Annotated in this window: 55 protein-coding genes (2 of these 55 running past the window's edge); 36 read left to right on the top strand and 19 right to left on the bottom strand. The window is 55.7% G+C overall.

Annotation, left to right across the window (positions count from 1 at the left end):
- The 4 genes from osmX to clcB all read left to right on the top strand — a co-directional run.
- Window positions 1–483 carry the 3' portion of an osmoprotectant ABC transporter substrate-binding protein OsmX gene (gene osmX, locus RHN82_RS22235; RefSeq protein ID WP_017694085.1) on the top strand. The gene continues 417 nt to the left of window position 1, outside the view, so only the last 483 of its 900 coding nucleotides appear in the window; its start codon lies beyond the left edge, outside the window; it ends in the stop codon at window positions 481–483.
- A gap of 8 nt (window positions 484–491) precedes the next feature.
- Entirely contained in the window at window positions 492–1,139 is a 648-nt protein-coding gene (gene osmW, locus RHN82_RS22240; protein ID WP_006808875.1) for an osmoprotectant ABC transporter permease OsmW, read from the top strand.
- On the top strand, window positions 1,139–2,287 hold the full coding sequence (osmV, locus tag RHN82_RS22245; RefSeq protein WP_003857446.1) for an osmoprotectant ABC transporter ATP-binding protein OsmV: 1,149 nt from the start codon (window positions 1,139–1,141) through the stop codon (window positions 2,285–2,287). Before osmW ends, osmV begins: the two co-directional genes overlap by 1 nt.
- A gap of 104 nt (window positions 2,288–2,391) precedes the next feature.
- Entirely contained in the window at window positions 2,392–3,702 is a 1,311-nt protein-coding gene (gene clcB / locus RHN82_RS22250; RefSeq protein ID WP_047051848.1) for a voltage-gated ClC-type chloride channel ClcB, read from the top strand.
- Here the strand turns inward: clcB and bioD are convergent.
- The 3 genes from bioD to RHN82_RS22265 form a co-directional block, all read right to left on the bottom strand.
- Complete coding sequence (gene bioD, locus RHN82_RS22255; protein ID WP_015570628.1) at window positions 3,637–4,332, bottom strand: dethiobiotin synthase; 696 nt, start codon at window positions 4,330–4,332, stop codon at window positions 3,637–3,639. The two genes, clcB and bioD, sit on opposite strands and share 66 nt — an antisense overlap.
- A 131-nt stretch (window positions 4,333–4,463) precedes the next feature.
- Window positions 4,464–5,684, bottom strand: coding sequence for a sugar metabolism global transcriptional regulator Mlc (mlc, locus tag RHN82_RS22260; protein ID WP_047051849.1), 1,221 nt, complete (start codon window positions 5,682–5,684; stop codon window positions 4,464–4,466).
- Window positions 5,685–5,805: 121 nt separating this feature from the next.
- Window positions 5,806–6,711, bottom strand: a complete 906-nt coding sequence (locus tag RHN82_RS22265; protein WP_047051850.1) for a LysR family transcriptional regulator — start codon at window positions 6,709–6,711, stop codon at window positions 5,806–5,808.
- A 121-nt stretch (window positions 6,712–6,832) separates the two neighbouring features.
- Between RHN82_RS22265 and RHN82_RS22270 the strand changes: the two genes are divergently transcribed.
- The 5 genes from RHN82_RS22270 to RHN82_RS22285 all read left to right on the top strand — a co-directional run bounded on the left by RHN82_RS22270 (window position 6,833) and on the right by RHN82_RS22285 (window position 11,200).
- Window positions 6,833–8,086 carry an MFS transporter gene (locus RHN82_RS22270; RefSeq protein WP_047051851.1) on the top strand — a complete coding sequence of 418 codons (1,254 nt, stop codon included), beginning with the start codon at window positions 6,833–6,835 and terminating at the stop codon, window positions 8,084–8,086.
- 74 nt (window positions 8,087–8,160) lie between these two features.
- Window positions 8,161–9,645: a carboxypeptidase M32 gene (locus RHN82_RS22275; protein WP_047051852.1), complete on the top strand. Its 1,485-nt coding sequence runs from the start codon at window positions 8,161–8,163 to the stop codon at window positions 9,643–9,645.
- 149 nt (window positions 9,646–9,794) lie between these two features.
- Window positions 9,795–10,100, top strand: a complete 306-nt coding sequence (gene asr, locus RHN82_RS22280) for an acid resistance repetitive basic protein Asr (RefSeq protein ID WP_047051876.1) — start codon at window positions 9,795–9,797, stop codon at window positions 10,098–10,100.
- A gap of 92 nt (window positions 10,101–10,192) precedes the next feature.
- On the top strand, window positions 10,193–10,276 hold the full coding sequence (locus tag RHN82_RS24600; protein ID WP_057979992.1) for a hypothetical protein: 84 nt from the start codon (window positions 10,193–10,195) through the stop codon (window positions 10,274–10,276).
- A 102-nt stretch (window positions 10,277–10,378) separates the two neighbouring features.
- Window positions 10,379–11,200: a serine protease gene (locus RHN82_RS22285; protein ID WP_003857461.1), complete on the top strand. Its 822-nt coding sequence runs from the start codon at window positions 10,379–10,381 to the stop codon at window positions 11,198–11,200.
- 5 nt (window positions 11,201–11,205) lie between these two features.
- Here the strand turns inward: RHN82_RS22285 and mdtI are convergent, their stop codons facing one another.
- Both mdtI and mdtJ read right to left on the bottom strand, forming a co-directional pair.
- On the bottom strand, window positions 11,206–11,535 hold the full coding sequence (gene mdtI, locus RHN82_RS22290; protein ID WP_003857463.1) for a multidrug/spermidine efflux SMR transporter subunit MdtI: 330 nt from the start codon (window positions 11,533–11,535) through the stop codon (window positions 11,206–11,208).
- Complete coding sequence (gene mdtJ, locus RHN82_RS22295; RefSeq protein ID WP_015570633.1) at window positions 11,522–11,884, bottom strand: multidrug/spermidine efflux SMR transporter subunit MdtJ; 363 nt, start codon at window positions 11,882–11,884, stop codon at window positions 11,522–11,524. The genes mdtI and mdtJ overlap by 14 nt, the downstream gene beginning before the upstream one ends.
- Before the next feature lie 420 nt (window positions 11,885–12,304).
- Between mdtJ and RHN82_RS22300 the strand changes: the two genes are divergently transcribed.
- A complete protein-coding gene (locus RHN82_RS22300; RefSeq protein WP_003857467.1) occupies window positions 12,305–13,345 on the top strand; it encodes an AI-2E family transporter in 1,041 nt (346 codons plus the stop codon).
- Here RHN82_RS22300 and RHN82_RS22305 read toward each other — a convergent pair.
- Together RHN82_RS22305 and RHN82_RS22310 are read right to left on the bottom strand one after the other, a co-directional pair.
- On the bottom strand, window positions 13,342–14,289 hold the full coding sequence (locus tag RHN82_RS22305) for a zinc-dependent alcohol dehydrogenase family protein (RefSeq protein ID WP_047051853.1): 948 nt from the start codon (window positions 14,287–14,289) through the stop codon (window positions 13,342–13,344). The two genes, RHN82_RS22300 and RHN82_RS22305, sit on opposite strands and share 4 nt — an antisense overlap.
- Entirely contained in the window at window positions 14,282–15,316 is a 1,035-nt protein-coding gene (locus tag RHN82_RS22310; RefSeq protein WP_017384559.1) for an LLM class flavin-dependent oxidoreductase, read from the bottom strand. The genes RHN82_RS22305 and RHN82_RS22310 overlap by 8 nt, the downstream gene beginning before the upstream one ends.
- A gap of 207 nt (window positions 15,317–15,523) precedes the next feature.
- Between RHN82_RS22310 and yajD the strand changes: the two genes are divergently transcribed.
- The 9 genes from yajD to pqqF all read left to right on the top strand — a co-directional run bounded on the left by yajD (window position 15,524) and on the right by pqqF (window position 24,153).
- Window positions 15,524–15,871: an HNH nuclease YajD gene (gene yajD / locus RHN82_RS22315; protein WP_006808895.1), complete on the top strand. Its 348-nt coding sequence runs from the start codon at window positions 15,524–15,526 to the stop codon at window positions 15,869–15,871.
- 259 nt (window positions 15,872–16,130) lie between these two features.
- Entirely contained in the window at window positions 16,131–17,396 is a 1,266-nt protein-coding gene (locus RHN82_RS22320) for a Y-family DNA polymerase (RefSeq protein WP_047051854.1), read from the top strand.
- A gap of 104 nt (window positions 17,397–17,500) precedes the next feature.
- Window positions 17,501–18,520, top strand: a complete 1,020-nt coding sequence (locus RHN82_RS22325; RefSeq protein WP_047051855.1) for a dipeptidase — start codon at window positions 17,501–17,503, stop codon at window positions 18,518–18,520.
- 138 nt (window positions 18,521–18,658) lie between these two features.
- Window positions 18,659–18,730 (top strand): pyrroloquinoline quinone precursor peptide PqqA, encoded by a 72-nt coding sequence (pqqA, locus tag RHN82_RS22330; protein WP_002905689.1) that lies wholly within the window; start codon window positions 18,659–18,661, stop codon window positions 18,728–18,730.
- 55 nt (window positions 18,731–18,785) lie between these two features.
- Window positions 18,786–19,703 (top strand): pyrroloquinoline quinone biosynthesis protein PqqB, encoded by a 918-nt coding sequence (gene pqqB, locus RHN82_RS22335; RefSeq protein WP_003857504.1) that lies wholly within the window; start codon window positions 18,786–18,788, stop codon window positions 19,701–19,703.
- A 2-nt stretch (window positions 19,704–19,705) separates the two neighbouring features.
- A complete protein-coding gene (gene pqqC, locus RHN82_RS22340; protein WP_047051856.1) occupies window positions 19,706–20,461 on the top strand; it encodes a pyrroloquinoline-quinone synthase PqqC in 756 nt (251 codons plus the stop codon).
- A gap of 2 nt (window positions 20,462–20,463) precedes the next feature.
- The gene (pqqD, locus tag RHN82_RS22345) at window positions 20,464–20,742 is read left to right on the top strand and encodes a pyrroloquinoline quinone biosynthesis peptide chaperone PqqD (RefSeq protein ID WP_003857508.1); all 279 of its coding nucleotides are present in this window, start codon (window positions 20,464–20,466) and stop codon (window positions 20,740–20,742) included.
- Window positions 20,729–21,871 carry a pyrroloquinoline quinone biosynthesis protein PqqE gene (gene pqqE, locus RHN82_RS22350; protein ID WP_023296519.1) on the top strand — a complete coding sequence of 381 codons (1,143 nt, stop codon included), beginning with the start codon at window positions 20,729–20,731 and terminating at the stop codon, window positions 21,869–21,871. Before pqqD ends, pqqE begins: the two co-directional genes overlap by 14 nt.
- A 5-nt stretch (window positions 21,872–21,876) precedes the next feature.
- The gene (gene pqqF / locus RHN82_RS22355; protein ID WP_047051857.1) at window positions 21,877–24,153 is read left to right on the top strand and encodes a pyrroloquinoline quinone biosynthesis protein PqqF; all 2,277 of its coding nucleotides are present in this window, start codon (window positions 21,877–21,879) and stop codon (window positions 24,151–24,153) included.
- Between the two features lie 86 nt (window positions 24,154–24,239).
- Here the strand turns inward: pqqF and RHN82_RS22360 are convergent, their stop codons facing one another.
- Both RHN82_RS22360 and RHN82_RS22365 read right to left on the bottom strand, forming a co-directional pair.
- Window positions 24,240–26,669 carry a glucose/quinate/shikimate family membrane-bound PQQ-dependent dehydrogenase gene (locus RHN82_RS22360; protein WP_047051858.1) on the bottom strand — a complete coding sequence of 810 codons (2,430 nt, stop codon included), beginning with the start codon at window positions 26,667–26,669 and terminating at the stop codon, window positions 24,240–24,242.
- Between the two features lie 346 nt (window positions 26,670–27,015).
- Window positions 27,016–27,435: a translesion error-prone DNA polymerase V autoproteolytic subunit gene (locus RHN82_RS22365; protein WP_003857514.1), complete on the bottom strand. Its 420-nt coding sequence runs from the start codon at window positions 27,433–27,435 to the stop codon at window positions 27,016–27,018.
- A 325-nt stretch (window positions 27,436–27,760) separates the two neighbouring features.
- On the opposite strand from RHN82_RS22365, the gene RHN82_RS22370 reads away from it, so the two are divergent.
- The gene (locus RHN82_RS22370) at window positions 27,761–27,961 is read left to right on the top strand and encodes a hypothetical protein (protein WP_003857516.1); all 201 of its coding nucleotides are present in this window, start codon (window positions 27,761–27,763) and stop codon (window positions 27,959–27,961) included.
- Window positions 27,962–28,007: 46 nt separating this feature from the next.
- On the opposite strand, the gene RHN82_RS22375 is transcribed toward RHN82_RS22370, so the two are convergent.
- Window positions 28,008–28,874, bottom strand: coding sequence for an aldo/keto reductase family oxidoreductase (locus RHN82_RS22375; RefSeq protein WP_047051859.1), 867 nt, complete (start codon window positions 28,872–28,874; stop codon window positions 28,008–28,010).
- 145 nt (window positions 28,875–29,019) lie between these two features.
- Here RHN82_RS22375 and tcp point away from each other — a divergent pair, with 145 nt between their 5' ends.
- Window positions 29,020–30,681 (top strand): methyl-accepting chemotaxis citrate transducer, encoded by a 1,662-nt coding sequence (tcp, locus tag RHN82_RS22380; protein WP_047051860.1) that lies wholly within the window; start codon window positions 29,020–29,022, stop codon window positions 30,679–30,681.
- 32 nt (window positions 30,682–30,713) lie between these two features.
- Here tcp and smrA read toward each other — a convergent pair whose 3' ends face one another.
- Both smrA and RHN82_RS22390 read right to left on the bottom strand, forming a co-directional pair.
- On the bottom strand, window positions 30,714–31,277 hold the full coding sequence (smrA, locus tag RHN82_RS22385; RefSeq protein WP_047051861.1) for a DNA endonuclease SmrA: 564 nt from the start codon (window positions 31,275–31,277) through the stop codon (window positions 30,714–30,716).
- A gap of 350 nt (window positions 31,278–31,627) precedes the next feature.
- Window positions 31,628–32,533, bottom strand: a complete 906-nt coding sequence (locus RHN82_RS22390) for a LysR family transcriptional regulator (protein WP_003857524.1) — start codon at window positions 32,531–32,533, stop codon at window positions 31,628–31,630.
- 175 nt (window positions 32,534–32,708) lie between these two features.
- Here RHN82_RS22390 and RHN82_RS22395 point away from each other — a divergent pair, with 175 nt between their 5' ends.
- The 6 genes from RHN82_RS22395 (at window position 32,709) to uspE (ending at window position 39,584) form a co-directional block, all read left to right on the top strand.
- Window positions 32,709–34,019 (top strand): M20 family metallo-hydrolase, encoded by a 1,311-nt coding sequence (locus tag RHN82_RS22395; RefSeq protein WP_047051862.1) that lies wholly within the window; start codon window positions 32,709–32,711, stop codon window positions 34,017–34,019.
- On the top strand, window positions 34,019–35,464 hold the full coding sequence (locus RHN82_RS22400; RefSeq protein WP_047051863.1) for a M20 family metallopeptidase: 1,446 nt from the start codon (window positions 34,019–34,021) through the stop codon (window positions 35,462–35,464). The genes RHN82_RS22395 and RHN82_RS22400 overlap by 1 nt, the downstream gene beginning before the upstream one ends.
- A gap of 44 nt (window positions 35,465–35,508) precedes the next feature.
- A complete protein-coding gene (gene abgT, locus RHN82_RS22405) occupies window positions 35,509–37,035 on the top strand; it encodes a p-aminobenzoyl-glutamate transporter (RefSeq protein WP_032104209.1) in 1,527 nt (508 codons plus the stop codon).
- Between the two features lie 9 nt (window positions 37,036–37,044).
- Window positions 37,045–37,560, top strand: a complete 516-nt coding sequence (gene ogt, locus RHN82_RS22410) for a methylated-DNA--[protein]-cysteine S-methyltransferase (RefSeq protein ID WP_015570643.1) — start codon at window positions 37,045–37,047, stop codon at window positions 37,558–37,560.
- 183 nt (window positions 37,561–37,743) lie between these two features.
- Complete coding sequence (gene fnr / locus RHN82_RS22415) at window positions 37,744–38,496, top strand: fumarate/nitrate reduction transcriptional regulator Fnr (protein WP_000611906.1); 753 nt, start codon at window positions 37,744–37,746, stop codon at window positions 38,494–38,496.
- A gap of 137 nt (window positions 38,497–38,633) precedes the next feature.
- Window positions 38,634–39,584, top strand: a complete 951-nt coding sequence (gene uspE / locus RHN82_RS22420; RefSeq protein WP_003857535.1) for a universal stress protein UspE — start codon at window positions 38,634–38,636, stop codon at window positions 39,582–39,584.
- A gap of 38 nt (window positions 39,585–39,622) precedes the next feature.
- Here the strand turns inward: uspE and RHN82_RS22425 are convergent, their stop codons facing one another.
- The 3 genes from RHN82_RS22425 to pntA all read right to left on the bottom strand — a co-directional run bounded on the left by RHN82_RS22425 (window position 39,623) and on the right by pntA (window position 43,771).
- On the bottom strand, window positions 39,623–40,735 hold the full coding sequence (locus RHN82_RS22425) for a mechanosensitive ion channel family protein (RefSeq protein ID WP_047051864.1): 1,113 nt from the start codon (window positions 40,733–40,735) through the stop codon (window positions 39,623–39,625).
- A 107-nt stretch (window positions 40,736–40,842) separates the two neighbouring features.
- Window positions 40,843–42,231 (bottom strand): Re/Si-specific NAD(P)(+) transhydrogenase subunit beta, encoded by a 1,389-nt coding sequence (pntB, locus tag RHN82_RS22430; RefSeq protein ID WP_003857541.1) that lies wholly within the window; start codon window positions 42,229–42,231, stop codon window positions 40,843–40,845.
- A gap of 10 nt (window positions 42,232–42,241) precedes the next feature.
- A complete protein-coding gene (gene pntA / locus RHN82_RS22435; RefSeq protein WP_017384575.1) occupies window positions 42,242–43,771 on the bottom strand; it encodes a Re/Si-specific NAD(P)(+) transhydrogenase subunit alpha in 1,530 nt (509 codons plus the stop codon).
- A gap of 535 nt (window positions 43,772–44,306) precedes the next feature.
- Here pntA and ydgH point away from each other — a divergent pair.
- From ydgH to folM, 3 genes are all read left to right on the top strand, one after another.
- Window positions 44,307–45,251, top strand: coding sequence for a DUF1471 family protein YdgH (gene ydgH / locus RHN82_RS22440; protein WP_000769339.1), 945 nt, complete (start codon window positions 44,307–44,309; stop codon window positions 45,249–45,251).
- A 185-nt stretch (window positions 45,252–45,436) separates the two neighbouring features.
- Window positions 45,437–46,819, top strand: coding sequence for an amino acid permease (locus RHN82_RS22445; RefSeq protein WP_003857548.1), 1,383 nt, complete (start codon window positions 45,437–45,439; stop codon window positions 46,817–46,819).
- Window positions 46,820–46,858: 39 nt separating this feature from the next.
- Window positions 46,859–47,581: a dihydromonapterin reductase gene (gene folM / locus RHN82_RS22450; protein WP_047051865.1), complete on the top strand. Its 723-nt coding sequence runs from the start codon at window positions 46,859–46,861 to the stop codon at window positions 47,579–47,581.
- Here folM and RHN82_RS22455 read toward each other — a convergent pair.
- A complete protein-coding gene (locus RHN82_RS22455) occupies window positions 47,578–47,913 on the bottom strand; it encodes a GlpM family protein (protein WP_047051866.1) in 336 nt (111 codons plus the stop codon). The genes folM and RHN82_RS22455 overlap by 4 nt on opposite strands.
- Before the next feature lie 127 nt (window positions 47,914–48,040).
- On the opposite strand from RHN82_RS22455, the gene rstA reads away from it, so the two are divergent.
- The 3 genes from rstA (at window position 48,041) to RHN82_RS22470 (ending at window position 50,179) form a co-directional block, all read left to right on the top strand.
- A complete protein-coding gene (gene rstA, locus RHN82_RS22460; RefSeq protein ID WP_047051867.1) occupies window positions 48,041–48,757 on the top strand; it encodes a two-component system response regulator RstA in 717 nt (238 codons plus the stop codon).
- Window positions 48,758–49,195: 438 nt separating this feature from the next.
- Complete coding sequence (gene iraM / locus RHN82_RS22465) at window positions 49,196–49,567, top strand: anti-adapter protein IraM (RefSeq protein WP_047051878.1); 372 nt, start codon at window positions 49,196–49,198, stop codon at window positions 49,565–49,567.
- A 387-nt stretch (window positions 49,568–49,954) separates the two neighbouring features.
- Entirely contained in the window at window positions 49,955–50,179 is a 225-nt protein-coding gene (locus RHN82_RS22470) for a cold shock domain-containing protein (RefSeq protein WP_047051868.1), read from the top strand.
- Between the two features lie 110 nt (window positions 50,180–50,289).
- Here the strand turns inward: RHN82_RS22470 and RHN82_RS22475 are convergent, their stop codons facing one another.
- Window positions 50,290–50,670, bottom strand: a complete 381-nt coding sequence (locus RHN82_RS22475; protein ID WP_310398596.1) for a YnfU family zinc-binding protein — start codon at window positions 50,668–50,670, stop codon at window positions 50,290–50,292.
- Here RHN82_RS22475 and RHN82_RS22480 point away from each other — a divergent pair.
- The 3 genes from RHN82_RS22480 to tus all read left to right on the top strand — a co-directional run bounded on the left by RHN82_RS22480 (window position 50,606) and on the right by tus (window position 53,417).
- On the top strand, window positions 50,606–50,833 hold the full coding sequence (locus RHN82_RS22480; protein ID WP_006808923.1) for a hypothetical protein: 228 nt from the start codon (window positions 50,606–50,608) through the stop codon (window positions 50,831–50,833). The genes RHN82_RS22475 and RHN82_RS22480 overlap by 65 nt on opposite strands.
- Before the next feature lie 281 nt (window positions 50,834–51,114).
- Window positions 51,115–52,413 (top strand): two-component system sensor histidine kinase RstB, encoded by a 1,299-nt coding sequence (gene rstB / locus RHN82_RS22485; RefSeq protein ID WP_047051869.1) that lies wholly within the window; start codon window positions 51,115–51,117, stop codon window positions 52,411–52,413.
- A 74-nt stretch (window positions 52,414–52,487) separates the two neighbouring features.
- Window positions 52,488–53,417 carry a DNA replication terminus site-binding protein gene (gene tus, locus RHN82_RS22490; protein ID WP_047051870.1) on the top strand — a complete coding sequence of 310 codons (930 nt, stop codon included), beginning with the start codon at window positions 52,488–52,490 and terminating at the stop codon, window positions 53,415–53,417.
- Here tus and fumC read toward each other — a convergent pair whose 3' ends face one another.
- Together fumC and fumA are read right to left on the bottom strand one after the other, a co-directional pair.
- Entirely contained in the window at window positions 53,418–54,812 is a 1,395-nt protein-coding gene (fumC, locus tag RHN82_RS22495; protein WP_017693543.1) for a class II fumarate hydratase, read from the bottom strand.
- A gap of 182 nt (window positions 54,813–54,994) precedes the next feature.
- Window positions 54,995–56,395, bottom strand: the 3' portion of a protein-coding gene (fumA, locus tag RHN82_RS22500; RefSeq protein ID WP_047051871.1) for a class I fumarate hydratase FumA. It continues 246 nt past the right edge of the window; the window shows 1,401 of its 1,647 coding nt (coding positions 247–1,647); the start codon falls outside the window, past its right edge; the stop codon is at window positions 54,995–54,997.

The following is a 56,395-nucleotide window of genomic DNA, read 5'->3' on the forward strand; positions in this document are numbered from 1 at the left end:
ACCATGTCTGAGATGGTGGCAAAGATTGAGCAGATCCGTAAAACCGATCCGGATAACAACTGGCTGCTGGGCCTTGACCTGGAATTTGCCGGGCGCAGCGACGGGATGAAGCCGTTGCAGGCGGCCTACAACATGGAGCTGGACCGCCCGCAGATCCGCCAGATGGATCCGGGCCTGGTCTATAACGCGGTGCGCGACGGGTTTGTCGATGCGGGGCTGATCTACACCACCGACGGGCGCGTAAAGGGCTTCGATCTTAAAGTGCTGGAAGACGATAAAGGCTTCTTCCCGAGTTACGCCGTGACGCCAGTTGTTCGAAAAGACACGCTGGAGGCTAACCCGGGACTGGAGGAGGCGCTGAACACCCTCTCAGCCCAGCTCAATAACGACGTTATCACCGAACTGAATAAGAAGGTGGATATCGACCATCAGTCACCGCAGCAGGTCGCCCGTGATTTCCTGCGTAGCAAACAGTTGCTGTAGGAGGCGCTATGGAGACGATTCACTATATTCTCGACAACTGGGACTATCTCTTAACCCTGACGCTGCAACACCTGTGGCTGGTGGCGCTCGCCGTGGGCCTGGCGATTATTATTGGCGTGCCGCTGGGCATTTTAATTGTCCGCCATAAATGGCTGGCAACGCCGGTGCTGGGGATTGCCACCATTGTGCTCACCATCCCGTCAATTGCGCTTTTCGGCCTGATGATCCCGCTCTTTTCGCTGATCGGTCAGGGCATTGGCGCCCTGCCCGCGATTACGGCGGTGTTCCTCTATTCGCTGCTGCCGATTGTGCGTAACACCCACACGGCGCTCGACAGCCTGCCGCCGGGCCTGCGTGAAGCGGGACGCGGCATCGGCATGACCTTCTGGCAGCGTCTGCGCTGGGTGGAAATCCCGATGGCGTTGCCGGTGATTTTTGGCGGCATCCGCACCGCCGTGGTGATGAACATCGGCGTTATGGCGATTGCCGCCGTGATCGGTGCGGGCGGGCTGGGCCTGCTGCTGCTTAACGGTATTGGCGGGAGTGACATTCGTATGTTGATTGCGGGCGCGCTGATGATTTGTCTTTTAGCGATTGTGCTCGACTGGTTGCTGCACCGTTTGCAGGTGGTACTGACTCCGAAGGGGATTCGATAATGATAAAACTGGAAAACCTCACCAAACAATTTTCACAGAAACACGGCCAGACGTTTAAGGCCGTCGACAACGTTAACCTGAACGTACCTGAAGGGGAAATGTGCGTGCTGCTCGGCCCGTCCGGCTGCGGGAAAACCACTACCCTGAAGATGATCAACCGTCTTATTACGCCAAGCAGCGGGACAATCCTGATTAACGGCGAAGACACCAGCGGAATGGACACCGTGACCCTGCGCCGCAACATTGGCTACGTGATCCAGCAGATTGGCCTGTTCCCCAACATGACCATCGAAGAGAATATTACCGTCGTGCCGCGCATGCTGGGCTGGGATAAAGCGCGCTGTAAATCCCGTGCCGAGGAGCTGATGGATATGGTGGCAATGGATCCGCATAAATTCCTTCACCGCTATCCGCGCGAAATGTCTGGCGGTCAGCAGCAGCGTATCGGCGTCATCCGCGCGCTGGCAGCGGATCCTCCGGTCCTGCTGATGGATGAACCGTTCGGCGCGGTAGACCCGATTAACCGTGAGGTGATCCAGAACCAGTTCCTGGAGATGCAGCGCAAGCTGAAAAAGACCGTGATGCTGGTGAGCCACGATATTGACGAAGCGCTAAAGCTGGGCGACCGTATTGCAGTCTTCCGTCAGGGTCGTATCGTGCAGTGCGCCAGCCCGGACGAGCTGTTGGCGAAACCCGCGAATGAGTTTGTCGGCTCGTTTGTTGGTCAGGACCGGACGTTGAAACGCCTGCTGCTGGTCTCGGCGGGCGACGTCACCGACCAGCAGCCGACCATTACGGTACGCGAATCGACGCCGCTGCCGGAGGCCTTCGCCACCATGGATGACAACGATATTCGCGCCATTACCGTGGTTGATGAGCACGGCAAACCGCTCGGCTTTGTGAAGCGCCGCGAAGCGCGTAACGCCAGCGGCAGCTGCGGGGATATTCTGCATCCGTTCCGCATGACCGGTAAGGCCGAGGATAACCTGCGCGTGGTGCTTTCTCGCCTGTATGAGAGCAACACCAGCTGGATGCCGATTGTGGACGAGGACGGACGCTATAACGGCGAGATATCCCAGGATTATATTGCGGAGTATTTGAGTTCAGGGCGTACGCGCCGGGCATTAAATATTCATAGCGAGAGTTAAGCATTCAGGCCGGGTACTGCCCGGCCTTTTCCGCACGCATACCTTTTGCTAACCTCCCGATTTCCCGCCACAATATTGTATCGTCCCCGTTAAATCACGACTCCATGCAACGTCTTCACGCTTACCCCGACATCCGCGCGATGTTTCGCCGTCTCCTGATTGCTACCGTCACCGGCGTGCTGGCGGCGCTGGCCGTTGCGGTGTTCCGCCACAGCATGTATCTGCTGGAGTGGCTATTTCTCAGCAACGAAAGCGGAAGTCTGGTGAACGCCGCGGCCGCGTTATCGCCCTGGCGGCGGGCGCTGACGCCTGCGCTGGGTGGTCTGGCCGCGGGAGTGCTACTGTGGGGATGGCAGCGCATGACGGCACAACGTCCCCACGCCCCCACCGATTATATGGAAGCGCTTGAGACCGGTGACGGCCAGTTTGATTATGGCGCCAGCCTGGTGAAATCCCTCGCGTCGTTGCTGGTGGTCGCCAGCGGCAGCGCCATCGGCCGTGAAGGCGCCATGATCCTGCTCGCCGCCCTCGCCGCCTCCTTTTTTGCACAACGTTGTACGCCGAAATCCGAATGGAAACTGTGGATCGCCTGCGGTGCCGCCGCCGGGATGGCCAGCGCCTATCATGCGCCGCTGGCGGGCAGCCTGTTTATCGCAGAGATCCTGTTTGGCACGCTGATGCTGGCCTCCCTCGGCCCGGTGGTGATTGCCGCTGTGGTGGCCCTGCTGACCACGCGCCTGTTAAGTCCCGGCGCGAATACGCTATATGATGTCCATCTCAGCGAGATGCTTACGGCGGTGGATTATTTCCTGATCGTTGGCGTGGGTTTGCTGGCTGGCGTTTGCGGCCCGCTGCTGATGTGGCTGATGGCGGCCAGCCACAGGCTGTTTCTGCGTCTCAAACTCTCACCGCCGTGGCAGCTGGCGCTGGGTGGCCTGATCGTCGGGCTGCTGTCGCTGCTGACGCCGAAGGTATGGGGGAATGGCTACAGCGTGGTTCAGGCGTTTTTGCATTCGCCGCCGCTGCTGTCGGTGATTGCCGGCGTCTTTATTTGCAAGCTGCTGGCGGTGCTGGCAAGCAGCGGGTCCGGCGCGCCGGGAGGCGTGTTCACGCCAACCTTGTTCGTCGGTATGGCAACGGGAATGCTGTTTGCGCAGATCTTTGCGCTGTGGTTTCCTGGCTCTGAGACGGCGATCCTGCTTGGGCTGGCGGGTATGGCGACGCTGCTCGCCGCCACAACGCATGCGCCAATCATGTCGGCCTTGATGGTCTGTGAGATGACCGGGCAGTATTTTTTACTACCCGGTTTGCTGGTTGCCTGTGTTGTGGCGTCGGTATTATCGAGAACGCTACGCCACGACTCGATCTACGGCCAGCATACCGCCGAAAGCCGAGAGATCGATATAGTGCGCTAATTCGCGCTGCTCGGCGCGGGGCAGATAAGGCAGTTCGCCTACCAGCGGGCCAGGCAGCTTTTTGCTCAGCACGTCGATGATTTCAGCGTAGTGCGCAAGGCCCGGGTTAATACGGTTCGCCACCCAACCAATCAGCGGCAGGCCGTCATTAGCGATAGCCTGCGCCGTCAGCAAGGCATGGTTGATGCACCCTTCCTGAATGCCCACGACCATAATCACCGGCAACTGCTCCTGCACCACCCATTCGGAAAGGGGACGTAAATCGTTCATCAGGCTGCGCCAGCCGCCGGTCCCTTCAACGACAACGTGGTCAACCTTTTCACTCAGATTTGCCAGGCCATCAGAAAGCAGGCTGTAGTTGATCAGCCCACTGTGAGCGACGCTGCTTTCCTCTTCGCTTAAGGCGATAGGATTAACGGCATCATAAGGCAGTTCCAGAGACGAGACGCTTTGCAGAACCAGGGCATCCTTATTGCGCAGCCCTTCTGGCGTCTCTTTACTGCCTTTTGCAACCGGCTTGTATCCTGCAACGCGTTTACCGCTTGCCGCCAGGGCCTGGAGTAACGCGCGGGATACGACTGTCTTCCCGACAGACGTATCCGTACCAGTAATAAAGAAACGCTTAAGCATGACTCATTCCACCTCTTGGGTATGCTTCAAAAAATATAAACCAGGTAAATAATTCAGTGGGGAAAGTCTACGGGAAGCGTGCGCTACCCGGCTTGAGATAGCGCAATTTTTCGTACATCTCTGGAAAAGAGTTAGCCCTGAAGCAAACGAATCAGTAACGAGCCGTTGTACATCGCATCTTTTACCAGCGCGGCGCCAGCCATCGTGCCCTGGTTGGAAAATTGCGTACTTTCGACCACGATGTTTTTACTGTACGCGGGAAGCGCCTGCTGATTAATGCAGGCGGAAATCGCCGGAAAGAGGATATCCGCCGCCTGGCTGAGCGGGGAGCCGATCAGTATTTTTTGCGGGTTAAACAGGTTCACCATAATGGCCAGAATGCGCCCGACATTATTGCCCACGCCGGTAATGATATCCTTCGCCAGCAGATCGCCCTGCCTTGCCGCAGCGCACAGTGCCTCAACGCTCAACGGGTGACCGTGCAGCGTGGAGCTCATCGACTGGCTGAGCCGCACCTGCGCCAGCTCCAGCACGCTTTCGACGCTGGCAATCGTCTCCAGACAACCATGGTTACCGCAGTAGCAGCGTTTCCCATACGGATCGACCTGCGTATGGCCGATCTCCACCAGGCTACTGCTGCCAGCATGCAACAGACGCCCGTCGGTGATCACACCTGCGCCAACGTTATGATCAATCACCACCTGAATCACGTCGCGCGCGCCCCGGGAAGCGCCAAATAACGCCTCCGCCATCGTCCAGGCGCTGATATCATGCTGAATGTAGACCGGCACACCGGTGTGGTTTTCCAGCACGTCGCCCAGCGGCATCTCTTTGACGTTTTCATAAAACGGCATGCGGTGCACAATGCCATTTTCGGTATCAATAATTCCCGGCAGGGTGATCGCAATCGCCGTTAAACGTTCAAGACGCTGCTGGTGACGAATAAAGAACTGGTCGATGTGGGTCAGAATGGCTTCGAGAAGTGGTTGCTCTGCATCCAGCGGGAGTTCCAGCCGGTCTTCCACCACCAGCTTGCTGCTGAGGTCGCGCAGCGCGAGGAAGATTTCCCCGCGGCTAATCCGCAGCGACAGGTAGTGCCAGGCTTCCGTTTCCACTACCAGCCCTACCGCCGGACGACCACGGCTGCCCGGCTCCTGAATTTCTGTCTCCTGAACCAGATGGGCTTCCAGCATTTCGCGGACAATCTTGGTAATACTGGCGGGTGCCAGTTGTGCCAGGCGCGAAAGATCGATACGCGAAACCGGACCAAGCTGATCAATCAGGCGATAAACGGCGCCCGCGTTGGTCTGCTTGATCTGATCGATATGCCCTGGCTGACTATCAGCAACCACCTCGTACTCCCTTATTTTCGAGCTTCGAAATAAACTGAGGGCTATGGTGAAGCACTTCAATGGCTGACGTCAAATTTTTACTTAGCCATGTGATTTACTGCACATTTTCGCCCACTTTTCCCTATAAATAACGCCCGTGAGAAGCGGAAATTAATTGTTCTTTGAAACGCTGTGCCGCATGGCTCTGTTCATGATGTTTAGACCATACCAGCCACATCTCTGAGACTGCATCCTGCTCGGCTATCTTCACCCAGCGCATTTCCGCCAGTTGTACCCGTTTAAATGAGGCCGGGAGAATCGACACGCCAAGCCCTGCGGCAACGAGACCAATGATCGTCATGGCTTCCCCCACCTCCTGCGCGATAGTCGGGACAAGGCCATATCGCCGCATCAGACCAAGAATATCGTCATACAACCCGGTACCCACCTGTGGGTCAAAAAAGACAAACGGCTCTTTCGCCAGTTCAGCCAGCGAGACGCTGTGCTGCGCGGCGAGCGGATGATCCCGGGGGATCATCGCCATCAGCGGTTCGCGGAGGATCACCTGCCACGCCAGGGTATCAGGCAACTGCGTGTTACGCATCAGCCCCAGGTCGAGCGATCCTTCGTTAAGCGGCGATATCTGCTCCCGGGTATTTATTTCGCGCGTCTGAATATGCACATCCGGAAAGTTACGGCGAAACGAGGATAAAGTTTCCGAAACAGCGCTGATAAAGGGGGCCGATGAGGTAAACCCGATGCGCAGCTCCCCCGTCTCCCCGAGATAAAGCCGTTCCGCCCTGGCGGCGGCGTCCTCCACCATGCTCAGGATCTGTCGGCTATCGGTAAGAAACTGTTTTCCCGCCGCCGTCAGGCTCACGCTGCGGTTGGTTCGCGCCAGCAGACGCGCCCCGACCTGCTGCTCCAGGATCTGGATCTGCTGGCTTAGCGGTGGCTGAGAGATATTCAGCCTTGCCGCCGCACGACCAAAATGCAGCTCTTCGGCGACGGCGATAAAATAGCGCAGATGGCGCAGCTCGATATTCATATTTATAAAGTATCATTTGAGATTATTAATATATTAGACAGAATATTTACATTTTCCTACCCTGATCTTGTGGTCATACCCGTCACCAGAAACCACGGGGATGTTTAAGCAAGGAATATGTGTGAGCCGTACAACGACCGTTGATATCGCGCCGGCCAGCGACATTGATGATTTACCCGTAGCACCGCAGCCGGTTCAGTTTATTAAACGTGGTACCCCCCAGTTTATGCGCGTCACGCTGGCGCTCTTCTCAGCGGGTCTCGCCACTTTCGCCCTGCTCTACTGCGTTCAGCCGATCCTGCCGGTCCTGTCGCATGAATTTGGCGTGTCGCCAGCCAGCAGCAGTATTTCGCTCTCCATTTCAACCGGGATGCTGGCGATCGGTCTGCTGTTCACCGGACCACTTTCGGATGCCATCGGACGTAAGCAGGTCATGGTAACGGCGTTAATGCTGGCCTCCGTGTGTACCTTGCTGTCCACCATGATGACCAGCTGGCACGGCATTCTGGTCATGCGCGCGCTAATTGGGTTATCCCTGAGCGGCGTTGCGGCGGTCGGGATGACCTATCTCAGCGAGGAGATCCACCCGAGCTTCGTGGCCTTCTCCATGGGGCTGTACATTAGCGGGAACTCTATCGGCGGGATGAGCGGACGGCTGCTCAGCGGTGTGTTTACCGATTTCTTTAACTGGCGCATTGCGCTGGCCGTTATCGGCTGCTTCGCCCTCGCTTCGGCGCTGATGTTCTGGAAAATCCTGCCGGAATCGCGCCATTTCCGCCCGACCTCCCTGCGTCCGAAAACGTTATTTATCAACTTTCGTCTGCACTGGCGCGATCAAGGGCTGCCCCGTTTGTTCCTGACCGGTTTCCTGCTGATGGGCTCGTTCGTGACGCTGTTCAACTACATTGGCTATCGTCTGATGCTTTCACCGTGGCATCTTAGCCAGGCATTGGTGGGTTTGCTCTCGGTGGCGTATCTCACCGGGACATGGAGTTCGCCAAAAGCGGGCGCCATGACCGCGCGCTTCGGCCGTGGTCCGGTGATGCTGGTATCCACCGCCGTGATGCTGTTCGGACTGCTGATGACGCTTTTCTCTTCCCTGTGGCTGATTTTTGCCGGAATGTTGCTCTTCTCTGCGGGGTTCTTTGCCGCGCATTCCGTTGCCAGCAGCTGGATTGGCCCGCGCGCGCGCCGCGCTAAAGGTCAGGCTTCCTCACTGTATCTGTTCAGTTACTATCTTGGCTCCAGCATAGCCGGTACGCTCGGCGGGGTGTTCTGGCATAACTACGGCTGGAACGGCGTGGGCGGATTTATCGCGCTGATGTTGTGCGCGGCACTGCTGGTGGGCGCGAGCCTGCATAAACGACTGCATTAACATTCAGCCCTCTTCGTGTTTAAATCGAGCCGATGCTAATTTTTGTCATCGGCTGATTCAGACACGAGGACTTCATGAAAAACAATAACTATCAACAACTCACCCGTACCTTCCAGCGCCTCTCCCGCTTCTCCCACCTCTCCGCCATCGCCAGCTGGGATATGTTCACCATGATGCCGCCAGGCGGCAGCGCCGCGCGCGGTGAAGCGCTGGCGGAGATGAGCGTCCTGCAACATCAGATCCTGACCGATAAAAAAGTGGGTGAATGGCTGGCGGCGGCGGCAGACGAAGATCTGAACGACGTTGAGCAGGCCAACCTGCGTGAAATGACGCGCCACTACCAGCAGGCCACTTTACTGCCGGAATCGCTGGTGGAGGCCAAATCGCTGGCGGGCAACAGGTGTGAACACGCGTGGCGCACTCAGCGTCCGGCCAACGACTGGCAGGGCTTTTCAGCCAACCTGAAAGAGGTGGTGAAACTCAGTCGTGAAGAAGCCCGCCTGCGCGCTGAGGCTAAAGGCTGCACGCCTTACGACGCGCTGCTGGATATCTTTGAACCCGACATGACCAGCGCTCGCCTGGATGTGCTGTTCGGCGATCTGAAGTCCTGGCTGCCGGAGCTGCTGGCAAAGGTTGTGGAAAAACAGGCTCAACGATCGTTCGTTCCGCCACAGGGTCCCTTCCCGACCGCCACGCAGCGCGAGCTGGGCCTGGAAGCGATGAAAATGCTTGGCTTCGATTTTAACGGCGGTCGTCTGGACGTTAGCGCCCACCCGTTCTGCGGCGGCGTGCCGGAAGATGTGCGTATCACCACGCGTTATGATGAAGATGAACTGCTCAGCGCGCTTTTCGGCGTGATCCACGAAACCGGACATGCCCGCTACGAGCAAAACCTTCCGCGAGCGTGGGCCGGTCAGCCCGTTGCGCTGGCGCGCTCTACGGCGATCCATGAATCCCAGAGCTTGTTCTTTGAAATGCAGCTGGGCCGCAGCGACGCTTTCCTGAAGCATCTGCTTCCGGCGGTCCATGCCCGTTTCGGCAGCCAGGCGGCATTCAGTGAAGAGAATTTTATTGCCTGGAACCAGCGCGTGAAGCCGGGCTACATCCGCGTTGACGCGGATGAAGTGAGCTACCCGGCGCATGTGGTGCTGCGCTATGAGATCGAGCGCGCGCTGATCAATGGCGAAATTGAAGTCGATGATATTCCCGCGTTATGGGATGAGAAAATGCAGGCGTGGCTTGGGTTATCCACCAAAGATAACTACCGCAACGGCTGTATGCAGGATATCCACTGGACCGACGGCGGTTTTGGCTACTTCCCGTCTTACACGCTGGGGGCAATGTATGCGGCACAGCTGTTCCATGCCGCCAAAACTGCGCTGCCCGGGTTGCAGGCATCCATTGCCGGGGGCGATTTCTCGGCGCTGTTTGACTGGCTGCGTCAGAATATCTGGCAGCACGGCAGCCGTTTCAGCACGTCGCAGCTCATCACCCAGGCCACAGGCGAAGATCTGAATATCCGCTACTTCCGCGAACACCTGACGTCCCGCTACCTGTAACCGGACGCGCCGGGGGTCCACCCCGGCGTTGTACATACGGTTACACGCCGATACCAATCACTCACGGAAACCCCGAATTTACAGGGATATAGTTATTTCAACGGCCCCGCAGTGGGGTTAAATGAGAAACCAAATTCGAGGGTATGAAAATGAAAAAAGTATTAGCTCTGGTTGTTGCCGCTGCTATGGGTCTGTCTTCCGCTGCATTCGCGGCTGAAACTACCGCCACCGCAGCGCCTGCGGCATCCACCACTGCTCCGGCCAAAACGGTTCACCATAAAAAACATCACAAAGCGGCTAAACCAGCGGCAGAACAGAAAGCGCAGGCCGCGAAAAAGCACCACAAAAAAGCGGCAAAACCTGCGGTAGAGCAGAAAGCCCAGGCGGCTAAAAAGCATCACAAAAAAGCGGCAAAACACGAAGCGGCTAAACCTGCTGCACAGCCAGCAGCGTAAGAGTACAAGCTTAACCGTGCCCTTCGGGGCACGTTGGTAAACCGGCGCTGAACGGGTTTGCGGTCAGCGCCGTTTTTTTATCCGGAGGGCGTATGCTGCGGCGCTATCGGTTTGAGTTCATTCTTATCCTGCTAATTTTATGCGCGCTCATCGCCAGCCACTTTTATCTTTCCTGAATGTAGCACGCTGATTTTACTCCCACTTTCTCGCCGTCGCGTCTATAGTATTTTCATAGGGTTCACTTTTAATAATCATAATTACCCCCACCAGAGTGTGATATGCGTAAATCTGTTGTGTTGTTACTGGGAACGTTTAGCCTTTTTGCTGGCTTTTCACATGCGGATGATGGCGACGATGACGCCATTAGCGCCAAAGAGGTAAAGACGCTGTTTTTTGGTCATGACGATCGTACGCGTGTCACCGATCCTACCGAATCGCCCTGGGATGCCATCGGGCAACTGGAAACCGCCAGCGGCAATTTATGTACCGCGACCCTCATTACGCCACGCCTTGCGCTGACGGCGGGTCATTGCCTGTTAATGCCGCCTGAAGGCAAACCGGATAAAGCAATCGCCCTGCGCTTTGTGTCGCAAAAAGGGATATGGCGCTACGAAATTCACGGTATTGAGGGGCGGGTGGATCCGTCGCTTGGCAAACGCCTGAAACCGGATGGCGATGGCTGGATTGTGCCGCCCGGGGCGGCCTCCTGGGATTTCGGGCTGATCGTTTTACGTTATCCGCCGTCCGGGATCACCCCGCTGCCGCTCTTTGATGGCGATAAAGCCGCGCTCACCGCCGCCCTCAAAGCTGCCGATCGAAAAGTGACGCAGTCAGGCTACCCTGTTGATCACCTCGATTCGCTCTACACCCATACGGACTGCGTGGTGACGGGCTGGGCGCAAAACAGCGTGCTGTCGCATCAGTGCGATACGCTACCGGGTGATAGCGGATCGCCCCTGATGTTAAAAACCGATAACGGCTGGCAGCTGATTGGCGTTCAGAGTTCTGCGCCAGCGGCGAAAGACCGCTGGCGCGCCGATAACCGGGCGTTGTCGGTGACCGGTTTTCGCGACCGGCTGGAAGCCCTGGCGCAGCAGTAGGTCACTCAGGCCAGTTTAATCATGATCATACCGGCGAGCAGTAATACCAGCCCTATCCAGCCTTTATTGTTTAAACGCTGCCCGAACATAATCCAGCCTGCCGCCAGGGTGGCGGCAATACCGAAGCCACCCCACAGCGCATAGGCTACGGACAGATCGATGCCTTTCACCGCCTGCGACAGGGCGCTAAACGCCCCCAGAACCGCGGCAATCGATAACAGGCCGTAGGCTTTGCGACGAAAACCGTCGGAGAACTTCAGAAAGACGTTGGCAATAATTTCCAGAACGATGGCGAAAGCCAGCCAGGCCGCGTGGATCCATTCAAACTGCTGCATGGGTCTGCTCCTTCTGCTGTTTTGCCGGTTTGCGTGTACCCGATTTAATCAGCACGATACCTGCGACCAGGGTCGTCAGCCCGGCAATTTTCATTGTCGTCAGGGTTTCATCAAATAACATGACGCTAAACAGCGTAATCAATAAAATACCAATACCTTCCCACAATGCGTATGCCACGCCCAGCGCGATTTTTTTAACCGCGAAAGAGAGGAAAATATAGGAAAGCGTAATCATGACCAGCATCAAAATAAAACCGGTGCTGCCATCACTCACGCTCGCCCATTTCATCGACAAGGTGCCGGTAATTTCAGCGACGATCGCCAGAGCTAATAAAATCCAGTAAAACATGTTTTTCTCCTGCTTGAGAATATAATCCATCGAGGCTCGCTGCGGACAGCAAACCAAAAAATTGGGAATTAAATCAGTTAGCTAAGCGCATAGCGCCAGCTCAGGCAGAAGACGTGACTATAGCGCGGAACGCCAGTGTTGCTCACCAGAAAGCAGGCAGAGGGAGGTTGAAAACAGAGCAGAGTTGTTTGAAAAATACGTCCTGAACAAATTGTCCATAAAATTACAATTATCCGCGGTGTTGCTTCTCGTCTTTGCGGATGAAAATTGTCCTCGGTAGTTGAACACGCCTGATTTGTATCATAAGCCAGGAATTTACTCAAAGCCTTTTCATTTCTTTACCCAGTCTGTTTGATTTTGGTTAGTTTTTTTAATCCGCTTTCCCCTCTATTATAAATAAAAAACTGTTCAGGAACGTCCATGGCCAAACCTATTATCACCCTCAACGGGCTTAAGATCGTCATCATGCTAGGCATGCTGGTGATCATTCTGACCGGCGTTCGTTTTGCGGCCGATATCATCGTGCCTTTTATCCTGGCGCTTTTTATCGCGGTGATCCTCAATCCGCTGGTGCAGCGAATGGTGCGGCTGCGCATCCCGCGTGTGCTGGCGATAAGCCTGCTTATCAGTATTATTATCGTTGCGATGGTGCTGTTAGTCGCCTATCTGGGAACCTCCCTGAACGAGCTGGCGCGGACGCTACCGACATACCGCTCTTCCCTGGCGACCCCGCTGCTGCAAATTGAACCCTGGCTGCAACGCGCGGGTATCGAAGTCTCGGTTGAGGAACTGCTTAAATACATCGATCCGAATGCCGCCATGACGATTGTCACCAGCCTGCTGGCACAACTCTCCAACGCCATGACCTCCATTTTCCTGCTGTTCCTGACGGTTGTGTTTATGCTGCTGGAAGTTCCACAGCTGCCTGCAAAACTCCAGCACATCATGGTGCGTCCGGTAGAGGGAATGGGCGCCATTCAGCGCGCGCTCGACAGCGTTTCACGCTATCTGGTGCTGAAAACGGCCATCAGCCTGGTGACGGGATTAGTGGTCTGGGGGATGCTCGCCGCGCTGGATGTGCGTTTTGCCTTCGTCTGGGGGCTGCTGGCCTTTGCGCTCAACTATATTCCTAACATCGGCTCCGTGCTGGCGGCGATCCCCCCTATCCTTCAGGTGCTGGTTTTCAGCGGTTTGTATGATGCCCTGATCCTGCTGGCAGGCTATCTGGTGATTAACCTTGTCTTCGGGAACATTCTCGAACCACGGATCATGGGACGCGGGCTGGGGCTTTCAACCCTTGTTGTGTTCCTGTCCCTGATTTTCTGGGGCTGGCTGCTCGGGCCTGTCGGCATGCTGCTCTCCGTTCCACTGACAATTATTGTCAAAATTGGCCTGGAGCAGACCGCCGGTGGACAAAGTATCGCTGTACTGCTGAGCGACATGAGCCATAAGGCCGACTAATTGTCCATCGACAGCATGGGCTTGCCCGTTCTTCCCGCTTCGCGATAGTTGCCTACTGCCCGCTGCCATTCCGACAGCGGGTAGAGGGTGACATCGCTGCACTGGCTGGCGCGCAGTTTAGGCCAGATGCGCCGAAACTCCGCCTGCCACGCCTCAGCGCTCAGCGCGTCCAGATAGTTACGAATGTGAAACCACGCCACGCGCGGCAACGGCCGCTGCTGCCGGAAGGTCTGCCCGGAGAGTAGCCCGTAGCAGACAAAGGTGCCGGTTTCGGGCATCACGCTCAGGATCGTCTCCGCCAGGCTGCCGCCCGTGGCGTCGTACACCACCTCCGCTTGCGCGGCGGCAGCGTTGACGGCGGTCGTATCATGTTGCGCAATCGGGACGATCCCCATTTCAGCCAGACGTTGAGCGTGCACGGGCGAGCGATGGATCCCGTAAACCGCCTCTGCACCCGCCTGGCGTGCCCATTGCCCGAGCAGAACGGCGCAGTCAGAACCGGCAGCGGTGAGCAGCACCGTTTTCCCGACCGGAGGATAGCGGTCCAGCATCATCTGTGCGGCAAGCGGGTTGATATACGCCCGCGCGGCAAGAAGCGAGTCGACGTCCTCCGGGACGGGAACCGCATACGCCGCCGGGCAGTCGACATAGCGCTGCCAGGTACCCTTCCCCCGTAACGGCAGGACCCGCTTGCCCAGCAGCGCCGGATAAGCGGCGGGCGTTTCGGTCACTATTCCGACCCCTTCATAACCGGCTATCGCAGGCAGCGGCGTGCGATGGCGATATGCCCCGGTGATGGGAATGAGATCGGAGGCGTTCACCGGAGAAAAAAGCATGCGCACACGTATCTCTCCCGGCTGTCGCGGCGTCAATGGCGTGGTTTCCGCTTGCAGTACCGATTCAGGCTCACCAAACCGGCGATACCAGAGGGCCAGATTACGCATTACGATCGCGCCATCCCATTTCCGGTGCGACATGTTTCAGGATGGACTCGATCACATGTGCGTTGTATTCCACGCCCAGCTGATTCGGCACGGTAAGCAACAGCGTATCCGCTTCCGCGATCGCTTCATCCTTTTTCAACTGTTCAATCAGTTTGTCTGGCTCTGCGGCATAACTGCGCCCGAAAATGGCCCGCGTTTTCTCATCCAGATAGCCCACGCTGTCGCTCTCATTGCGGCTTGAGCCGAAATACATCCGGTCGCGATCGTCCATCAGGGCAAAAATACTGCGGCTGACCGAAACGCGTGGCTGACGGGTGTGCCCTGCCTCAGCCCAGGCCTGTCTGTAGGCACGGATCTGTTTTGCCTGCTGAATATGGAACGGCTCGCCGGTTTCATCATCTTTCAGCGTTGAGCTTTGCAGGTTCATCCCCAGTGTTGCCGCCCATACTGCCGTTGCATTAGAGCCAGCCCCCCACCAGATACGATCGCGTAAGCCTTCTGAATGCGGCTCCAGACGCAACAATCCCGGCGGGTTTGGGAACATCGGCTGTGGGTTAGGCTTCGCAAACCCTTCACCGCGTAATACATCAAGCAGTACCTCTGTGTGGCGGCGCGCCATATCAGATTCGTTTTCCCCTTCCTGCGGCACGTAACCAAAATAACGCCAGCCATCAATCACCTGCTCCGGGGAACCCCGGCTGATACCGAGCTGTAATCGCCCGCCGGAGATGAGATCTGCCGCGCCAGCATCTTCCGCCATATACAGCGGATTTTCATACCGCATGTCGATCACGCCCGTCCCGATTTCGATGCGTTTGGTTTTCGCGCCTATTGCAGCCAGCAAGGGGAATGGCGAACTGAGCTGGCGGGCAAAGTGATGCACACGGAAATAAGCCCCGTCCGCGCCCAGCTCTTCGGCGGCGACCGCCAGATCGATGGACTGTAACAGCGTGTCAGCCGCGGTTCGCGTGCCGGACTGGGGTGACGGCGTCCAGTGACCAAACGACAAAAATCCGATCTTTTTCATAGTGGAGTATCCTGATAAAGCATTGCGTTATCCCTACTCTACGCATTAACGAATGAGAATAAATGGTGATTATTTAACGGAATGCTTCAAATAAACTGACAGAAACACGCAAATCGCACGCTGCCTTCCCGCAGAGGAGGCATTCTCCTGACATCTCATAATGGGATATAGTGTGAACTATTCTCTTTTTAACAGGTAACATCAGCAATGGCTCTGATCCCCAAAAACTACGCACGGCTGGAAAGCGGCTACCGTGAAAAAGCGCTAAAAATCTACCCCTGGGTTTGTGGACGCTGCTCGCGTGAGTTTGTTTATTCAAATCTTCGTGAACTCACGGTTCACCATATCGACCACGATCACACCAATAACCCGGAAGATGGCAGTAACTGGGAGCTGTTGTGCCTGTTTTGTCACGATCACGAACACTCAAAGTACACCGAAGCGGATCAGTACGGCACCACCGTTGTCGCGGGTGAGGATGCGCAAAAAGACGTGGGTGTCGCCACGTTTAACCCCTTTGCCGATCTCAAGGCGATGATGAACAAGAAGAAGTAATATCGACGGCATCACTGCCCATACCTGCCGTATGGGCACTTATATTTCTTAAACATTTCTTTAAATACCCTTTCCGCCAGATTTGCCTCGCCGCCATTCTGAACATAACCCTCTCCCTCCTGCACCCGTACGACGTCACTCCTCGTTCCCCCTTGATCTTTGCTATCAACATACAATACTGTATATAAATACAGTCTTAATTAACGGTGATCATAATGCAGTTTTTCACCCCTCCTGGCGATACCAGAGCGAGCTGACCATGTTTGCACTGTGTGATGTGAACGCTTTCTATGCTTCCTGTGAAACGGTTTTTCGCCCGGTCCTGAAGGGACGACCGGTGGTCGTATTGTCCAATAACGATGGGTGCGTCATCTCTCGCTCCGCTGAAGCCAAACCCTTTGTGAAAATGGGTGAACCGTACTTCAAACAGAAAGATCGCTTCAGGCATCATGGCGTGGTTTGTTTCAGCAGTAATTATGAACTTTACGCGGATATGTCCAACCGGGTAATGAACACGCTTGAAGCGATGTCGCCTCGTAGCGAAATATACTCAATTGATGAGATCTTTTGCGATCTTACCGGGGTGCGTAATTGTCGCGATCTTTCCGATTTTGGGCATGAAATGAGAGCGACCGTACTGCAACACACTCATCTGACCGTCGGGGTGGGCATCGCACCCACAAAGACGCTGGCGAAACTGGCAAATCACGCGGCGAAACGCTGGCAGCGCCAGACGGGAGGCGTTGTTGATTTGTCCAATGTGGATCGTCAGAGAAAGCTGATGGCGGCGCTACCCGTCGAAGACGTTTGGGGGGTAGGACGTCGCATAGCGAAGAAGCTTGAGATGATGGGGATTAAGACCGTCCTGCAACTGGCAGACACCGACATCCGGTTCATAAGAAAACATTTCAATGTCGTGCTGGAGAGAACGGTGCGTGAATTACGGGGCGAACCGTGTCTTGAACTGGAAGAGTTTGCCCCGGTAAAGCAAGAAATCGTCTGTTCGCGCTCGTTTGGCGAACGGATCACGGAATATGACGATGTACGCCAGGCCATCTGTAGTTATGCCGCCCGGGCAGCAGAAAAACTTCGCAATGAGCATCAGCATTGCCGCTTTATCTCCGTATTTGTTAAAACCTCGCCCTTCACGCTTAACGAGCCATATTATGGCAATAGCGCGTCGGTAAAACTGCTCACCCCAACCCAGGATAGCCGGGATATTATCAGCGCATCAGTTCGTTGTCTGGATGCGGTCTGGAAGAACGGCCATCGGTACCAGAAAGCCGGAGTGATGCTGGGAGATTTTTATAGCCAGGGCGTCGCGCAACTTAATCTGTTTGACGACAACGCACCTAGGAAAAACAGCCAAAAGTTAATGGATGTATTAGACCATCTGAATGCTGAAAATGGCCGTGGCACGCTTTACTTCGCGGGACAGGGTATTCAGCAGCCGTGGCAGATGAAACGGGAAATGCTTTCACCCCGCTACACCACCCGCTTTGAGGATCTCCTCACTGTTAAGTGATATTAACAATTGCTGCTAAGTTGTAATTTTCCCCTTGCCGGACCGGACAAATCGGTTATCGTGCCAGGCAACTTTCGCAGCAATAAAAGACAGTGGGATACGCTATGGCGATTTTTGATGGTCACAATGACCTGTTGCTTAATTTATGGCTTCACCATCGCCAGGATCCGGTAACGGCCTTCTTCTCCGGCATTGAGAAGGGACACCTCGATTATCCGCGCATGCAGCAAGGCGGATTTTCCGGCGGGCTGTTCGCGCTGTTCGTGCCGCCGCAGGAGTATATCGCCCGCATGGCGCCACAATACGCCAGCGAGCCGTGGCAGCCGGTCGACATTCTCTGGCAGCAGCTGACGATCCTTAAGCAGCTTGTCGCCCACTCCGATGGCCGGGCGCGATTGTGCCTGAGCGCGGCGGATATCGAACGCTGCCGTCAGGATAAAGTGCTGGCGATGGTGGCGCATATTGAGGGCGCGGGCGGTTTTGACGGCGAGGGAGGCGATCTACAGGCTTTTTATGCCGCCGGGGTGCGCAGCATTGGGCCTTTCTGGAACATTGCTAACCGTTTTGGCACCGGCGTTAACGGGGCGTTTCCCGGCAGCCCGGACAGCGGCCCAGGGCTTACCGCTGAGGGTATCGCCCTCATTAAGCACGCTAACGCCCTGAACATGCTGATTGACGTTTCGCATATGAATGAAAAGGCGTTCTGGGATACCGCTCGTCATTCCTCTTCACCGCTGGTCGCCACCCATTCCAACGCCCATACGCTATGCCCGCAACCGCGCAATCTGACCGATCGGCAGCTGCTGGCTATCCGCGACAGCGGCGGCGTGACAGGCGTCAATTTCGGCAACGCGTTTCTGCGCGCCGACGGTAAACGCGATAGCGATACCCCGCTGAGCACAATCGTTCGCCATATCGACTATCTTATTAACATCATGGGTGACGATCATGTCGCGCTGGGCTCCGATTTTGACGGCATTACGTTGCCTGATGACTTACACGATGTGAGTGGTTTACCGCGGCTAATCAGCGCGTTGCGTGACAGCGGCTATGATCAATTTGTGCTGAATAAGCTGCTGTGGGGCAACTGGCAAAAGGTATTGCAAAATGTTTGGCAACAATAGGTTACGTTGTAAACATTAAGTTAATTCCTTACATCTTTCGGGTTGAGCTTTGCCCTCCTGTGACGCATTATTTGATGACCATCACAAAACTGGCACAAACAATGGCGTTGGTGCTGCATTTTTAAAGAGGAAAAAACGATGTGGAAGAAACCTGCTTTTATTGATTTACGTCTTGGCCTGGAAGTGACCCTGTACATTTCCAACCGCTAATCGCTCTGCCCGCCATCCGTGCGGGCATTTTTGTTTGACTACCTGGCCCATCTTCATGTTTATAAAAGTCCTCGGTTCCGCCGCTGGCGGTGGTTTCCCCCAGTGGAACTGTAACTGCGCCAACTGTCAGGGTTTGCGCGACGGTACCCTTCAGGCGACCCCTCGCACCCAGTCGTCGATCATCGTCAGCGATAACGGCAAAGAGTGGGTGCTGTGTAACGCCTCCCCCGATATCAGCCAGCAGATTGCCCATACGCCAGAACTGAATAAGAAAGAGGTTCTGCGCGGCACGCATATTGGCGGCATTATTCTCACCGATAGCCAGATTGACCACACTACCGGGCTGCTCAGCCTGCGCGAGGGGTGCCCACATCAGGTATGGTGTACGCCGGAGGTGCATGAAGATCTTTCCAGCGGATTCCCGATTTTTACCATGCTCCGGCACTGGAACGGCGGCCTGATTCATCACCCGATCGCGCCGCTCACCGCCTTTAGCGTGGAAGCCTGCCCTGATTTGCAGTTTACCGCTGTCCCCATCGCCAGTAACGCGCCGCCCTATTCGCCGTGGCGCGACCGCCCGCTGCCGGGGCATAACGTGGCGCTGTTTATCGAAAACCGCCGCAACGGTCAGACGCTGTTCTACGCGCCGGGTCTCGGTGAACCCGATGACGCCATCCTGCCGTGGCTTAAAAAAGCGGACTGCCTGCTGATTGACGGCACCGTCTGGCAGGACGATGAACTCCAGGCCACCGGCGTCGGACGCAATACCGGCCGCGACATGGGCCATCTGGCGCTCGGCGATGAACACGGCATGATGGCGCTGCTGGCCTCGCTGCCGGCAAAGCGCAAGATTCTGATCCACATTAATAACACCAACCCGATCCTTAACGAGCAGTCGCCGCAGCGTCACGCCCTTGCGCAGCAGGGAATAGAAGTGAGCTGGGACGGGATGAACATCACGCTTCAGGACTAACTATGCACATTCGCGAAACGCTCTCGCCGCAAGAGTTTGAGCACGCCCTCCGGGCGAAAGGCGCCTACTATCATATTCACCATCCGTACCATATCGCGATGCATAACGGCGAGGCCAGCCACGAGCAGATCCAGGGCTGGGTGGCGAACCGGTTTTACTACCAGACGACAATCCCGCTGAAAGACGCGGCAATTATGGCGAACTGCCCGGATCCGCACACGCGTCGCAAATGGGTGCAGCGGATCCTCGATCACGACGGCAGCAACGGTCATGACGGCGGTATCGAAGCCTGGCTACAGCTGGGCGAAGCCGTGGGGCTCAGCCGCGAGGACTTAATCAGCGAACGCCACGTGCTGCCCGGCGTCCGTTTCGCCGTCGACGCTTACGTTAACTTCGCCCGCCGCGCCAACTGGCAGGAGGCGGCATGCAGCTCGCTCACCGAACTGTTCGCCCCGCAAATCCATCAGTCGCGTCTCGACAGCTGGCCACAGCACTACCCGTGGATCAAAGAGGAAGGCTATTTTTATTTCCGCAGCCGCCTCAGCCAGGCCAGCCGCGACGTTGAACACGGTCTGGAGCTGGCGAAGCGTTACTGCGATAGCGCAGAAAAGCAGAATCGGATGCTGGAGATCCTTCAGTTCAAACTCGATATCCTGTGGTCGATGCTCGACGCGATGACCATGGCCTACGCGCTACAGCGTCCGCCTTATCACACGGTCACCGACAAAGCGGCCTGGCACACAACCCGACTGGTATAAGCATGCAAAAAAACTCCATCGTCGCCTTTCGTCGCGGCTATCGCCTGCAATGGGAAGCCGCTCAGGACAGCCATGTCATCCTCTATCCGGAAGGCATGGCTAAACTCAATGAGACCGCGGCCGCGATCCTCGAACTGGTCGATGGCCAACGCGACGCGGCGGCCATCATTGCCATACTCAACGAACGGTTCCCGGAAGCCGGCGGCGTGGATGACGACGTCGTAGAATTCCTGCAAATCGCTTATCAACAGAAGTGGATTATTTTCCGTGAGCCAGAATAAACCCGCCGTCAATCCACCGCTGTGGCTGCTGGCGGAGCTGACCTATCGCTGTCCGCTACAGTGTCCTTACTGCTCTAACCCGCTGGACTTTGCCCGGCAGGATCAGGAGCTGACCACCGAACAGTGGATTGAGGTTTTCCGCCAGGCGCGGGCGATGGGCAGCGTGCAGATAGGTTTTTCCGGCGGCGAACCGTTGACGCGTAAAGATCTGCCGGAGCTGATCCGCGCCGCCCGCGATCTCGGTTTTTATACCAACCTGATCACCTCGGGAATTGGCCTGACGGAAAGCAAGCTCGACGCGTTCAGCGAGGCCGGTCTGGACCATATCCAGATTAGCTTTCAGGCCAGCGATGAAGTGCTCAACGCTGCGCTGGCGGGGAACAAAAAAGCCTTCCAGCAGAAGCTGGCGATGGCCAGAGCGGTCAAAGCCCGCGATTATCCGATGGTGCTGAATTTCGTCCTGCACCGGCATAATATCGATCAGATCGATAAAATCATCGAGCTGTGCATCGAACTGGACGCCGACGACGTCGAACTTGCCACCTGCCAGTTCTACGGTTGGGCGTTCCTTAACCGTCAGGGGCTTCTGCCGACGCGGGAACAGATCGCCCGCGCGGAACGCGTGGTTGCCGAATATCGGCAAAAAATGGCCGCCAGCGGCAATCTGACCAACCTGCTGTTCGTCACCCCCGATTATTACGAAGAGCGGCCAAAAGGCTGTATGGGCGGCTGGGGGTCGATTTTCCTCAGCGTGACCCCGGAAGGCACGGCGCTGCCCTGCCACAGCGCGCGCCAGCTGCCGGTGGATTTCCCGTCGGTGCTTGAGCAGAGCCTGGAATCCATCTGGTATGACTCTTTCGGCTTCAACCGCTATCGCGGGTTTGACTGGATGCCAGAGCCGTGCCGCTCCTGCGATGAAAAGGAGAAGGACTTCGGCGGCTGTCGCTGCCAGGCCTTTATGCTCACCGGGAATGCGGATAACGCCGATCCGGTGTGCAGCAAATCGCCGCATCATCATAAAATCCTCGAGGCGCGACGCGAAGCAGCCTGTAGTGATATGAAGATCGGTCAGCTTCAGTTCCGCAACCGTACCCGTTCTCAGCTTATCTATAAAACCCGGGAACTGTAACGATAATGACCACCCGCATCGTGGAACTGGCAGGCGGTTTGCGCGCAACGCTGGTGCATCAGCCGCAGGCGACACGCGCGGCGGCGCTGGCGCGCGTGAGTGCCGGAAGCCATCACGAGCCACCGCGCTTCGCCGGTCTTGCGCATTTACTTGAGCACCTGCTGTTCCGCGGTAGCCAGCGCTATCAGGACGACGATCGACTCATGGCCTGGATCCAGCGCCAGGGCGGCAGCGTCAATGCCACCACGCTGGCTCGCCACAGCGCTTTTTTCTTCGACGTTGCCGCCGATAACCTGTCCGACGGCGTCGCGCGGCTGCGGGATATGTTGCAGGCGCCGCTGCTTTCACCGCATGACATACAGCGCGAAGTGGCGGTCATTGATGCGGAAAACCGGCTCATCCAGCAACATGATTCCGCCCGGCGCGAAGCGGCGGCGCGCCACGCGATGGAAGAACCCGCGTTTTTTCGCCGTTTTCAGGTGGGTAGCAAGGAGTCTCTCGGGCAGGACCCGGGATCGCTGCAAGCCGCGTTGCGCGACTTTCATCGTCGCTATTATGTGGCCGGACACCTGCAATTGTGGCTGCAAGGGCCGCAAACGCTGGATGCGCTGGCCGAGCTTGCCCATACGTTTGCGTCAGGTTTTGCGTCAGGAGGCGTGCCTGAAACCGCTCCCCCGTTGCGTCTTAGCGCTGAAGCAGATTATCAGCTGGCGGTGACGGAGCGACCCGCACTGTGGCGTTGTCCGCTCATTCGAAAAAGTGACAACGTCACTTTATTTCGGGAGTTTTTACTGGACGACGCCCCCGGAAGCCTGATTGCCGGGCTACGGGCGCGCGGGCTGGCAGAAGAAGTCGCCCTGAACTGGCTTTATCAGGATGATGATTACGGCTGGCTGGCGCTAACGGTTGATAGCGAACGGCCCGAGGACATTGACCCGCACATTACCCACTGGCTACGGGCGCTACAGCAAACGACGGATGAGCAGCAGCGGCATTATTATCGGCTGGCACAGCAGCGTTTCAGCGCCCTGCCGACGCTGGAGCAGCTGCGCCAGCGGGCGTTTGGTTTTGCGCCCGGCGCGACGCCCGTGGGTTTTTCCGCCTTTTGTGCCGATTTACTGACGGCGCCCACCTCGTATCTGGCCTGCAAAAAAATGGAAACCGCTGAAATTATCGCCAGCCAGGGTTTTGCCCTGCCGCTTAGCCATTGGCGTCGCCAGCCGGTTGCAGATGATAGCCCCATCGCGTTTTCCTTCTACCCGCAGACTGCCAGGTATGCTGCGCCAGCCCCGACGTCAGAAGCCGCTCCACTGCTGCATTTGTCGGCGCAGACACAACCGCCGACGCTGATACTGCGCAGGCCTTTTTATTCGCGCGTGGAACGGGCGCACGGGGTGGCGATGGGCAAACAGTTACGCCCTCTTCTTGCTGAACTGCGCCATATCGACGGCAGCGGCGAGTGGCAGACGGTTGACGGTAGCTGGCAGCTCACCCTGCGGCTTCCTGACGCCGTGGTGACGGCGGAACCCATCATCGGGGCGATAATCGATCGCCTCTCCCACCCCGCTCCGGCTCTTACGCCAGCGCCAGAAGGCATCGCCATCCGTGAGCTGCTCCAGCAATTGCCTGAACGTCTGGCATCGGATCCGCCACGGGACGGCTGGCTGGCGGCGTTAGTTGGCGGCAGCGCCGGGCACGCGCACGGGTTAGCCCGGCAGCTTGGCCTGCTCCGGACACCGGTTAACGCTACGCCGTTGCCGTTAAGCGGTTGTCCCGGCGGGATCGAACACATTCCGCACGCCAGCGCGGATTCGGCGCTGCTGGTGTTTATTCCCCTGCCGCCGGGCGCGTCGCTCGCCGCGCTGCGGATGCTGGCGTTATGCTGCGAACCGCAATTTTTCCAGCGCCTGCGCGTGGAACAGCAGATCGGCTACGTGGTCAGCTGTCGTTATCAGCGTATTGCCGATCGCGATGGCCTGCTGCTGGCGTTACAGTCGCCTGACCGTTCTCCCGTGAACCTGTTGGGTTGCTGCAAACGATTTTTGCGTGAGCTGACGCCGTGCGATGAGGCAGCGTTCAGCGTGTTGCGACAGCAACTGGCGACGCAGATCCGCTCACCGATGGATGCCAGCGCCACGGCAGTGACCGCCCTGCGCCAGCGCTATGGTTTGCCGGTGTTAACGCCGCAGGCTATTGATGCCCTGCAACCTGACGAGATAGTCGCGCTATGGCGCGAGATGACTCGCCGTCGCCGACGCTGGCGGGTGCTTTTCACGGGCTGACCGGAACCGCCGCTTTCTTCCTGTGCGTAGTTTTTAGTCAAAAAAAAGCCCCGTACTACGACGGGGCCGGGCTGCTTATTTCGCTGTTATTTATCCAGCGCGTAGGCAATCACGTAGTCACCACGATCCGGCGACTGGCGTGCACCGCCGGCAGAGATCAGAATGTACTGTTTGCCGGTTTTCGGTGATACATAGCTGATAGGTCCGCCCTGGCTACCCACCGGGAGACGCGCTTTCCACACTTCTTCCCCCGTAGAGGAATCAAAGGCGCGCAGGTAGTAATCCTGGGTTCCCGCAATGAAGACCAGACCGCCCTGCGTAGCCAGCGTACCGCCCAGCGTCGGCATACCGACAGGCATCTGCATACGCATTTTTACCTCAAACGGACCGGTATCCTGAACGGTACCGACCGGCACCTGCCAGACGATTTTCTGCGTTTTCAGGTCAATCGCGGAGAGAGAGCCAAACGGTGGTTTCTGGCACGGAATGCCCAGCGGTGACATGAAACGGTTTTTGTTGACCGAATACGGCGTTCCTTTCATCGGAACAGCACCCATCCCGGCGTTCACGGCTTCACCGCCCGTATTTGCCACCGCGCTCTGCGGATCTTGTTTAATCAGCTGGACCCACAGACCCAGACGCATGTCGTTGACGAAGATGTACTGGTTGTTCGGATCCGTGGACAGACTACCCCAGTTCATTCCCCCCAGCGAGCCCGGGAAGCTCAGGGAAATATCGGTTCCCGGCATCGTGTACAGACCGTCATAACGCATTGATTTGAAGCTGATACGGCAGGCCAGCTGGTCAAACGGCGTCGCCCCCCACATATCCGATTCTTTCAGGGTTTCCGCGCCAATCTGCGGCATCCCCACAGAGCGCGGCTGCGTTGCCGGGTACTGTTCACGTGGAATATCCGCTGGTTTTACCGGAACCTCTTTCACTTCAGTGAGCGGTTTACCCGTCAGGCGATCAAGAACGTAAATTTGACCCGCTTTGGTGCCCACCACCACCGCGGGCTTGTTGCCCTCTTTTGTCGGGAAATCAACCAGGCTCGGCTGCATCGGGATATCGAAATCCCAGAGGTCGTTATGCACGGTCTGGTATACCCACTTCTCTTTCCCGGTAGTCGCATCCAGCGCGAGGATTGAGGTGGCGTATTTGTGATCTTCCGGAATACGGTCAGCGCCCCACAGGTCGACAGAGGAACTTCCCATCGGGATAAACACGGTATTCATCGACGCATCCCAGGACATAGGGGCCCAGGAGTTTGCAGAGCTACGTTTGTAGTGTTCGCCCGGCTTCAGAACATAGTTCGGATCCGGATTACGCGGGTCGAACGCCCAGCGCAGCTGGCCGGTGATCACGTCATAACCACGTATAACGCCTCCCGGCATATCGGTGCTGACGTTATCCGCAACGCGGCCGCCAACGACAACCGTCGTACCCGCCAGCGTCGGGGCCGACGTCAGCACGTAGGTGGGATCTGACGCGTCGCCCATCCCTTCATGCAGGTTAACGCTGCCGTTAGTGCCGAAGTCCGGGCAGAATTTGCCGTTATCGGCGTCTAACGCGATCAGCTTACCGTCGATGGTATTCATCAGGATACGGCGCTGGCATGCAGCGCCCGGTGCGACCTGCGCTGGCAGAACCGGCGTGGAGCCAGCTACCGTTGGCTGTGCCAGCGGTTTGGTGGCATCGAAGTACGCCAGGCCACGGCAGCGCATCCAGATTGCAGACTTGGCGTTGATTTCCGCTTTCCAGATCTCTTTCCCGCTATCGGCATCCACGGCGATCACGTTGTTATGCGGCGTACAGAGGAAGACACGATCGCCAACCTGTAGCGGCGTTTGCTGATCTTCTGCGCCATTGCCGTCCGGACTTTCCGGTACGTCACCGGTATGGTAGGTCCAGACCGGTTTCAGGTTTTTCACGTTGTCACGGGTTATCTGGTCCAGCGCCACAAAGCGACTACCGCCAGCCGTATTACCGTAGTGATCCCAGTTCTGCTGTTTCGCATCATCTTTTACCGGCACCAGCGGGCGTTTTTCACCGCTAAACGGCACGGTCGGATGGGGTTGAAACATCTGAACAAAGGTGACGCCCATGGCGATAATAAGGACCGCGCAGACCCCCACGGCTCCTTTTGCGCAGGACGGTTTTCCTTCACGTTTACGCAATGCAGGCCAGGTGGCGGCTGCCAGCACCATCAGCCCGGCGGGTACCATTAAACGGGAAACCAGCGGCCAGAAGTCGAGCCCGGCATCGAAAAATGCCCAAATCAGGGTGCCAAGAAACACCAGGGCAAACAGCCCCACGGCAGAGGACTTGCGGCGGAAGAACTGAATCGCAGAGAGCAGAGTGATAACCCCGGCGATGAGAAAATACCAACTCCCCCCCAGAGAAACCAGTTTAAAACCGCCGATGGCAAAAAAGAGCCCCGTTACAAGAAGTATCACACCCACCAGCAGGCACCACGGGCCTAACCAGCCGGATGGGCGGGGATTATTGTCTGACATAAAAATGAATCTCCTGATTGCTTTATAACAGCAGGGTTTTATTGACTGCCACGATGCTAAAACCCCGCACAACATCAATTGTTCGTGTGCGAATCATAAATTAAAATTATAATGTAGACAAAATGTATTCTGTCGGAAAAAAAGAAAACTCACTAAAGTGCAGGAACATAACAAAATAAAAAAATGGGATATCACTCTGTAATTCGCCAATACCAGAATATTTGACCAGTCAGTTCCGGCTTATGCGATGAATATCAGGTTTGCCGACAAGTCAGCCCGGATAACGTAAGATTTTTGCATGATGAGAATTAACTCATTGCTTATTAATTAAGCTTCGCAAACACGATCAGCTCGCGGATTTCACGATATACGTCACCACACCAAAGATATCGAGCGTATCGTCGCTGCCGACAATAATCGGCGAATAGGCGCTGTTCATGGGGTTGAGTTGAATGTTGGGACGCAGCTGGAGGCGCTTCACGGTAAATTCGCCCTCTACCGCCGCAATCACGATATCGCCATGCTCAGGCTTGCGTGAACTGTCCACCACCAGCAAATCACCGTTATTGATCCCCCCTTCTATCATTGAGTCACCGGCGGCTTTGACAAAGTAAGTGGAGCTGGGATGGGCGACTAATAACTCGTTTAAATCGATACGCCGCTCTACATAATCCGCTGCCGGGCTGGGGAAGCCGCACTGTACTAAGTCGCTGAAAAGTGGAATAGCAACGATTTCACGCAACTCTGCGGGTCTGAAAAAGATCATGATAAACACCTTCATACTGTTTTTATATACAGTAGTTTTAACTGAGGTATCGATCAAGCCATGTCAGCGTAAGCGGCTGGCTACGCCTTAACCGCTTCGCTTATAACCCTCTATAGCAATGACGATTATTTGTTTTGTAAATTTTTACGCATGGGCAAGCTTAACGCGTCATAAAACATCACTATCAAATCACTTACCGATGACTTCTAAATACACAAAAGACAACTCGGCATCACTGCATAATCACTATCCGTTGACTTTCTATTTAGACTGGCGCATATTTTACAGCACAAATTAACAAGACAATTTTTGGAGGACGTTTTCTATGCCCGCCCGTGATTATCCCGATAAGCGTGTTGCTCGCGGTGTCGCAAAGGAGGCCGAACTCAGGATGTTAAGCGCGCGCATCGATCCTGCGCTGATGGAGTACATCCGCATTACTGCGTATGAAACACGGAAAAGTAAGCAGGAAATCGTGGCGGAAGCATTAGCGCTTCACCGCCAAAGAAGTCAGATTGGATCATAAACAGCAAAAGCCCGAAAAATCCTCCGGGCTTTTGCTGCCATCGGGATTACCCCACCAGCGAATTTAACGTCTCCAGCGCCTCAGGCGGCAATACCAGATCGGCTGCCGCCAGGTTTTCACGCAGATGCGCCACCGACGAGGTTCCCGGGATCAAGAGGATATTTGGCGAGCGTTGCAGCAGCCATGCCAGCGCCACCTGCATCGGCGTCGCGCCCAGCGAATCCGCCACCGCCTGTAGTCCGGAAGATTGCAGTGGCGTGAAACCACCCAGCGGGAAGAACGGCACCCAGGCAATCCCCTGCTGCGCCAGTGAATCGACCAGCGCATCGTCACTGCGATTCACAACGTTGTACATGTTCTGTACGCACACCACGGAAACCATCTTCTGCGCTTCAGCAACCTGCGAAGCGGTGACGTTGCTCAGCCCAATATGACGAACCAGCCCCTGCTGTTGCAGCTCCGCAAGGGTGCTCAGCGGCGCGGCAATCGAGCCTTCCGCCGGTCCGTGGGCGCTAAACATGATCCGCAGGTTAACCACGTCCAGCACATCCCGCTTCAGGTTACGCAGGTTGTCATGCACCGCCTGCGTCAGCTCCTGCGCGGAAAACGCCGGCAGCCAGGAGGCATCCTCGCCGCGTCGGGCGCCGATCTTGGTCACAATCGTAAGGTCGTCCCGGTACGGATGAAGCGCCTCGCAGATAAGCTGGTTGGTCACATGAGGGCCGTAAAAATCGCTGGTATCAATGTGATTCACACCCGACGCCACCGCTTCACGCAGCACCGCCAGCGCCGCATTTTTGTCTTTTGGCGGACCAAAAACGCCAGGCCCGGCAAGCTGCATCGCGCCATAGCCAAATCGTTTAACCGTACGCGTTCCGAGCGTGAACATTCCGCTTTTATCTATGCTGCTCATGCTGACCTTCCTCATAAAAAATGATCCGGATTTACAACAGGTTCCGCAACGAAACCATTAGTTAAGCAATAGTAAAATTAAAGTTTAAATTCGCTACGACGATAGTATTGATGTAACCCTGCCTCTTCTCTTACGGATGACCGCCATGCTGAAAAATCTGCACGTGATTACCGGTATTATCTTTGCCCTCACCATATTCTGTCTGCTGCAAGTTGTCACGGGAGGGTTGTTCTACTCTGCCGTTAACAACGATCGTCACAACTTTCAGAACTCCGGGTTACTCAATGCCCAACAGGAGAGCCTGAGCGACAGCGTGAACACGCTGGTGAAAACGCGCGTTACCGTCACCCGCGTGGCGATCCGCTACCTGAAAAACCAGCGCGATCCGGCCTCTCTCGCAGCAATCAACACGCTGCTGGGCACCGCGAACGGTTCGCTGACCAAAGCCGAAGACTATTACAAAAACTGGCAGGCGATTCCGCAGGTGAAGGGCCAGAATGCCGCGCTCACCGAAGAGATGCAGAAAGCCTGGAAGCAAATGCATGAGGTGATGCGCTTGTCCATTGAGTATCTGCGCGCCGATAACTATCAGGCCTATGGCGACCTGGACGCCCAACAGGCGCAGGATGAGATGGAGGCGGTCTATACCCGCTGGCGCGCTGAAAACAACGTGCTGCTGAAAGCCGCCGCCGAAGAGAACCAGAGCAGCTTTACCCAGATGCAGTGGACGCTGGCGGCGATCTTCCTGACTGTGATCGCCGTGCTGGTGGTGATCTGGCAGGGTTTACAGCACCTGCTCCTGAAACCGCTCAACGCCATCATGAACCATATTCGCACCATCGCGAGCGGCGATCTGACGCAAAACGTCGCGATTACCGGGCGCAACGAGATGGGCCAGCTGGCTGCCGGTCTGCACGAGATGCAGCAGTCGCTGGTGAGCACCGTCAGCGCCGTGCGCGGCAGCACAGATTCTATCTACACGGGCGCAGGAGAAATTGCCGCCGGGAGTAACGACCTTTCCGCGCGAACCGAGCAGCAGGCCGCCTCGCTGGAAGAGACCGCCGCCAGCATGGAAGAGCTGACTGCCACGGTGAAACAGAACTCGGATAACGCCCGTCAGGCGACGCTGCTGGCGAAGAATGCGTCTGAAACCGCCGCACGCGGCGGTCAGGTGGTGGATAACGTGGTGCGCACCATGAATGACATTGCCGACAGTTCTCAGCAAATTGCGCATATCACCGGCGTTATCGACAGCATTGCCTTCCAGACCAACATTCTGGCGCTCAACGCGGCGGTTGAAGCCGCCCGTGCCGGGGAACAAGGTCGCGGCTTTGCGGTCGTGGCAGGTGAAGTACGGACGCTGGCCAGCCGCAGCGCGCAGGCGGCAAAAGAGATCAAAGGGCTTATCGAGAACTCTGTCAGCCGGGTGAATACCGGCTCGGAACAGGTAAGCGAGGCGGGTGCGACCATGAAAGAGATCGTCGCGGCCGTGACGCGCGTAACCGATATTATGGCTGAGATTTCCTCGGCGTCTGACGAGCAGAGCCGCGGTATAGAGCAGGTCAGCCTGGCGGTCTCGCAGATGGACAGCGTCACGCAGCAAAACGCCGCGCTGGTACAGGAGTCGGCAACGGCGGCGGCAGCGCTGGAAGATCAGTCTGAACAGCTACGTCAGGCCGTGGCGGCATTCCGGCTGAACGCTCAGGCATCGCCGGCGGCTCGCCCTAAAAACGTGAAAACGCCCGTACTGCTGCGCCCGTCAGCGGCAGGCGCGAATACAGCTGACGCGAACTGGGAAACCTTCTGAGTGACAGGCGGGCATCTCGCCCGCCTTCCTGATTAGCGGCTGCGCTTGGCGTGGCGCTCCCAGTTATCACGCTTCGCAACCTCTGACTTACGCAACGAGACATAGCATGCTCCGCTGCCGCCGTGATGGGGCTGTGCTTCGCAAAAGGCCTGTACTTCGTCGAACTCGGTCAGCCAGCGCGCAAGATAGCTGCGCACCACGTTAGGATGCGACTGCTGTTCACGCCCTTTACCATGCACGATGATCAGGTTGCGTAGCCCGTCACGTCCGGCCTGGCGAATAAAGGAATAGACCAGCTGGCGGCATTGCTCCGCAGGCTGGCGTAACAGCGTTAAGCTGGCCTGACGGGAATATTTGCCGGAACGCAGCTTATCAAATACCCCCTGCTGTACCCCTTCGCGCTGGAACATCAGCGGCTCGTCAAGGGGCAACAGTTCCAGAAACCCCAGCGTCAGAAAGTTATCGAGCTGCTCAGTATCTATTTCCTGACGCGCCCGCGTGTTGCGGCTCTGCTGCCAGTGAATATCCGCGCAGCGTTTGAGCGGCTGGACATCCTCCATGGCGTCAAGAAAAAGTGATTTGTCGTCAGGGTTCATGGAAATCCTCCGGCTACATCTGAGTGATGTACTATACCTGCGCCCGTTGCGGGTCTCAATCATCCGGGCACGGGTTCAAATAATGGCTTAAGGAACGGATAATCGCAGACGCAATAAATTTAATCCAACCTTAACTTAAATTTCAGCCGTAATTAATTAAATAATTTACGTTAAAAAATCGTGAAATCAATCACTCAACGTCCTTCTCTTTTAAGAAAAAGCTGTTATAACTTAATAAACCTGCCCAATGGATAATGCATGTAGGATCCGCGAAAGGATGCACGACTGTGTGTACTGTGGAGTCTGTCTGATGTCGGGCAGACTCTATTTTTTTATTGTTGTTATTTTGATTAAATTAATTTTCTGGCTTCCCTTCGAAACTGCGTGATTAATGATTCGGCAAGCGGTGTCTGGCGAGAATCACGACGCTGAATTAAATAATATGCTGCTTTAGGCAGGGTTTCGACAACCGGCAGCATTATCAGACGGTGCGCCAGAAGCGGATCGCAGCCCAGCTCCTGCGGTAAAATGCTGATGAAATCGCTTTGTGCGACGAGGCTAATACAGGAGGAAAAGGTCTCACAGACAACGCCAATTCGCGGTATTTGAGAGCGGTGGTTAAAAGTATCCTGCAACTGTTTATAATAACTTCCCCGGGGCGTAGGCATCGTCCAGTTATATTGCAGAAGCTCATTAATTGAGGTCGCCCCTGTCGCCGGATGCCCTGCCCGACAAAATACGGCAAAAGGCTTTTCGAACAACTTTTCAAACGTAAATTCGTGATCGTACGGCCCCTGATAATAGGTATTGATGGTAAAGTCCAGCTCACCCTGACGTAATTCATTAATCATCGACACCAGCTGGCCTTCCATAATCCGGACGTTGACCTGAGGATGCTGCGCATGAAAACGCGTAATAACGGCTGGCATCAGGCTGCGTGAAATACTGGCCCCCATCCCAATATTGATCTGCCCGGCAAGTTCGCCCTGCCGCTGGCGGATGTCATCCTGCGCCGCACGTAGCTCTTCCAGAATCAAATTAGCGCGGTGATAAAACCCTTCTCCGCACTCGGTCAGCGCGACGCCTTTACTCCGGCGCACAAACAGCTGGGCCGCCATACCTTCTTCCAGCTCTTTAATGGATTTGGTCAGCGCGGGCTGCGAAAGATTAAGCGTCCGGCTGGCGCCGCGAATACTGCCCTGACGCGCCACTTCGACAAACGCCCTGATTTGATGAAATTTAATCTGAAATGACATAACGAGACCGATAACCGTTGTTTATCAGAGTAAAGAAACTGTCATCTACTTTAATGGAAACGGATGTGCGAGGGTAATTCCTGAACGGTTAAAACTGTGAAAAAACGATTAGTGATAAGTAAAAACTATCACAGCGTGAAGCAGTTCACATATTTTAATGATGACAGGAAAAGATATGAACGCACTGGCGCAGTACATCCAGACATTAGCCCCACAACTGAGCGCATGGCGTCGCGATTTCCACCATTTCGCGGAATCCGGCTGGGTGGAGTTTCGAACAGCCGCGAAAGTCGCGGAGATCCTCGACTCGCTGGGCTACGAACTGGCGATGGGTCGCGACGTGGTCGACGCCGAAAGCCGTATGGGACTGCCCGATGACGCCACCCTTTCACGAGAGTTTGCCCGCGCCCGGGCGCAGGGCGCGCCGGAGAAATGGCTGGCGCCGTTTGAGGGCGGGTTCACCGGCATTGTCGCGACCCTGAATACCGGACGTCCGGGCCCAACGCTGGCGTTTCGGGTAGACATGGATGCACTTGATTTAAGCGAAGCGCTTGACGAAAGTCATCGCCCCTTCCGCGACGGTTTTGCCTCCTGCAACCCGGGCATGATGCACGCCTGTGGCCACGACGGGCATACCACCATTGGTCTGGGGCTCGCGCAGGTGCTTAAGCAGCATGAAGCGCAGCTCAACGGCACCATCAAACTGATCTTCCAGCCTGCCGAAGAGGGTACGCGCGGCGCGCGGGCTATGGTCGCCGCAGGCGCGCTGGACGGCGTGGACTACTTTACCGCCATTCATATCGGGACCGGCGTGCCGAAAGGGACGGTGATCTGCGGCAGCGATAACTTCATGGCGACCACCAAATTTGACGTGCGCTTTACCGGGGTCGCCGCACACGCTGGCGGTAAACCAGAAGAGGGCCGTAACGCCCTGCTCGCGGCTGCCCAGGCCGCCATCGCACTGCATGGCATCGCGCCACACAGCGAAGGCGCGTCCCGGGTTAACGTCGGGGTCATGCAGGCGGGCAGCGGACGCAACGTGGTTCCGGCTGATGCGTTGCTGAAGGTTGAAACCCGCGGCGAAAGCGAGGCCATTAATCAGTATGTCTTTGAACGCGCGCAGGCGGTAATTACCGGCGCGGCGGCGCTCTACGCCGTAACAGCCGGGGTAAACCTGATGGGGGCAGCGACCTCCAGCGCCCCCTCCCCGGCCTGGGTCGATTATCTGCGCGAGCAGGCAAGCCAGGTGCCCGGCGTGACTCATGCCATTGATAAGGTCAAAGCGCCTGCGGGCTCCGAAGATGCCACGCTAATGATGGCCCGCGTACAGCAGAACGGCGGCATGGCCTCGTATATGGTCTTCGGCACCGAGCTGAGCGCCGGACATCACAACGAAAAATTCGATTTTGATGAGCAGGTGATGAACGTTGCCATCGAAACGCTGGCGCGAACTGCGCTTAATTTCCCGTGGACGCGAGGTGTGTAATGCAGGAGAACTACGCTTATATCGCTGATGCCATCGACACGCGATGTCAGACGTTTACCGATATTGCCGACGACATCTGGGATCATCCCGAAACGCGCTTCGAAGAGTTCTGGTCCGCCGAACGGCTCGCCAGCGCGCTGGAAGCCGAGGGCTTTACCCTGACGCGGGGAGCCGGAGGCATTCCCAACGCCTTTATTGCCAGCTACGGCAGCGGCAAGCCCGTTATCGCCCTTCTGGGCGAATACGATGCCCTGGCCGGGCTAAGCCAGCAGGCGCACTGCGCGACGGCGCAATCCGCCACCCCGGGGGCGAACGGCCACGGCTGCGGGCATAACCTGTTAGGCACCGCTGCCTTTGCCGGGGCGGTGGCGGTGAAAAGCTGGCTGGAGCAGCACGGCGGCAGCGGAACGGTACGATTTTACGGCTGCCCCGGCGAGGAAGGCGGCTCCGGTAAAACCTTTATGGTGCGTGAAGGGCTATTTGACGACGTGGACGCTGCCGTGACATGGCACCCGGAAGCCTTTGCCGGGATGTTTAACGTCAGCACGCTGGCCAATATTCAGGCCGCCTGGCGGTTTAAGGGGATCGCCGCTCATGCCGCAAACTCCCCACATCTGGGGCGCAGCGCGCTGGATGCCGTGACGCTGATGACCACCGGTACAAACTTCCTCAACGAACACATCATTGAAAAAGCGCGCGTTCATTACGCCATCACCGATACCGGCGGGATTTCGCCCAACGTGGTACAGGCCCAGGCCGAGGTGCTGTACCTGATCCGCGCCCCGGAGATGGCCGATGCGCAGCAGATCTACGCGCGCATCGAGAAAATCGCCCAGGGTGCGGCGATGATGACCGAAACCACCGTCGAGTGCCGCTTTGATAAAGCCTGCTCCAGCTATCTGCCGAACCGTACGCTCGAAGCGGCGATGTACCGCGCATTGCAGCATTATGGCACGCCGGCCTGGACGGAAGAGGAACGCGAATTTGCCCGTGAAATCCGCGCCACGCTCACGGCAAACGACCTGCAAAACAGCCTGAAAAACATTGCCGCAACGGGGGCCGAAGAGGGAAAAGCGTTCGCCCGACGCCATCAGGAGACGCTGCTGGTGGATGAAGTTGCCCCTTACGCCATCACCGATAACGTGCTGGCAGGCTCCACCGATGTAGGAGATGTCAGCTGGAAGATGCCTGTCGCACAGTGCTTTAGCCCCTGTTTTACCGTCGGCACCCCACTGCATACCTGGCAATTAGTGGCGCAGGGGCGTACCTCAATTGCCCATAAAGGCATGTTGCTGGCCGGAAAAGTGATGGGCGCGACCGTGCTGCATCTGCTTCAGGATGCCGACCTGCTGCGAAAATGCCGGGAAGAGTTCGAACAACACATAACAGAAAAACCGTACGAGTGTCCGATCCCGCAGGGCGTGACACCGTCACCTTTAAAATAAAAAAACACAACACAACAACACAACAACAGTCCCGAGGAACGCCCATGAGTATGTCTTCCATACCTTCGCATTCCCCATCCGGTAAGCTCTATGGCTGGGTTGAAAGGATCGGCAATAAAGTGCCGCACCCTTTCCTGCTTTTTATCTATTTAATTGTCATCCTGATGGTCGCGACGGCCGTGCTGTCCGCCTTTGAGGTAAGCGTGCGCAGCCCGGCCGACGGCAGCATGGTGGCAGTGAAAAATCTGCTCAGCGTTGAAGGGTTGCACTGGTTTTTACCGAACGTGATTAAAAACTTCAGCGGTTTTGCGCCGCTGGGCGCCATCCTGGCGCTGGTGTTAGGCGCGGGACTGGCCGAACGCGTGGGTCTGCTGCCTGCGCTGATGGTGAAAATGGCCTCGCACGTCAGCGCGCGTTATGCCAGCTATATGGTGCTGTTTATTGCCTTCTTCAGCCATATCTCGTCCGACGCGGCGCTGGTGATCATGCCGCCGATGGGGGCGCTGATTTTCCTCGCCGTTGGCCGTCATCCTGTTGCGGGCCTGCTGTCGGCGATTGCGGGCGTCGGCTGTGGGTTTACCGCTAACCTGCTGATCGTGACCACCGATGTGCTGCTCTCCGGCATCAGCACAGAGGCAGCCAGCACCATCGATGCGACTATGCACGTCAGCGTGATCGACAACTGGTACTTTATGGCCAGTTCGGTGATTGTCCTGACAATTGTCGGGGGTCTGATTACCGATAAGATCATTGAGCCGCGCCTGGGTAAGTGGGAAGGCCGGAGCGATGAAAAGCTGGAGACGCTGAGCAAAGAGCAGCAGTTCGGCCTGCGCGTAGCCGGGATCGTCTCGCTGGCGTTCATTGCAGTGGTGGCGCTGATGGTGGTGCCGGAGAATGGCGTGCTGCGCGATCCGATCAAACACACCGTACTGCCCTCGCCGTTTATTCAGGGCATTGTGCCGCTGATAATTCTCTTCTTCTTCGTCGTTTCGCTCGCGTTCGGCATCGCTACGGGCAAAATCCGCCGTCAGGGAGATCTGCCGCACTTGATGATCGAGCCGATGAAGGAGATGGCGGGTTTTATCGTGATGGTGTTCCCGCTGGCGCAGTTTGTCGCCATGTTTAACTGGAGCAACATGGGCAAGTTTATGGCCGTGAGCCTGACGGACGCGCTGGAGGCGGCGGGGTTGAGCGGTGTTCCTGCGTTTGTCGGCCTGGCGCTGCTGTCGTCCCTGCTGTGCATGTTTATTGCCAGCGGGTCGGCCATCTGGTCGATTCTGGCGCCCATCTTTGTCCCCATGTTTATGATGCTCGGCTTCCATCCGGCGTTCGCCCAGATCCTGTTCCGTGTCGCCGATTCCTCGGTGATCCCGCTGGCGCCCGTGTCACCCTTCGTTCCGCTGTTTTTAGGCTTCCTGCAACGCTACAGACCGGAGGCTAAGCTGGGTACCTACTATTCGCTGGTTCTGCCCTATCCGCTTATCTTCTTAGGGGTATGGCTGGTGATGCTGGTGGCGTGGTATCTTGTCGGCCTGCCGATTGGACCGGGTGTTTACCCGAGGCTGAACTAAGGAGTACTGATGCTGAGATTACTCGAAGATAAGATTGCGACGCCGCTGGGGCCGCTGTGGGTTATCGCGGATGAAGCGTTCAATCTGCGCGCGGTTGAATGGGAAGAGCACAGCGACCGGATGGTAGAGCTGCTCAACATCCATTATCGCGCCGAGGGTTACGAGCGTATTACTGCTCGTAATCCTGGCGGGCTGAGCGATAAACTGACGGCCTACTTCGAGGGCGATCTCAGCATTATTAATACCCTGCCAACCGCCACGGCGGGTACCCCTTTCCAGCGCGAGGTGTGGCAGGCGCTGCGTAATATTCCCTGCGGGCAGGTGATGCACTACGGTCAGCTGGCAGAGCAGCTTGGCCGTGCCGGCGCGGCGCGCGCGGTCGGTGCGGCAAATGGCTCTAACCCCGTCAGCATTGTGGTGCCTTGCCATCGCGTGATCGGGCGCAACGGCACCCTCACCGGCTATGCCGGGGGCGTACAGCGCAAAGAGTGGCTGCTGCGTCACGAAGGGTATTTTCTGCTGTAATTCCCAGGCTTTTTGTGCTTAATTTTCTTCCTGTTAGGTTCATAATCCTTAATCATTCTGTGGAATTTCAAGGAGATGGCAACACGCTGCCGTCTCTTGTCTTTATTGGGGGTTTGCCAGACTTACGTCCTTACCAAAAAGATGTTAAAATTGACCAATATCAATTAAGGCTTGAGCAAACCTATGATCCCGGAAAAGCGAATTATACGACGCATTCAGTCTGGCGGTTGTGCTATCCATTGCCAGGATTGCAGCATCAGCCAGCTCTGTATCCCGTTTACTCTGAATGAGCATGAACTCGATCAGCTTGACAATATCATCGAGCGCAAAAAGCCTATTCAGAAAGGGCAGACGCTGTTTAAGGCGGGAGACGAACTGAAATCGCTCTATGCTATCCGTTCTGGCACCATCAAAAGCTACACCATTACCGAACAGGGCGACGAGCAGATTACCGGCTTCCATCTGGCAGGCGATTTAGTCGGCTTTGACGCCATCGGCAGTGGCCATCACCCGAGCTTTGCTCAGGCGCTGGAAACCTCTATGGTCTGCGAAATCCCGTTTGAGACGCTGGACGATCTGTCCGGTAAGATGCCGAACCTGCGTCAGCAGATGATGCGTCTGATGAGCGGTGAGATCAAAGGCGATCAGGATATGATCCTGCTGCTTTCCAAAAAGAATGCCGAAGAGCGTCTGGCCGCCTTTATCTATAACCTCTCCCGACGTTTCGCGGAACGTGGCTTCTCCCCACGTGAATTCCGTCTGACCATGACGCGCGGCGATATTGGTAACTATCTGGGCCTGACCGTGGAAACCATCAGCCGTCTGCTGGGTCGCTTCCAGAAGAGCGGAATGCTGGCGGTTAAAGGTAAGTACATCACCATCGAAAACGGTGAAGCGCTGGCCATTCTGGCGGGTCACTCACGTAACGTGGCATAACTCTCCCGGATATCTTATGCCAGGTCGATAAATTTTCATGATTATTGATCTGGCAAAAACTTCCCCCCTGTTTCATTCAAGATATATAGGTTACTCTTTTACTTACAGACTGTGGTGACAGTAGTAAGGAGACCTGTATGGCAAAGTATCAAAACATGCTGGTGGCTATCGATCCTAATCAGGACGATCAGCCGGCATTACGACGTGCTGTGTATTTACATCAACGGATTGGTGGCAAAATTAAAGCCTTTTTGCCGATTTATGACTTCTCATACGAGATGACCACCCTTCTGTCGCCTGACGAGCGCACCGCTATGCGTCAGGGAGTGATCAGCCAGCGTACCGCGTGGATCCGCGAGCAGGCGAAGTATTACCTGGAAGCGGGCGTACCGATTGATATCAAAGTGGTCTGGCACAACCGACCTTTCGAAGCCATTATTCAGGAAGTGGTGGCCGGTGGGCATGACCTGCTGCTGAAAATGGCGCACCAGCATGACAAACTGGAATCCGTGATTTTCACCCCGACCGACTGGCATCTGCTGCGCAAATGCCCTTGCCCGGTATGGATGGTGAAAGATCAGCCGTGGCCTGAGGGCGGGAAAGCCGTCGTGGCGGTGAATCTGGCCAGCGAAGAGGATTATCACAATTCGCTGAACGAGAAGCTGGTGAAGGAGACGCTTCAGCTTGCCGACCAGGTTAACCACACCGAAGTCCATCTGGTGGGCGCCTATCCGGTTACGCCAATCAATATCGCCATCGAGCTGCCTGAATTTGACCCGAGCGTATATAACGACGCGATTCGCGGTCAGCATCTGCTGGCCATGAAAGCGCTGCGCCAGAAATTCAGTATCGATGAGAACATGACCCACGTAGAAAAAGGGTTACCGGAAGAGGTTATTCCGGATCTGGCGGAGCATTTGCAGGCCGGGATTGTGGTGCTGGGCACCATTGGCCGGACCGGTATTTCTGCCGCGTTCCTGGGGAATACCGCCGAGCAGGTGATCGACCATCTGCGCTGCGACCTTCTGGTCATCAAACCGGATCAGTATCAGACGCCGGTTGAGCTGGACGATGAGGAAGACGATTGACCCCAAAATGAAAGCCCGCCGGTAACGGCGGGCTTTTTTTATTGCGCTTCGCTCAACCGCTGCGTCGGTGCCTCGTCGCCGGCATTCATCCAGGGCGCGTGCAGAACCATGCTCGGCAGCGCCAGCTTGATCTCCTGCTGGTTCAGCCCCTCCAGAATACGAATATTGATCTCCTGCTGAATATCCATGTACTTGTTGTAGTCCGCCGTATTAACGATATGGACCACCTCGAAGGTCAGGCGATCGCGATCGAAGCCCAGGAAATGGGCGCGGTCAAACTTCGTTTCCCCGACGTCGGTAATGATCTGTTTGACCATCTCACCCACTGAACGCAGTTTGTCCGGCGCCGTGTCGCTGGCAACCCCGAAGGTAAAGACGATCCGGCGCGTTTGCATCCGTTTGTAGTTATGCAGCGTCTGTTGCAGCAGGATGGCGTTCCCGCAGACAATCTGCTCCCCGCTCAGGCTGCGGATACGGGTGGTTTTCAGGCCAATGTGCTCTACCGTCCCGGCGACATCGTTAAACACCACAAAATCGCCGATTTCGAACGGCTTATCAAAACCGATGGAGAGCGATGCAAACACGTCGCTCAGGATCGTTTGCACCGCGAGGGCGATAGCAATACCCCCTACCCCAAGGCTGGCAACCAGAGCAGTGATGTTGACGCCCGCGTTAGCAAGAATAGACAGCAGCATCACTGACCAGACAATGGCACGGAGGATAAGCCCCGTGATCACCAGCGTCACCGGGTTTTTATGGCTTCCCGGCGCCAGCATGACGTGACGAAGCCACGACACCACCCCCTGATCCATCCACAGCGCCACCTGGATAGCGAAGACCAGGAACCAGGCGTGGCTCACGGTACCAAAGAGATGATCCGGTAAGTCGACGAAACGCAAGCTGAACAACAGTGCCACGATAAAAAGCAGGACGCGGCTGGTGCGGTTAAGCATATCCGTCAGGATAAAGCGCATCCGGTTGGTGCTGGGGTGCTTGTCGCCCCAGGTGGTGATCCCTTTCTTAACGAAGGCGATCAGGCGCGTCAGCAGCCAGTACACCAGCAGAGTCACAAAGACCACCGTGGCGACGCCGATCCAGAAAGATGGCGTCATCATCAGCTCGATGATGTCGAAGCGGGACAAAAATCGCATTACACCTCCTCGTATTACACAAAGGGTAAAGTATAGACAGAGGAGAAAAGCTGGCCGCAGAAATAAGAAAACCGCCCCAGGGGGCGGTTTTTCAGGATGAAGCGCAATTACAGCGCTTTCAGGATCGCATCCACGCTGGCCTTGGCGTCGCCAAACAGCATGTGGGTGTTATCTTTAAAGAACAGCGGGTTCTGCACGCCAGCATAGCCGGTGTTCATAGAGCGTTTGAAGACAATGACGTTCTGCGCCTTCCACACTTCCAGAACAGGCATACCCGCAATCGGGCTACGCGGATCGTCCTGCGCCGCCGGGTTAACGGTGTCGTTGGCGCCAATCACCAGCACGGTGTCGGTGTCGGCGAAATCATCGTTGATCTCGTCCATTTCCAGCACGATGTCGTAAGGCACCTTCGCTTCCGCCAGCAGCACGTTCATGTGGCCTGGCAGACGCCCCGCCACCGGGTGAATACCAAAGCGAACCTTGATGCCGCGCGCGCGGAGTTTCTCGGTGATTTCCGCCACCGGGTACTGCGCCTGCGCCACCGCCATGCCATAGCCTGGGGTGATGATGACGGAATGCGAGTTTTTCAGCATCTCTGCGGTGTCTTCCGCGCTGATTTCACGGTGTTCACCCACTTCCTCATCAGAACCGGTTGATGAGCCGTCAGAACCGAAGCCACCCGCGATGACGCTGATAAACGAACGGTTCATCGCCTTACACATGATGTAAGACAGGATCGCACCGGAAGAACCGACCAGCGCACCGGTGACAATCAGCAGGTCGTTGCTCAGCATAAAGCCTGCCGCCGCCGCCGCCCAACCGGAGTAGGAGTTCAGCATGGAAACCACCACCGGCATATCTGCTCCGCCGATAGACGCCACCAGATGCCAGCCGAACGCCAGCGCGATGATGGTCATCACCAGTAACGCCAGCACCTGCAAGCCTACGCTTTCGGTACGCACGAAGACCACCAGCAGCACAAAGGAAACGACCAGCGCCGCCAGGTTCAGCTTGTGGCGGTTAGGCAGCATCAGCGGTTTGGAAGAGATCTTCCCGCGCAGCTTGCCGAACGCCACAATCGACCCGGTGAAGGTTACCGCACCGATGAAGATGCCGAGGAACACTTCGGTCAGGTGTATGTTCACCAGAATCGGCTCCAGGCCCGGTTCGTGGTACAGGTAGCTGTTGAAGCCCACCAGCACCGCCGCCAGACCCACGAAGCTGTGCAGAATGGCAACCAGCTCCGGCATCTCGGTCATTTCAACGCGTTTCGCCAGACGAATACCAATCGCGCCGCCGATGATCATCGCCACCAGGATCCACGCCACGTTGCCGGTGTCCGGCCCAAAGATGGTGGCAATCAGCGCAATCGCCATCCCGGCGATACCAAAGTTATTTCCCTGCTGAGACGTTTCGTGTTTGGAAAGCCCCGCCAGACTGAAAATAAACAGGATTGCAGCAACAATGTATGCGGCTGTAACTAATCCTCCAGACATATGCTACCCCTTAGCCTTTACGAAACATTTTCAGCATGCGCTGAGTCACGGTGAAACCACCGAAAATATTGATACTGGCGATCAGCACCGCAATGAAGCTCAGGAAGCTGATCCAGCCGCCATGACCAATTTGCAGCAATGCCCCGACCACGATAATCCCGGAGATGGCATTGGTGACCGACATCAGCGGGGTATGCAGCGCATGGGAGACGTTCCACACGACGTAGTAACCCACCACGCAGGAGAGCGCGAAGACGGTGAAGTGGCCAAGGAACTCTTTTGGCGCGACGTCCGCCAGCCAGCCAAACAGGATAATAACCAGCGCCATGATGGCGTATTTGCGCCACGGCGACGCAGGTTTTGCTGGCTCCGCGGGCTCTGGCGCTGCTTTCGGCGCAGCCTGAGGCTGAGCGGAAACCTGAATCGGCGGTGCAGGCCAGGTGATTTCCCCTTCCCGCACCACGGTAACGCCACGCACCACCACATCATCAAAATCAACGGTAATGTTGCCGTCTTTCTCTTTGCAGAGCAGCTTCAGCAGGTTAACGAGGTTCGTGCCGTACAGCTGAGAGGACTGGGTTGGCAGACGCCCTGGCAGGTCGGTATAACCGATCACCTTCACGCCGTTCGCGGTCGTCGTGACCTGGTTTGGCACGGTATACTCACAGTTACCGCCGTTTTGCGCCGCCAGATCGACAATAACGCTGCCCGGCTGCATGGAGTCCACCATCTCACGGGTGATCAGCTTCGGCGCCGGTTTACCCGGAATAAGCGCGGTGGTGACAATGATGTCCACCTCTTTTGCCTGCGCCGCAAAGAGCGCCATTTCCGCCTTAATAAAGGCTTCAGACATGACCTTCGCGTAACCATCACCGCTGCCCGCTTCTTCCTTGAAGTCCAGCTCAAGGAATTCGGCGCCCATACTCTGCACCTGCTCCTTCACTTCCGGCCGGGTATCAAACGCGCGAACAATAGCGCCCAGGCTGTTTGCGGCCCCGATAGCGGCAAGACCTGCCACACCGGCACCAATCACCATCACCTTCGCGGGTGGTACTTTACCTGCCGCCGTAATCTGACCGGTAAAGAAGCGACCAAACTCATGCGCAGCTTCGACAATGGCGCGATAGCCGGCAATGTTCGCCATGGAGCTCAGCGCATCCAGAGACTGCGCGCGCGAAATACGCGGCACGGAGTCCATCGCCATCACGGTGACACCGCGTGCCGCCAGCTTCTCCATCAGCTCCGGGTTTTGGGCTGGCCAGACAAAGCTCACCAGCGTCGTGCCCGCGTTCAGCAGTTCAATTTCACTCTCTTCCGGTGCGTTGACCTTCAGAATGATGGGTGATTGCCAGACCTCAGCACCGTCCACAACGTCCGCGCCTGCCTGAGTAAAGGCCTCGTCATCGAAACTCGCCAGTTTGCCCGCGCCGCTTTCAATCGCGACGGTAAAACCCAGTTTAAGCAGTTGCTCCACCGTTTTTGGTGTTGCCGCTACGCGGGTTTCATTGGCTAACCGTTCTTTTGGTACCCCAATACGCATAGTTTTCCCTTCCATCGGTTTTTGATGATGGTTTGTCGATAATTGCCCGCGGTTTGTATCAATTTTCACCATCGAGATAACGACGGAGAATGATTAACCCCGGAAAATAAAACAGTAACAAACTTTCTATAACCTACTGAAAATAGCGCCCGTGATCTACCGCCAGAAAACACTATTTCTTACTTTATCTGTGAAAAATAAGCGATCGGGGTCACTGACAGAGATATTTACCTTAAATTCGCCTTCAGGACCGATAAATCGCGCAAGCGAAGCGGTAAAAACATGATATAGCGCCATAAAAGAACAACTCATTAACATTAAATTAACTTGTAAAAGTCATATGCTTAATCAGTTTTGCTTGTGAAACGCCTGTTTTTTCCACATATCACAAAATGTTATCGAATCAGGTCCTTTGGTGAGCACAGGCTGTGAAAAATGCCGCAGACAGCGACGGGTGTTAAATGCCATAATCGGGACCGTCTCAAATTAACAACAACACCAGTACATGGTTTGCGCAAGGCGAAGGATTATTTTTATGAAGCTTAAGAACACACTCCTGGCGTCCGCACTTCTTTCCGCGACCGCCCTGTCTGCGAATGCCGCGACAGAGTTGACGCCGGAGCAAGCGGCAGCGTTAAAACCTTTTGACCATACGGTCATTGTGGGTCGCTATAACTCAATTGGCGATGCCGTCGCCGCTGCATCAAAAGCCGCCGATAAAAACGGCGCTGCCTCGTTTTACGTTGTTGACCAGTCCGATCAGGGCAACAGCGGCAACCAGCGCGTGACGATTGCGCTGTACAAAGAGAATGCCCCAAAAGCAGATGAACAGAAAAACCGCGTGATTAACGGCATTGTTGAACTGCCGAAAGATCAGGCTGTTCAGCTGGAACCGTATGACACCGTGACCGTTCAGGGCTTCTACCGCAGCCAGCCTGAAGTTAACGATGCCATCACCAAAGCCGCGAGAGAAAAAGGCGCTTACGCGTTCTATATCGTGCGTCAGGTTGATGCCAACCAGGGCGGAAACCAGCGCATCACCGCCTTCATCTATAAGCAAGATGCGAAAAAACGCGTCGTGCAAAGCCCGGATGCCATTCCAGCGGATTCAGATGCGGGTCGTGCCGCGTTAGCGAAAGGCGGTGAAGAAGCGAAGAAAGTGGAAATTCCGGGCGTAGCAACGTCTGCGGCACCAAGCGCTGAAGTGGGTCGTTTCTTTGAAACCCAATCCACCAAAGGCGGTCGTTATACCGTTACGTTACCAGACGGCACGAAAATTGAAGAGCTGAACAAAGCCACTGCCGCGCAGATGGTGCCGTTCGACAGCATCAAGTTTACGGGCAACTATGGCAACATGACGGAAATCTCCTATCAGGTGGCGAAGCGTGCTGCGAAGAAAGGCGCGAAGTATTACCACATCACCCGCCAGTGGCAGGAACGTGGTAACAACCTGACCATCAGCGCCGATCTGTACAAGTAACAAAACGGTTTCATAAAGGCGGCGTAGTGCCGCCTTTTTTGTTACTTTTTTTCTGATTTCTGCCACACGTCATTGCATGCATCCTTCACACTCCGTAAAATCCCGCGCCTTAGCGTGATCCACCATTTTTATGCGCCTTAGCGAAATAATTATTCTGGATTTGGACTTTTCATAACAGGAAGCCAATGGAAAAGAAACTTGGCCTGAGTGCTTTAACTGCACTTGTATTGAGCTCAATGCTGGGCGCGGGCGTATTCAGTTTGCCGCAGAACATGGCGGCCGTCGCCAGCCCGGCCGCATTACTGATTGGCTGGGGCATTACCGGTGTCGGGATTTTGCTGCTGGCATTCGCCATGCTGCTGCTGACCCGTATCCGACCGGATCTGGACGGCGGAATATTCACTTACGCCCGGGAAGGTTTCGGCGAGCTGATCGGCTTCTGCTCCGCCTGGGGTTACTGGCTGTGCGCGGTGATCGCCAACGTCTCCTATCTGGTTATCGTCTTCTCGGCGCTCAGCTTCTTTACCGATACGCCCGAACTGCGCCTGTTTGGCGACGGCAATACCTGGCAGTCCATCGTCGGCGCCTCGGTGCTGCTGTGGATTGTTCACTGGCTGATTTTGCGCGGCGTCCAGACCGCGGCCAGCATTAACCTGGTGGCGACGCTGGCCAAGCTGGTGCCGCTTGGCCTGTTCGTCGTGCTGGCCTTCCTCGCCTTCCGTCTCGATGTCTTTACGCTCGATTTCAGCGGCATTGCGCTGGGCGTTCCCGTCTGGGAACAGGTGAAAAATACCATGCTGATCACCCTGTGGGTGTTCATCGGCGTTGAAGGTGCCGTCGTGGTCTCTGCCCGCGCGCGTAACAAGCGCGACGTGGGACGCGCCACGCTGCTGGCCGTACTGGCGGCGCTGGGCGTTTATCTGCTGGTGACGCTGCTGTCGCTCGGGGTGGTGGCCCGCCCTGAACTGGCGGAAATGCGTAACCCGTCCATGGCCGGGCTGATGGTGAAAATGTTGGGTCCCTGGGGGGATGTGATTATCGCGGCGGGTCTGATTGTCTCCGTTTGCGGCGCCTATCTGAGCTGGACCATTATGGCAGCGGAAGTCCCGTTCCTGGCCGCCACGCATAAAGCGTTCCCGCGCCTGTTTGCCCGTCAGAACAAAAACAGTGCGCCATCGGCCTCTCTGTGGCTCACCAACATCAGCGTGCAGGTCTGTCTGGTGCTGATCTGGCTCACAGGATCGGACTATAACACGCTGCTGACCATCGCCTCCGAGATGATTCTGGTACCCTATTTCTTAGTGGGCGCATATCTGTTAAAAATTGCGACCCGCCCTGCACACTATGCGGTAGGCGTCGGCGCCTGTATTTACGGTCTATGGTTGTTGTATGCTTCCGGCCCGATGCATCTGCTGCTGTCCGTGGTGCTCTACGCCCCTGGCCTGCTGGTGTTTATCTACGCTCGCCGTACGCATCAGCTTGATAATGCCCTTAAGCGCCGCGAAATGGCGTTGATAGGTTTGCTGTTAGTCGCTGCCGTACCGGCAACGTGGATGTTAATGGGATAGCGTCGCCTGTCCCATTGTTGAACTGAAAAGGAGATTACGATGGGACACACGCAGCAACGCCCAATATTGATCACTGGCGCAGGCCGTCGCATCGGCCTCGCCCTCGCCCATCACTTTCTCAACCTTCACCATCCGGTTATCGTCAGTTACCGCACGGAATATCCCTCCATTGAAGGGCTACGAAATGCCGGAGCAGTCTGCATTCAGGCGGATTTCTCCACGGATGAAGGTATTCTCGCCTTCGCGGACAAAGTGAAATCGACCACCCACGGGCTGCGGGCGGTTATTCATAACGCCAGTACCTGGCTTCCCGAAAAAGCAGGACATTCGCTCAGCGAAACGCTCGCCTGCATGATGCAGATCCACGTTAATGCGCCTTATCTGCTCAACCATGCCCTACAGGATCTGCTGCGCGGACACGGCCATGCCGCAGGCGACATTATCCATTTCACCGATTACGTGGTGGAGCGAGGAAGCGACAAACACATCGCCTACGCCGCCAGCAAAGCCGCGCTGGATAATATGACCCGCTCGTTCGCGCGCAAGCTGGCGCCCGAGGTAAAGGTCAACGCGATCGCTCCGGCGATGATTTTATTTAACGAAGGCGATGATGCCGAGTATCGTCAGCAGGCGCTCAACAAGTCGTTGATGAAAATTGCGCCTGGCGAGAAAGAGGTGATCGACCTGGTCGATTATCTGCTGACCAGCTGTTACGTCACGGGCCGAACGTTTGCCGTGGACGGTGGCCGCCCGCTGCGCTAGTGAAAGCGGCTCCAGAAGAAGATGAGCACCCAGGCGCTGAGGCTCCAGCAGACCACCGCCCCGCCCAGCGCCAGGGGCAGACGCAGAAAACCGGTGAAGTACCACAGCGACAGCAGGTAGATAAAATACGGGATGATCGACCACATCCCGAACACAATGGTGGCGCGCAGCGCCTCAATACCCCGCTCAGAGGCCACAATATAGTGCGCGATTAACGCAAAGGTGGGAAACAGCGGGATCAGCCCGGCAATGTAGTAGTTCTTCGTTTTAGCCAGCACCCCAATCAGCATCACGACCAGCGCCCCCAGCGCGGCTTTTATCACCAGCCCCATTCTTTTCCCTTAACAATCAAATAACATTCCCGTGCAGGATAACGGAACTCCGGCTAATTTTGAAAGATTAATGGAAGGTTAAGGTTGTGCGGTGTATGTTGACGTTTTTCGCGATGACAGACGTTGTATGAATAAGATTGTTTATGTTGAAGATGAACCCGAAGTGGGACAATTGATCGCCGCTTATCTGGGTAAACATGATATGGAAGTGGTTGTCGAGCCTCGTGGCGATCGCGCTGAAGACGTCGTCACCCGCGAAAATCCGGACCTGGTGTTGCTGGACATCATGCTGCCCGGGAAAGATGGTATGACGCTCTGCCGGGATCTGCGCGCGAAGTGGGACGGCCCGATCGTGCTGCTGACCTCTCTCGACAGCGATATGAACCATATTCTGTCGCTTGAGATGGGAGCGAATGACTACATCCTGAAAACCACGCCGCCGGCGGTTCTGCTCGCCCGTTTGCGCCTGCATCTGCGTCAGCGTGCCAGCGCTGAGCGTGAAGCGCCTGCCCCCTCTTTAACGCCGCATAAAGCGATGCGTTTCGGCACGCTTTCTATCGACCCGGTCAACCGACAGGTTATGCTTTCCGGGGAGCTGATTGCGCTCTCAACCGCAGATTTTGACCTGCTGTGGGAGCTGGCAACCCATGCCGGGCAAATTATGGACCGGGATGCATTACTGAAAAATCTGCGCGGCGTAAGTTACGACGGAATGGATCGTAGCGTTGATGTGGCGATTTCACGACTGCGTAAAAAACTACTGGATAACGCCACGGAACCTTACCGCATTAAAACCGTACGCAATAAGGGCTATCTGTTTGCACCGCACGCCTGGGAAACCTGAAAAAGGTGCAAACAGGAATATTCGAAAAATAACTCACGATGCATCGGAATTGTTATCGGTATTCGTCGAAAGTTATCGATTATATGCATCGTCAGTTATGAAATATCCCCTGGTCTGCTTCCTCTCTCCAGTTCTATTTTGATGGGCATTTTTCGCCTAAACAAAAGTAGTCCTAATGTATTTGATTGCTATAGTACAATATATATTCAGCAGATCGGGCACTATCATCGATCAAAAATCCGTCACTTAAATGCACAATGAGCTAAAAATAATCTTTACAATTGACTTAATCATTATCTTATCCTTATGAAAACAAAGGGGATAATGGCAACCATATAAATAATATCGATCTTTTTCAATGGGTTACGCGTTTGCAGAAATCTAATTCTCATGCTAAACCTTATACTCTCTCAATTATTTAATGAAAGAGGTATAGCAATGTCATGGAGAGTCATTAGCTCGGTAATTTGTCCTAACACGGGAATCGTTTATTCAAGCATCTTGGGACTCAAGTTCTTGAAACTCATCATTTGGTATGAAAGCGATGTCTATTTGTACCCCGGCGACAGGATATATCCGACAAAAAATGGCGTCTTCATTAATGGTGTTTTCAAGCCTATATCGATATACAACATATCCCCTTACAACGAAATGTTGTGGAGTGAAATTAAAAACAAGATGGCCTGCCCATACAATCGAAACCAGCAAGAGGAGATATGCACATACGCGGTGCATTGCAACGCGCGGAAATGCCCGCATGGGTTTGCCACCAACCCACTGATTGTCAGCACAGGTAAATCCAGACATTAGCGAAAATCGGAAATATTGAGTTCATGATAATTAATATTTCTGCTGCGCTGCCTTTGTCCGGATAAATCTCCGTGACTACAGCCCAAATGCTCCTGTAGGGACATTTGGGCTGTAGTCACGCCTGGCAACTCTGGCTTCGTGTACTAAATTAATTTTTATCGTGCACTTTTAAGAAAGCCATCCGGAAGGCCAAAATAAAAATTGCTAATTAACCCTGCCCGTGCATTAATGGTCTCGTTAGTCCGATCCAATAATAGTTTGACACCTTGCATGACAATTCTCATAACCAGGCGCTATCGCTGATATCCCCTCCTTTTGAGTCCATACCTTAGCATTATATGTTTATTAGCTTTTCTATCACTTCGAAAATGTTCAAATGGGGTCTTTATGTCATCAAAAATTTTAGGTCTGGTTAAGTGGTTTAAGGAAGATAAAGGCTTTGGTTTTATCTCCCCTGTAGATGGCAGCAAAGATGTTTTCGTGCATTTCTCTGCCCTTCAGGGAGAGAACTTCAAAACACTTTTTGAAGGTCAGAAAGTCGAATTTATCATCGTAAGCGGTGATAAAGGCCCTGCTGTTGCGAATGTAACGCTTTGCGATAAATTATATTAACAAGGACCCGCGATAACGATGATAGTTTTCCCTGACCAGACCGGGCCTTGTTAATGAGGTCAGGCGATCTCAAAAGCATCATCTCTTCCACTTATTGTATGCGTATTTCTTCAGAGACGCTGAGAGGATTTAAACAAAGCGCTACAGTAGGGACAGACAAGTTGGGCCCCCTTTTGTATGCGAGTGAAACTGTGCTCTGACTCTTTAGCGCAGTTTGGACATGAACATTTGACTAAATAATTGCGACGGAGTTGCGAGTTTTTACGTCCCGACATAGGCTGCTCCTGAATGAAAAGGAGTGCCACCATACACGTTAAGGCAGGATATTGCTTGCTTTTATTTCCCAAAGCGCGCAAAAAATGGAAGGTAGTCTCACTTCTGGAACATTCATACCTTGCCCAATCACAAAGAGATGCAGAGTGATATATGAAAAAGGTGATCGTTTTTTTTAATGCCAATCCCAGCAAAGTCATTATCGTGCTTAAGGGCATAACGTCTGTACGCCAGACTTATCCGAATGGCGAAGAAATTAATCTTCAGATCATGACTGCAAGCTTTCCTTCGTTGACCGGCGATCATGATTCTCTCTATGTTGCTTCAGACAGAGAACTTACCTCTCAGGACATATCTGATGTTGCCAAACAATATTTATAATATTTTTGGACACGCGTCCGGTTTATAACACAGCATTTATTTCACTCAGAATGATAAAAAATACTCTCCATCATTATTATTGCCTGCTTAATGCAGGCTTTTTTACAACATTGCTCTTTAAATGTAACTATTCCGCATAATCGTGCTATTCACTTTGCTCCCTCTGTTTTCGAAGAAAGTGTATCATCAACCTTCTTCGCTCCTGTGGTGATATGGTTGTCCACGCAGGGCTGACGAAGTAAAGCCAGGTTCTTAATTGATTGATTTAGCGGTGCTATCCAATGAAAAAGCTGTTTGTGCAGTTTTATCTCCTGCTGTTTGTCTGCTTTCTGGTAATGACTATGCTGGTCGGGCTGGTCTATAAATTCACCGCAGAGCGCGCGGGCAGGCAATCCCTGGACGATCTGATGAAAAGCTCGCTCTACCTGATGCGTAGCGAGCTGCGCGAAATTCCTCCCCATGACTGGGCGCGCACGTTAAAAGAGCTGGATCTGAATCTGTCGTTTGATCTGCGTATCGAACCCATGAAGGATTTTGACTTAGCGCCGCCTGCGATGCAGCGTCTGCGCGACGGAGACATCGTCGCACTGGACGAGAAATATACCTTCATTCAGCGTATTCCACGCAGCCACTATGTCCTGGCCGTCGGGCCGGTGCCCTATCTCTATTACCTGCACCAGATGCGCCTACTGGATCTTGCCCTGCTGGGCTTTATTGCCATCTCGCTCGCTTTCCCTGTGTTCATCTGGATGCGACCGCACTGGCAGGACATGCTGAAACTGGAATCCGCCGCACAGCGTTTTGGGGAGGGTCATTTAACTGAACGCATCCATTTCGACAGCGGTTCCAGTTTTGACCGGCTCGGTATTGCCTTCAACCAGATGGCCGATAATATCAACGCCCTGATTGCCAGCAAGAAGCAGCTGATCGACGGCATTGCGCATGAACTGCGCACTCCGCTGGTACGCCTGCGTTATCGCCTGGAGATGAGCGAGAACCTCTCCGGGGCGGAATCGCAGGCGCTCAATCGGGATATTGGCCAGCTTGAAGCGCTGATTGAAGAGCTGCTGACCTATGCCCGCCTCGATCGGCCTCAGACGGAGTTGCACCTCAGTACACCGGATCTCCCCGTCTGGCTACAGACGCATATTAACGATGTGCAGAGCGTTAACCCTCAGCGAAAACTGCTGACAGCCATTACCCCCGGCGCGTACGGCGCACTGGACATGCGCCTGATGGAGCGCGTGCTGGATAATCTGATGAACAACGCCATGCGTTACAGCGAAACGACGCTGCGCATAGGTTTAGATTTGCAGGGAAGTCAGGCCATTCTGTGTGTGGAAGACGATGGCCCCGGCATTGAGCCGGCGGAGCGTGAAAAAGTTTTCGAGCCGTTTGTGCGCCTCGATCCCAGCCGCGATCGGGCTACCGGCGGCTGTGGTCTGGGGCTGGCTATTGTCCGTTCTATTGCCCAGGCGATGGGCGGTTCGGTTCGCTGCGAAGCGAGCGAGCTGGGTGGGGCCCGTTTCGTCTTTAGCTGGCCGATCTATCACAACATTCCCCTTCCCGTACCTGCCTGACCTAAACCGCACGCTGGCCTGACCCGGCGTGTTGTGCTATATCAGTAGTATGTTGTAACTAATTAAGGGCTACCATGGCAACTTACGATCTCATTGGAAGGCTTAACACCACATTTCGGGAAATAGAGCAGGCGTTACTGACCCTGACGGGGCAACTTCATGACTGCCGCCTGCTGGCCGCCCGCGTCTTTTCCCTGCCCGAGGTGGCGAAAGGCGCGGAACACGACCCGCTGAACACCATTGAGGTGACGCAGCATATTGGCAAGGCGGCGCTGGAACTGACATTGCAGCACTATCGTCGCCTTTTCATCCAGCAGCAGTCCGAAAATCGTAGCAGTAAGGCTGCCGTTCGCCTGCCCGGCGTCATCTGTCTGCAAACGGATGCCGCAACGCGTGAAGGAATTGAGACGCAGATTACGCATATCAATACGCTGAAAGCCGCCTTCGAGAAGATTGTAACCGTTGAGTCCGGGCTGGCGCCGGCTGCCCGTTTTGAATGGGTGCATCGCCAGCTTCCGGGGCTGATCACCCTGAATGCTTACCGCACGCTGACGGTACTGCGCCATCCCGCCACGCTGCGCTTCGGCTGGGCCAACAAGCACATCATTAAAAATTTCACGCGCGATGAGATCCTGGCTCAGCTGGAGAAAAGCCTGAAATCGCCGCGAACGGTCGCCCCGTGGTCGCGGGAACAGTGGATTGAACGGCTGGAGCAGGAGTACCACAGCATTGCCTCCCTGCCGGCTGATACCCGTCTTAAAATAAAGCGTCCGGTGAAGGTGCAGCCTATCGCTCGCGTCTGGTACGCCGGACAACAAAAGCAGGTGCAATACGCCTGCCCGACGCCGCTGATTGCGCTCTACGATGCCGATCAGGGTGCGGTGGTGCCGGATATCGGGGAACTGCTGAACTACGATGCTGAAAACGTTCAGCATCGCTATAAACCCCAGGCGCAGCCGCTACAGCTGATTATTCCGCGGCTGCACCTGTATGTGGCGCAGTGATTATCTGAGGCTGCCCACCATCGCTTCCGGGCGGACCCAGGCATCAAACTCGGCGTCCGTCAGGTAGCCCAGCGCCAGCGCAGAGGCTTTCAGGGTAAGCCCCTCTTTGTGCGCTTTTTTAGCGATTTCGGCCGCTTTGTCATAACCAATATGGGTGTTCAGCGCCGTTACCAGCATCAGAGACTCATTCAGCAGCTGGCTGATTCGCTCGCGATTAGGCTCAATGCCCACCGCGCAATGCTCGTTAAAGCTCTCCATGCCATCGGCCAGCAGACGAATCGATTGCAGTACGTTATGGATCACCATCGGGCGATAAACGTTAAGCTCGAAGTTACCCGACGCGCCGCCCATGTTAACCGCCACGTCATTACCCATCACCTGACAGCACAGCATGGTCATGGCTTCGCACTGAGTCGGGTTCACTTTACCCGGCATAATGGAGCTGCCCGGCTCGTTTTCCGGAATGCTGATTTCGCCGATGCCGCAGCGCGGGCCGGAGGCCAGCCAGCGCACATCGTTGGCAATTTTCATCAGCGAGGCCGCCAGCCCTTTCAGCGCGCCATGGGTATGCACCAGGGCATCACAGGTCGCCAGCGCTTCGAATTTATTCGGAGCGGTAACAAACGGTTGCCCGGTGATCTTCGCCAGCTCTTCGGCCACACGCACCGCGTACTCGGGATGGGTGTTTAAGCCAGTGCCCACCGCCGTCCCGCCGAGCGCCAGCTCCGCCAGATGCGGGAGGCTATTGTCGATATGCTTAAGGTTGTGCTCCAGCATTGCCACCCAGCCGGAGATCTCCTGGCCGAGCGTCAGCGGCGTGGCGTCCTGAAGGTGCGTACGACCAATTTTAACGATGTCGCGGAAGGCCTGCGCTTTCTCGTTAAGCGTAGATTTAAGCACGTTGAGCTGCGGGATAAGCTGCTCGCGGATAGCGATGACGGCCGCCACATGCATGGCCGTCGGGAACACGTCGTTGGAACTCTGGCTTTTGTTCACGTCATCGTTCGGGTGGACCTTGCGCTCCATGCCGCGCACGCCGCCAAGCAGCTCGCTTGCGCGGTTCGCCAGCACCTCGTTCATGTTCATGTTGCTCTGGGTGCCTGAGCCGGTCTGCCAGATGGCAAGGGGGAATTCGTCGGGATGTTTGCCCGCCAGCACTTCGTCGGCGGCATTGATGATGGCGGTGGCTTTATCGGCATCCAGCAGGCCCAGATCCTGATTGACTTTGGCGGCAGCGCGTTTGGTCAACGCCAGCGCCTGGATCAGCGAGACGGGCATTTTCTCTGTCGAAATGCGGAAATGCTCAAGCGAACGCTGGGTTTGTGCGCCCCATAGCTTGTCGGCCGGGACGTCGATGGCGCCCATGGAGTCTTTCTCGCGGCGATGCATTGTCATTACTTACTCCTTGATAACAAAGATGGGATTGCTCACATGCTTAAGAGATAAGTATTGATGACTTCTGAGAAACGTTATGGCGCTTTGTGCGCTCTTTTTGATGTCGGGTGGCGGCTGCGCCTTACCCGACCTACGCGAATGCAGGCCGGGTAAGCGTCAGCGCCACCCGGCAATTTACAGACTTACTTCACACACGCCGAACACTGGGAAGACTGGATCTGTTTGAAGAAGTCGTTACCTTTGTCATCCACGAGGATGAACGCCGGGAAGTCTTCCACTTCAATTTTCCAGATCGCTTCCATACCCAGTTCCGGGTACTCCACGCACTCCAGGCTCTTGATACTGCCCTGCGCCAGCACCGCTGCCGGGCCGCCTATGCTGCCGAGGTAGAAGCCGCCGTGCTTGTGGCACGCGTCCGTCACCTGCTGGCTGCGGTTGCCTTTCGCCAGCATGATCATGCTGCCGCCGTTGGCCTGCAACTGGTCGACGTAGGAGTCCATACGGCCCGCTGTGGTTGGGCCTAACGAGCCGGAAGCATATCCATCAGGCGTTTTTGCCGGACCTGCGTAGTAGATCGGGTGATCTTTAATGTACTGCGGCAGCCCTTCGCCGTTGTCCAGGCGCTCTTTTAGCTTCGCATGGGCGATGTCGCGGCCCACGATAATCGTCCCGTTCAGGGAAAGGCGCGTTGAAACCGGATACTGCGAAAGCTGCGCGAGGATCTCTTTCATCGGACGGTTCAGGTCCACGCGAACCGCTTCCCCCTCGCCCGCTTTACGCAGTTCTTCAGGGATGTATTTGCCCGGGTTGTTCTCCAGCTTCTCGATCCAGATGCCGTCGCGGTTGATCTTCGCTTTAATGTTACGGTCCGCTGAACAGGAAACGCCCATCCCCACCGGACAGGAAGCACCGTGACGCGGAAGACGGATCACGCGCACGTCGTGAGCGAAGTATTTGCCGCCAAACTGCGCGCCGAGGCCCAGGTTACGCGCTTCTTCCAGCAGCTCCTGCTCAAGCTGCACGTCGCGGAACGCCTGACCGTGTTCGTTACCTTCCGTTGGCAGCCCATCGTAGTATTTGGTTGAGGCCAGCTTAACGGTTTTCAGCGTGCTTTCAGCAGACGTACCGCCAATCACAAACGCGATATGGTACGGCGGGCAGGCCGCGGTGCCGAGGGTACGCATCTTCTCGACCAGATAATTCTTCAGCTTGCCCGGGGTAAGCAGCGCTTTGGTTTCCTGGTAAAGATAGGTTTTGTTGGCTGAACCGCCGCCTTTGGCGATGCAGAGGAATTTGTACTCGTCACCGTCGACGCTGTAGAGGTCAATCTGCGCAGGCAGGTTGGTGCCGGTGTTCACTTCTTTATACATATCCAGCGCCGCGTTTTGCGAATAGCGCAGGTTGTCTTCGGTGTAGGTGTTGTAAACGCCGCGCGCCAGCGCCGCTTCGTCACCGCCGCCGGTCCAGACGCGCTGGCCTTTTTTACCGGTGATAATCGCCGTGCCGGTGTCCTGGCAGGTCGGCAGAATACCTTTCGCCGCGATATCAGAGTTACGCAGGAATTGCAGCGCGACGTATTTGTC

This window comes from Enterobacter cloacae complex sp. EB5 (assembly GCF_031432835.1).
Classification (GTDB): Bacteria; Pseudomonadota; Gammaproteobacteria; order Enterobacterales; family Enterobacteriaceae; genus Enterobacter; species Enterobacter hormaechei_C.

What these genes read in the sequence shown, in the direction of transcription:
- osmW (WP_006808875.1), top strand. Translation starts at nt 492, where the DNA reads ATGGAGACGATTCACTATATTCTCGACAACTGGGACTATCTCTTAACC.
- osmV (WP_003857446.1), top strand. Translation starts at nt 1,139, where the DNA reads ATGATAAAACTGGAAAACCTCACCAAACAATTTTCACAGAAACACGGC.
- clcB (WP_047051848.1), top strand. Translation starts at nt 2,392, where the DNA reads ATGCAACGTCTTCACGCTTACCCCGACATCCGCGCGATGTTTCGCCGT.
- bioD (WP_015570628.1), bottom strand. Translation starts at nt 4,332, where the DNA reads ATGCTTAAGCGTTTCTTTATTACTGGTACGGATACGTCTGTCGGGAAG.
- RHN82_RS22265 (WP_047051850.1), bottom strand. Translation starts at nt 6,711, where the DNA reads ATGAATATCGAGCTGCGCCATCTGCGCTATTTTATCGCCGTCGCCGAA.
- RHN82_RS22275 (WP_047051852.1), top strand. Translation starts at nt 8,161, where the DNA reads ATGAAAAACAATAACTATCAACAACTCACCCGTACCTTCCAGCGCCTC.
- asr (WP_047051876.1), top strand. Translation starts at nt 9,795, where the DNA reads ATGAAAAAAGTATTAGCTCTGGTTGTTGCCGCTGCTATGGGTCTGTCT.
- RHN82_RS24600 (WP_057979992.1), top strand. Translation starts at nt 10,193, where the DNA reads ATGCTGCGGCGCTATCGGTTTGAGTTCATTCTTATCCTGCTAATTTTA.
- RHN82_RS22285 (WP_003857461.1), top strand. Translation starts at nt 10,379, where the DNA reads ATGCGTAAATCTGTTGTGTTGTTACTGGGAACGTTTAGCCTTTTTGCT.
- mdtI (WP_003857463.1), bottom strand. Translation starts at nt 11,535, where the DNA reads ATGCAGCAGTTTGAATGGATCCACGCGGCCTGGCTGGCTTTCGCCATC.
- mdtJ (WP_015570633.1), bottom strand. Translation starts at nt 11,884, where the DNA reads ATGTTTTACTGGATTTTATTAGCTCTGGCGATCGTCGCTGAAATTACC.
- RHN82_RS22300 (WP_003857467.1), top strand. Translation starts at nt 12,305, where the DNA reads ATGGCCAAACCTATTATCACCCTCAACGGGCTTAAGATCGTCATCATG.
- RHN82_RS22305 (WP_047051853.1), bottom strand. Translation starts at nt 14,289, where the DNA reads ATGCGTAATCTGGCCCTCTGGTATCGCCGGTTTGGTGAGCCTGAATCG.
- RHN82_RS22310 (WP_017384559.1), bottom strand. Translation starts at nt 15,316, where the DNA reads ATGAAAAAGATCGGATTTTTGTCGTTTGGTCACTGGACGCCGTCACCC.
- yajD (WP_006808895.1), top strand. Translation starts at nt 15,524, where the DNA reads ATGGCTCTGATCCCCAAAAACTACGCACGGCTGGAAAGCGGCTACCGT.
- RHN82_RS22320 (WP_047051854.1), top strand. Translation starts at nt 16,131, where the DNA reads ATGTTTGCACTGTGTGATGTGAACGCTTTCTATGCTTCCTGTGAAACG.
- RHN82_RS22325 (WP_047051855.1), top strand. Translation starts at nt 17,501, where the DNA reads ATGGCGATTTTTGATGGTCACAATGACCTGTTGCTTAATTTATGGCTT.
- pqqB (WP_003857504.1), top strand. Translation starts at nt 18,786, where the DNA reads ATGTTTATAAAAGTCCTCGGTTCCGCCGCTGGCGGTGGTTTCCCCCAG.
- pqqC (WP_047051856.1), top strand. Translation starts at nt 19,706, where the DNA reads ATGCACATTCGCGAAACGCTCTCGCCGCAAGAGTTTGAGCACGCCCTC.
- pqqD (WP_003857508.1), top strand. Translation starts at nt 20,464, where the DNA reads ATGCAAAAAAACTCCATCGTCGCCTTTCGTCGCGGCTATCGCCTGCAA.
- pqqF (WP_047051857.1), top strand. Translation starts at nt 21,877, where the DNA reads ATGACCACCCGCATCGTGGAACTGGCAGGCGGTTTGCGCGCAACGCTG.
- RHN82_RS22360 (WP_047051858.1), bottom strand. Translation starts at nt 26,669, where the DNA reads ATGTCAGACAATAATCCCCGCCCATCCGGCTGGTTAGGCCCGTGGTGC.
- RHN82_RS22365 (WP_003857514.1), bottom strand. Translation starts at nt 27,435, where the DNA reads ATGATCTTTTTCAGACCCGCAGAGTTGCGTGAAATCGTTGCTATTCCA.
- RHN82_RS22370 (WP_003857516.1), top strand. Translation starts at nt 27,761, where the DNA reads ATGCCCGCCCGTGATTATCCCGATAAGCGTGTTGCTCGCGGTGTCGCA.
- RHN82_RS22375 (WP_047051859.1), bottom strand. Translation starts at nt 28,874, where the DNA reads ATGAGCAGCATAGATAAAAGCGGAATGTTCACGCTCGGAACGCGTACG.
- tcp (WP_047051860.1), top strand. Translation starts at nt 29,020, where the DNA reads ATGCTGAAAAATCTGCACGTGATTACCGGTATTATCTTTGCCCTCACC.
- smrA (WP_047051861.1), bottom strand. Translation starts at nt 31,277, where the DNA reads ATGAACCCTGACGACAAATCACTTTTTCTTGACGCCATGGAGGATGTC.
- RHN82_RS22390 (WP_003857524.1), bottom strand. Translation starts at nt 32,533, where the DNA reads ATGTCATTTCAGATTAAATTTCATCAAATCAGGGCGTTTGTCGAAGTG.
- RHN82_RS22395 (WP_047051862.1), top strand. Translation starts at nt 32,709, where the DNA reads ATGAACGCACTGGCGCAGTACATCCAGACATTAGCCCCACAACTGAGC.
- RHN82_RS22400 (WP_047051863.1), top strand. Translation starts at nt 34,019, where the DNA reads ATGCAGGAGAACTACGCTTATATCGCTGATGCCATCGACACGCGATGT.
- abgT (WP_032104209.1), top strand. Translation starts at nt 35,509, where the DNA reads ATGAGTATGTCTTCCATACCTTCGCATTCCCCATCCGGTAAGCTCTAT.
- ogt (WP_015570643.1), top strand. Translation starts at nt 37,045, where the DNA reads ATGCTGAGATTACTCGAAGATAAGATTGCGACGCCGCTGGGGCCGCTG.
- fnr (WP_000611906.1), top strand. Translation starts at nt 37,744, where the DNA reads ATGATCCCGGAAAAGCGAATTATACGACGCATTCAGTCTGGCGGTTGT.
- uspE (WP_003857535.1), top strand. Translation starts at nt 38,634, where the DNA reads ATGGCAAAGTATCAAAACATGCTGGTGGCTATCGATCCTAATCAGGAC.
- RHN82_RS22425 (WP_047051864.1), bottom strand. Translation starts at nt 40,735, where the DNA reads ATGCGATTTTTGTCCCGCTTCGACATCATCGAGCTGATGATGACGCCA.
- pntB (WP_003857541.1), bottom strand. Translation starts at nt 42,231, where the DNA reads ATGTCTGGAGGATTAGTTACAGCCGCATACATTGTTGCTGCAATCCTG.
- pntA (WP_017384575.1), bottom strand. Translation starts at nt 43,771, where the DNA reads ATGCGTATTGGGGTACCAAAAGAACGGTTAGCCAATGAAACCCGCGTA.
- ydgH (WP_000769339.1), top strand. Translation starts at nt 44,307, where the DNA reads ATGAAGCTTAAGAACACACTCCTGGCGTCCGCACTTCTTTCCGCGACC.
- RHN82_RS22445 (WP_003857548.1), top strand. Translation starts at nt 45,437, where the DNA reads ATGGAAAAGAAACTTGGCCTGAGTGCTTTAACTGCACTTGTATTGAGC.
- folM (WP_047051865.1), top strand. Translation starts at nt 46,859, where the DNA reads ATGGGACACACGCAGCAACGCCCAATATTGATCACTGGCGCAGGCCGT.
- RHN82_RS22455 (WP_047051866.1), bottom strand. Translation starts at nt 47,913, where the DNA reads ATGGGGCTGGTGATAAAAGCCGCGCTGGGGGCGCTGGTCGTGATGCTG.
- rstA (WP_047051867.1), top strand. Translation starts at nt 48,041, where the DNA reads ATGAATAAGATTGTTTATGTTGAAGATGAACCCGAAGTGGGACAATTG.
- iraM (WP_047051878.1), top strand. Translation starts at nt 49,196, where the DNA reads ATGTCATGGAGAGTCATTAGCTCGGTAATTTGTCCTAACACGGGAATC.
- RHN82_RS22470 (WP_047051868.1), top strand. Translation starts at nt 49,955, where the DNA reads ATGTCATCAAAAATTTTAGGTCTGGTTAAGTGGTTTAAGGAAGATAAA.
- RHN82_RS22480 (WP_006808923.1), top strand. Translation starts at nt 50,606, where the DNA reads ATGAAAAAGGTGATCGTTTTTTTTAATGCCAATCCCAGCAAAGTCATT.
- RHN82_RS22475 (WP_310398596.1), bottom strand. Translation starts at nt 50,670, where the DNA reads ATGCCCTTAAGCACGATAATGACTTTGCTGGGATTGGCATTAAAAAAA.
- rstB (WP_047051869.1), top strand. Translation starts at nt 51,115, where the DNA reads ATGAAAAAGCTGTTTGTGCAGTTTTATCTCCTGCTGTTTGTCTGCTTT.
- tus (WP_047051870.1), top strand. Translation starts at nt 52,488, where the DNA reads ATGGCAACTTACGATCTCATTGGAAGGCTTAACACCACATTTCGGGAA.
- fumC (WP_017693543.1), bottom strand. Translation starts at nt 54,812, where the DNA reads ATGACAATGCATCGCCGCGAGAAAGACTCCATGGGCGCCATCGACGTC.